Origin of the sequence: Sunxiuqinia rutila, assembly GCF_050589705.1 — a bacterium.
Lineage (GTDB): Bacteria > Bacteroidota > Bacteroidia > Bacteroidales > Prolixibacteraceae > Sunxiuqinia > Sunxiuqinia rutila.
Map to the genome: position 1 here is coordinate 230687 of NZ_JBNGOT010000005.1, position 57671 is coordinate 288357.

The 57671-nt window shown below is 42.8% G+C and carries 50 protein-coding genes (2 of these 50 running past the window's edge); 29 read left to right on the plus strand and 21 right to left on the minus strand.

Annotated elements, in window-relative coordinates; all coding sequences use genetic code 11:
* The 7 genes from ACRD6K_RS08095 to murI all read left to right on the plus strand — a co-directional run.
* A protein-coding gene (locus tag ACRD6K_RS08095) for an NAD kinase (RefSeq protein ID WP_299576914.1) crosses the window boundary here: on the plus strand, positions 1-542 show its 3' portion. 340 nt of this gene lie to the left of the window's left edge; only the last 542 of its 882 coding nucleotides appear in the window; its start codon lies off the left edge, out of view; the stop codon is at positions 540-542.
* Positions 543-728: 186 nt separating this feature from the next.
* Entirely contained in the window at positions 729-1523 is a 795-nt protein-coding gene (locus ACRD6K_RS08100; RefSeq protein WP_299576916.1) for a DUF6089 family protein, read from the plus strand.
* 5 nt (positions 1524-1528) lie between these two features.
* Positions 1529-2272: an undecaprenyl pyrophosphate synthase gene (gene uppS / locus ACRD6K_RS08105; protein WP_430972851.1), complete on the plus strand. Its 744-nt coding sequence runs from the start codon at positions 1529-1531 to the stop codon at positions 2270-2272.
* A 13-nt stretch (positions 2273-2285) separates the two neighbouring features.
* Positions 2286-4952 carry an outer membrane protein assembly factor BamA gene (gene bamA, locus ACRD6K_RS08110; protein ID WP_299576920.1) on the plus strand — a complete coding sequence of 889 codons (2667 nt, stop codon included), beginning with the start codon at positions 2286-2288 and terminating at the stop codon, positions 4950-4952.
* Between the two features lie 64 nt (positions 4953-5016).
* Positions 5017-5532 carry an OmpH/Skp family outer membrane protein gene (locus tag ACRD6K_RS08115; RefSeq protein ID WP_299576923.1) on the plus strand — a complete coding sequence of 172 codons (516 nt, stop codon included), beginning with the start codon at positions 5017-5019 and terminating at the stop codon, positions 5530-5532.
* Positions 5533-5575: 43 nt separating this feature from the next.
* The gene (locus ACRD6K_RS08120) at positions 5576-6085 is read left to right on the plus strand and encodes an OmpH/Skp family outer membrane protein (protein ID WP_299576925.1); all 510 of its coding nucleotides are present in this window, start codon (positions 5576-5578) and stop codon (positions 6083-6085) included.
* A gap of 80 nt (positions 6086-6165) precedes the next feature.
* A complete protein-coding gene (gene murI / locus ACRD6K_RS08125) occupies positions 6166-7002 on the plus strand; it encodes a glutamate racemase (protein ID WP_430972852.1) in 837 nt (278 codons plus the stop codon).
* Positions 7003-7052: 50 nt separating this feature from the next.
* On the opposite strand, the gene ACRD6K_RS08130 is transcribed toward murI, so the two are convergent.
* The 4 genes from ACRD6K_RS08130 to ACRD6K_RS08145 form a co-directional block, all read right to left on the minus strand.
* Positions 7053-8123: an AI-2E family transporter gene (locus tag ACRD6K_RS08130; protein WP_430972853.1), complete on the minus strand. Its 1071-nt coding sequence runs from the start codon at positions 8121-8123 to the stop codon at positions 7053-7055.
* A gap of 126 nt (positions 8124-8249) precedes the next feature.
* Entirely contained in the window at positions 8250-9788 is a 1539-nt protein-coding gene (locus ACRD6K_RS08135) for an AbgT family transporter (RefSeq protein WP_430972854.1), read from the minus strand.
* Positions 9789-9970: 182 nt separating this feature from the next.
* The gene (locus ACRD6K_RS08140) at positions 9971-10876 is read right to left on the minus strand and encodes a nucleotidyltransferase family protein (protein WP_430972855.1); all 906 of its coding nucleotides are present in this window, start codon (positions 10874-10876) and stop codon (positions 9971-9973) included.
* Positions 10877-11119: 243 nt separating this feature from the next.
* Positions 11120-11635 (minus strand): gamma carbonic anhydrase family protein, encoded by a 516-nt coding sequence (locus tag ACRD6K_RS08145; RefSeq protein WP_430972856.1) that lies wholly within the window; start codon positions 11633-11635, stop codon positions 11120-11122.
* A gap of 214 nt (positions 11636-11849) precedes the next feature.
* On the opposite strand from ACRD6K_RS08145, the gene ACRD6K_RS08150 reads away from it, so the two are divergent.
* The 3 genes from ACRD6K_RS08150 (at position 11850) to ACRD6K_RS08160 (ending at position 18117) form a co-directional block, all read left to right on the plus strand.
* The gene (locus ACRD6K_RS08150; protein WP_430972857.1) at positions 11850-13691 is read left to right on the plus strand and encodes a 2-oxoacid:acceptor oxidoreductase subunit alpha; all 1842 of its coding nucleotides are present in this window, start codon (positions 11850-11852) and stop codon (positions 13689-13691) included.
* A gap of 3 nt (positions 13692-13694) precedes the next feature.
* A complete protein-coding gene (locus ACRD6K_RS08155) occupies positions 13695-14762 on the plus strand; it encodes a 2-oxoacid:ferredoxin oxidoreductase subunit beta (protein WP_299576939.1) in 1068 nt (355 codons plus the stop codon).
* Positions 14763-15117: 355 nt separating this feature from the next.
* Complete coding sequence (locus tag ACRD6K_RS08160; protein WP_430972858.1) at positions 15118-18117, plus strand: PEP/pyruvate-binding domain-containing protein; 3000 nt, start codon at positions 15118-15120, stop codon at positions 18115-18117.
* A gap of 59 nt (positions 18118-18176) precedes the next feature.
* Here the strand turns inward: ACRD6K_RS08160 and fabD are convergent, their stop codons facing one another.
* Complete coding sequence (gene fabD / locus ACRD6K_RS08165; RefSeq protein ID WP_430972859.1) at positions 18177-19064, minus strand: ACP S-malonyltransferase; 888 nt, start codon at positions 19062-19064, stop codon at positions 18177-18179.
* 146 nt (positions 19065-19210) lie between these two features.
* Positions 19211-20920 (minus strand): M23 family metallopeptidase, encoded by a 1710-nt coding sequence (locus ACRD6K_RS08170; protein WP_430972860.1) that lies wholly within the window; start codon positions 20918-20920, stop codon positions 19211-19213.
* Between the two features lie 142 nt (positions 20921-21062).
* Between ACRD6K_RS08170 and ACRD6K_RS08175 the strand changes: the two genes are divergently transcribed.
* The 3 genes from ACRD6K_RS08175 (at position 21063) to rny (ending at position 23333) form a co-directional block, all read left to right on the plus strand.
* Positions 21063-21356 carry a hypothetical protein gene (locus tag ACRD6K_RS08175; RefSeq protein WP_299576947.1) on the plus strand — a complete coding sequence of 98 codons (294 nt, stop codon included), beginning with the start codon at positions 21063-21065 and terminating at the stop codon, positions 21354-21356.
* A 15-nt stretch (positions 21357-21371) separates the two neighbouring features.
* On the plus strand, positions 21372-21665 hold the full coding sequence (locus ACRD6K_RS08180) for a cell division protein ZapA (RefSeq protein ID WP_299576949.1): 294 nt from the start codon (positions 21372-21374) through the stop codon (positions 21663-21665).
* A 117-nt stretch (positions 21666-21782) separates the two neighbouring features.
* The gene (gene rny, locus ACRD6K_RS08185) at positions 21783-23333 is read left to right on the plus strand and encodes a ribonuclease Y (protein WP_299576951.1); all 1551 of its coding nucleotides are present in this window, start codon (positions 21783-21785) and stop codon (positions 23331-23333) included.
* An 87-nt stretch (positions 23334-23420) separates the two neighbouring features.
* On the opposite strand, the gene ACRD6K_RS08190 is transcribed toward rny, so the two are convergent.
* The 3 genes from ACRD6K_RS08190 to ACRD6K_RS08200 all read right to left on the minus strand — a co-directional run bounded on the left by ACRD6K_RS08190 (position 23421) and on the right by ACRD6K_RS08200 (position 26661).
* Positions 23421-24515 (minus strand): response regulator, encoded by a 1095-nt coding sequence (locus ACRD6K_RS08190; protein WP_430972861.1) that lies wholly within the window; start codon positions 24513-24515, stop codon positions 23421-23423.
* Positions 24505-25197: a sensor histidine kinase gene (locus ACRD6K_RS08195; RefSeq protein WP_430972862.1), complete on the minus strand. Its 693-nt coding sequence runs from the start codon at positions 25195-25197 to the stop codon at positions 24505-24507. Before ACRD6K_RS08195 ends, ACRD6K_RS08190 begins: the two co-directional genes overlap by 11 nt.
* A 429-nt stretch (positions 25198-25626) precedes the next feature.
* A complete protein-coding gene (locus tag ACRD6K_RS08200) occupies positions 25627-26661 on the minus strand; it encodes a LacI family DNA-binding transcriptional regulator (RefSeq protein ID WP_430972863.1) in 1035 nt (344 codons plus the stop codon).
* A 164-nt stretch (positions 26662-26825) separates the two neighbouring features.
* Between ACRD6K_RS08200 and ACRD6K_RS08205 the strand changes: the two genes are divergently transcribed.
* The 11 genes from ACRD6K_RS08205 (at position 26826) to ACRD6K_RS08255 (ending at position 42816) form a co-directional block, all read left to right on the plus strand.
* Positions 26826-27986 (plus strand): glycoside hydrolase family protein, encoded by a 1161-nt coding sequence (locus ACRD6K_RS08205; RefSeq protein WP_430972864.1) that lies wholly within the window; start codon positions 26826-26828, stop codon positions 27984-27986.
* A 7-nt stretch (positions 27987-27993) separates the two neighbouring features.
* A complete protein-coding gene (gene kduI, locus ACRD6K_RS08210; RefSeq protein ID WP_430972865.1) occupies positions 27994-28836 on the plus strand; it encodes a 5-dehydro-4-deoxy-D-glucuronate isomerase in 843 nt (280 codons plus the stop codon).
* Between the two features lie 58 nt (positions 28837-28894).
* A complete protein-coding gene (locus ACRD6K_RS08215) occupies positions 28895-30136 on the plus strand; it encodes a DUF2264 domain-containing protein (protein WP_430972866.1) in 1242 nt (413 codons plus the stop codon).
* 28 nt (positions 30137-30164) lie between these two features.
* Positions 30165-30962: a gluconate 5-dehydrogenase gene (locus tag ACRD6K_RS08220; RefSeq protein WP_430972867.1), complete on the plus strand. Its 798-nt coding sequence runs from the start codon at positions 30165-30167 to the stop codon at positions 30960-30962.
* 76 nt (positions 30963-31038) lie between these two features.
* Positions 31039-32238 (plus strand): DUF4861 domain-containing protein, encoded by a 1200-nt coding sequence (locus tag ACRD6K_RS08225; RefSeq protein ID WP_430972868.1) that lies wholly within the window; start codon positions 31039-31041, stop codon positions 32236-32238.
* A gap of 312 nt (positions 32239-32550) precedes the next feature.
* Positions 32551-33138, plus strand: a complete 588-nt coding sequence (locus tag ACRD6K_RS08230; RefSeq protein WP_430972869.1) for an RNA polymerase sigma-70 factor — start codon at positions 32551-32553, stop codon at positions 33136-33138.
* 42 nt (positions 33139-33180) lie between these two features.
* A complete protein-coding gene (locus ACRD6K_RS08235) occupies positions 33181-34278 on the plus strand; it encodes a FecR family protein (RefSeq protein ID WP_430972870.1) in 1098 nt (365 codons plus the stop codon).
* 175 nt (positions 34279-34453) lie between these two features.
* Positions 34454-37945: a TonB-dependent receptor gene (locus tag ACRD6K_RS08240; RefSeq protein WP_430972871.1), complete on the plus strand. Its 3492-nt coding sequence runs from the start codon at positions 34454-34456 to the stop codon at positions 37943-37945.
* Between the two features lie 22 nt (positions 37946-37967).
* Positions 37968-39695 carry a RagB/SusD family nutrient uptake outer membrane protein gene (locus tag ACRD6K_RS08245; protein ID WP_430972872.1) on the plus strand — a complete coding sequence of 576 codons (1728 nt, stop codon included), beginning with the start codon at positions 37968-37970 and terminating at the stop codon, positions 39693-39695.
* A 94-nt stretch (positions 39696-39789) separates the two neighbouring features.
* Positions 39790-40230, plus strand: coding sequence for a DUF1573 domain-containing protein (locus ACRD6K_RS08250; RefSeq protein WP_299576977.1), 441 nt, complete (start codon positions 39790-39792; stop codon positions 40228-40230).
* A gap of 1071 nt (positions 40231-41301) precedes the next feature.
* Positions 41302-42816 (plus strand): BCCT family transporter, encoded by a 1515-nt coding sequence (locus ACRD6K_RS08255; protein ID WP_299576979.1) that lies wholly within the window; start codon positions 41302-41304, stop codon positions 42814-42816.
* 282 nt (positions 42817-43098) lie between these two features.
* On the opposite strand, the gene ACRD6K_RS08260 is transcribed toward ACRD6K_RS08255, so the two are convergent.
* The 3 genes from ACRD6K_RS08260 to ACRD6K_RS08270 form a co-directional block, all read right to left on the minus strand.
* Positions 43099-44178, minus strand: coding sequence for a Fic family protein (locus ACRD6K_RS08260; RefSeq protein ID WP_430972873.1), 1080 nt, complete (start codon positions 44176-44178; stop codon positions 43099-43101).
* Between the two features lie 295 nt (positions 44179-44473).
* A complete protein-coding gene (locus tag ACRD6K_RS08265; protein WP_430972874.1) occupies positions 44474-44665 on the minus strand; it encodes a hypothetical protein in 192 nt (63 codons plus the stop codon).
* A gap of 59 nt (positions 44666-44724) precedes the next feature.
* Positions 44725-45534, minus strand: coding sequence for a carboxypeptidase-like regulatory domain-containing protein (locus ACRD6K_RS08270; protein ID WP_430972875.1), 810 nt, complete (start codon positions 45532-45534; stop codon positions 44725-44727).
* Positions 45535-45909: 375 nt separating this feature from the next.
* On the opposite strand from ACRD6K_RS08270, the gene ACRD6K_RS08275 reads away from it, so the two are divergent.
* Both ACRD6K_RS08275 and ACRD6K_RS08280 read left to right on the plus strand, forming a co-directional pair.
* Positions 45910-46311 (plus strand): hypothetical protein, encoded by a 402-nt coding sequence (locus tag ACRD6K_RS08275; protein WP_430972876.1) that lies wholly within the window; start codon positions 45910-45912, stop codon positions 46309-46311.
* A gap of 760 nt (positions 46312-47071) precedes the next feature.
* Positions 47072-48358 carry a nucleoside recognition domain-containing protein gene (locus ACRD6K_RS08280; RefSeq protein WP_430972877.1) on the plus strand — a complete coding sequence of 429 codons (1287 nt, stop codon included), beginning with the start codon at positions 47072-47074 and terminating at the stop codon, positions 48356-48358.
* Here ACRD6K_RS08280 and ACRD6K_RS08285 read toward each other — a convergent pair.
* From ACRD6K_RS08285 to ACRD6K_RS08310, 6 genes are all read right to left on the minus strand, one after another.
* Positions 48355-48765, minus strand: a complete 411-nt coding sequence (locus ACRD6K_RS08285; RefSeq protein ID WP_430972878.1) for a Dabb family protein — start codon at positions 48763-48765, stop codon at positions 48355-48357. The two genes, ACRD6K_RS08280 and ACRD6K_RS08285, sit on opposite strands and share 4 nt — an antisense overlap.
* 105 nt (positions 48766-48870) lie before the next feature.
* Positions 48871-49677, minus strand: coding sequence for a 3-deoxy-8-phosphooctulonate synthase (gene kdsA / locus ACRD6K_RS08290; RefSeq protein WP_430972879.1), 807 nt, complete (start codon positions 49675-49677; stop codon positions 48871-48873).
* Positions 49678-49820: 143 nt separating this feature from the next.
* On the minus strand, positions 49821-50393 hold the full coding sequence (nadD, locus tag ACRD6K_RS08295) for a nicotinate (nicotinamide) nucleotide adenylyltransferase (protein ID WP_430972880.1): 573 nt from the start codon (positions 50391-50393) through the stop codon (positions 49821-49823).
* A 9-nt stretch (positions 50394-50402) separates the two neighbouring features.
* A complete protein-coding gene (gmk, locus tag ACRD6K_RS08300; protein ID WP_299577013.1) occupies positions 50403-50972 on the minus strand; it encodes a guanylate kinase in 570 nt (189 codons plus the stop codon).
* A 35-nt stretch (positions 50973-51007) separates the two neighbouring features.
* Positions 51008-51883 (minus strand): YicC family protein, encoded by an 876-nt coding sequence (locus tag ACRD6K_RS08305; protein WP_430972881.1) that lies wholly within the window; start codon positions 51881-51883, stop codon positions 51008-51010.
* A gap of 155 nt (positions 51884-52038) precedes the next feature.
* Complete coding sequence (locus ACRD6K_RS08310) at positions 52039-52983, minus strand: diacylglycerol/lipid kinase family protein (RefSeq protein ID WP_430972882.1); 945 nt, start codon at positions 52981-52983, stop codon at positions 52039-52041.
* Positions 52984-53041: 58 nt separating this feature from the next.
* On the opposite strand from ACRD6K_RS08310, the gene ACRD6K_RS08315 reads away from it, so the two are divergent.
* Positions 53042-54181 carry an App1 family protein phosphatidate phosphatase gene (locus tag ACRD6K_RS08315; protein ID WP_430972883.1) on the plus strand — a complete coding sequence of 380 codons (1140 nt, stop codon included), beginning with the start codon at positions 53042-53044 and terminating at the stop codon, positions 54179-54181.
* Positions 54182-54296: 115 nt separating this feature from the next.
* Here the strand turns inward: ACRD6K_RS08315 and ACRD6K_RS08320 are convergent, their stop codons facing one another.
* From ACRD6K_RS08320 to ACRD6K_RS08330, 3 genes are all read right to left on the minus strand, one after another.
* Positions 54297-54668: a hypothetical protein gene (locus ACRD6K_RS08320; protein ID WP_299577021.1), complete on the minus strand. Its 372-nt coding sequence runs from the start codon at positions 54666-54668 to the stop codon at positions 54297-54299.
* 176 nt (positions 54669-54844) lie between these two features.
* Positions 54845-55453: an aminotransferase class IV family protein gene (locus ACRD6K_RS08325; protein WP_430972885.1), complete on the minus strand. Its 609-nt coding sequence runs from the start codon at positions 55451-55453 to the stop codon at positions 54845-54847.
* Complete coding sequence (locus tag ACRD6K_RS08330; protein ID WP_430972886.1) at positions 55437-56378, minus strand: aminodeoxychorismate synthase component I; 942 nt, start codon at positions 56376-56378, stop codon at positions 55437-55439. Before ACRD6K_RS08330 ends, ACRD6K_RS08325 begins: the two co-directional genes overlap by 17 nt.
* A gap of 162 nt (positions 56379-56540) precedes the next feature.
* On the opposite strand from ACRD6K_RS08330, the gene ACRD6K_RS08335 reads away from it, so the two are divergent.
* Both ACRD6K_RS08335 and ACRD6K_RS08340 read left to right on the plus strand, forming a co-directional pair.
* On the plus strand, positions 56541-57212 hold the full coding sequence (locus tag ACRD6K_RS08335) for a YggS family pyridoxal phosphate-dependent enzyme (protein WP_430972887.1): 672 nt from the start codon (positions 56541-56543) through the stop codon (positions 57210-57212).
* A gap of 59 nt (positions 57213-57271) precedes the next feature.
* Positions 57272-57671, plus strand: partial view of a dihydroorotate dehydrogenase-like protein gene (locus ACRD6K_RS08340; RefSeq protein WP_299577029.1) — the beginning only. The gene runs 587 nt beyond the window's last position; the window shows 400 of its 987 coding nt (coding positions 1-400); its start codon is at positions 57272-57274; its stop codon lies beyond the right edge, outside the window.

Below are 57671 nucleotides of genomic sequence, written 5' to 3' on the forward strand. Positions count from 1 at the left end.
CGATCGATTCCATTTTGCAGGGAAACTATGAAATTGAAGAGCGCTCTTTGCTTCAGCTAAATGAACATGAGCACTTGTTTGGCGATTTCAATTATGCCTTAAATGAAATTGCAATAACCAAGCTCGATACCTCTTCGATGATTAGTATTCATACCTATCTGAATGAAGAATACCTCAGTACTTATTGGGCCGATGGATTGATTATTGCCACACCAACCGGCTCAACAGCTTATTCGCTGAGTGTGGGTGGTCCCATCTTAACCCCGGATTCCAAAAGTTTAATCATAACACCTATTGCTCCCCACAACTTAACGGTTCGCCCGATTGTGGTGCCCGAAAATATCACCCTGCGCTTGCAGGTTGAGGGGCGGGGGCACCAGTTTCAGGCTTCACTTGATTCACGCTCCGAAGCCATTAATTTTCCGGGTGAACTGCGCATTCAAAAAGCCGATTTTCATGTGAAAACATTGAAACTTCCCGGGCATGGTTTCTTTAGCACCCTCCGCAACAAGTTGATGTGGGGCGCAGACAAGAGAAATTAATCAATTTAGCTTAACAATTTTTAACCTCTATTTCGGTTTTATAATAGGCAGTCGGTAAGATGTTTTCAGAATTATATTACTTTTGTAGCTCTTGAAAGGAGTTATGTTTTAATGTTGTTGTTAAATGCCAGAATATTTTACGATACTGTCTTTTTATTAGCAACCTTTCAATGAAAACGATAGTCGATGAAAAGATTTTTTTTAATCGTTTGTAGCATCCTGACTTTTAGTTCAATTTCTGCTCAGGAAACAGCAGATATTGGTATATGGGGTGGCGTTGGCAGTTACTTGGGAGACATGACTCAGATTGATCAGGCAAGTTCTTTGAATCCAAATGTGGGAGTATTCTTTCGTTATAACTTTAATTCACGGCTGAGTTTACGGACCAGTCTGATGGCGGGAACGATTGGGGCTACCGGGAAATATGAAGCAGATCCCTGGGAGTTTGACAAGTTTATGACGGATGTTTCTGTCATGGGCGAGTTCAATTTCTTTCGGTACATCATCGGAAGTAAGCGGCATTCAATGACCACTTATTTGATGAGTGGTTTAGGAACCAGTTTGTACAAGTATACTTACGACCCGGCACTCTTGTCACCCATGGTGTACTACCTGAACAATGAGCAGTTAGGTATTGTCCCTGCGGAAATTCATGATGAATTAATTCTTGAAAAAGAGGAATCGATCATTGGGTTGAATGTGCCGATTGGCTTTGGTTTCAAGTTCAATATTGGCGAACGCATGGGGATAGGAATAGAGGCGATTTTGAGGAAGTATTTCAACGACAAGGTGGATGATCTGGATGATCCTCGAAAATTCTATTCATTGACTGATGGTCCGAACGGGAGTTCGCAGGGAGCCTGGAAAAGCTATAACACCTTTCTGCACAATAACGATTTTACCTATCATTTGGGAATTCATTTGACCTATCGGTTTTATAGGGGCGACCAGGAATGCCCGGTGTATGAAAATATTAAATAGACTAAATGACCATTAAAGATAAAATACAACAAGCCAAGCTACCTAAGCACATCGCGATCATTATGGATGGCAATGGGAGATGGGCAACTCAACATGGCAATCAACGAGTTTTTGGACACGAACATGGCGTAGAATCCGTGCGTTCAACCGTTGAAGGGGCAGTAGAAATTGGTCTTGAATATTTAACCCTGTATGCATTCTCAACTGAAAATTGGGGACGACCTCAGGCGGAAGTTAATGCCTTGATGGGATTGTTGGTTCAGGCGATAAATGAGGAGACGGCTAAGTTAAAAAAGCAAAATGTTCGTCTGACCATGATTGGAGATTTTAACAGCTTGCCCGAAGAAGTTCAGGTGAAACTGAACTGGTCCATCAACGAGCTGAAGGATTGTACCGGACTAACCTTGGTGCTGGCCTTAAGCTACAGTGCGAAATGGGAAATCACCGAAGCAATTAAAAAAATAGCCTATGAAGTGGTGGATGGCACCCTCCAAATTAACGAAATAGATAAAAACCTACTTGATAAATACCTTGCTACAGTTGGAATACCAGACCCCGAATTACTTATTCGGACAAGCGGCGAGAATCGGGTGAGTAACTTTTTACTTTGGCAAATTGCTTATGCCGAGTTCTATTTTACTCCTACACTTTGGCCCGACTTCCGTAAAGAAAACCTATTTGAAGCCATCTGCGACTTTCAAAACAGAGAAAGAAGGTTTGGTAAAACCAGCCAACAATTAGTTAGCTAATTAATCCCAGAAAATGCGTAAACTGAAATTTCTTCTAATTTTATTCCTGTTCAGTGTAAGTGTTCACGCCCAGGTAAATGAAAACACAAACTTTACAGTCCGGTATTCCAGTGCCCAAAACTACACGATTGCCGGCATTGATGTGGTCGGTATTCGTTATCTAGACTCGGATGTTTTAATCCAGATTTCGGGACTAGCTGTTGGCGATGAGATTACTGTTCCGGGCGACAAAATTACCGCAGCGATTAAAAAGTTGTGGGGACACCAGATGTTTTCGGATGTGAAAATTGATGCAAGTAGAGTTGAGGGTAATAAAATTTGGCTGGTGATCTCTCTACAGGAACGCCCCAAACTTGCCGATGTTAACTTCTATGGCGTTTCCAAAGGTGAAAAAGATGATATTACCGAAAAGGTGCTGTTGCTGAAAGGCAGTCAGGTGACGGATAATCAGTTGAACAACGCTGAGCGGGTTATCAAAAATATTTTCCTTGAAAAAGGCTTTTTGAATACAGAAGTCAACATCGTACAACGTGACGATACCGCTTCGGTAAACAGTGTCGTGCTGGATATTCATGTTGACAAAAAGGAAAAAGTTAAAATTGATGAGATCGAATTTCATGGCGTAGATCAGGTGAAAACGAAAGTGTTGACCCGAGCCATGAAAAAGACCAATGCGAAAAAGCTGAGAAACTTCTTTTTGACCAAAAAGTTCAACGAAGAGAAGTACGAAGAGGATAAGCAAAATATCGTTAGCAAGTACAACGAAAAGGGATTCCGTGATGCGATTGTGGTCAAAGACAGCATTACCAAATTGGATGATGACCTGATCAAGCTGGACATCTGGGTTGAAGAAGGTAACAAGTATTACTTTGGCGATGTGAACTGGGTGGGAAATACCATTTACCCTGGAGAGTACCTGGATGCTTACCTTGGAATTAAAAGAGGAGATGTTTTTGATCAGAAGCTGTTGAACAAGCGTCTGACCGAAGATGATGACGCTGTTGGAAACCTTTACCTGGATAATGGTTATTTGTTTTTCAACCTTGATCCGGTGGAAGCACGGGTTGACAATGATTCGATTGATTTGGAAATGCGGATCTACGAAGGTGATCAAGCGACCATCAACAAAGTGCTGATTGAAGGAAACACCAAAACCCACGAACATGTGGCCCGTCGCGAGATTCGGACCATTCCGGGTGATTTGTTCAGCAAATCGAAAATTATCCGTTCAGTTCGTGAGTTGTCGCAATTGGGACATTTTGATCCGGAAGCGATCAATCCCAATGTAATTCCACATCCTGAAGACGGAACGGTAGATATTAAATACGAGTTGCAGGAAAAAGCCAACGACCAGATTGAACTTTCCGGAGGTTGGGGAGCCAACATGTTTGTTGGAACAGTCGGATTGCGATTTTCCAACTTCTCGGTTCGCAACATTCCTAATAAGGAAGCCTGGCGTCCGTTGCCAACGGGTGATGGTCAAACCTTGAGCTTGCGTGCTCAAACCAGTGGTAAGTTTTACCAGTCTTACAGTGTGTCATTTATTGAGCCTTGGTTAGGTGGTAAAAAACCCAATTCATTCTCCATCTCGTTTTCGCACTCTCGCGTAAACTATTCAGCTAATAATTATTACAATAGTTCTTATAGTCCTTACGGATCAGGATACGGTGGTTATGGTGGCTACGGTGGTTACGGAGGCTATGGCGGTTATTCACCCTATGGTTATTCACCTTATGGCTATGGTGGTTACGGCTATGGTTATGATCCGGGTGACTATTACCAATATAACGATGATGAGACAACGGATGATGATCAGATTCAGGTGACCACTTCATTTGCCTTGGGATACGGTTACCGTTTGTCATGGCCCGATGACTTCTTTACGGTTTATCACGAAGTTTCATTGGAGCACTACAAACTTCAAAATATGTCAAACTACTACTACTTCCTGAGCGACGACGATGGATCGGGTGGTGGTGGTTTTAACAACCTGAGTTTCAAAACCGCTTTTGGTCGTAACTCGGTTGATAACCCATTGTATTCACGAAGCGGTGCCGATTTCTCATTAACGGTACAGTTAACTCCTCCATTCTCTTTGTTTAACGATGTGGATTACAGTAATCCTGATTTGACCAGCGAAGAGCGTTACAAATGGATTGAGTATCACAAATGGAATTTGAAAGGAGCTTGGTTTACACCGCTTTCACGCGACAGAGACCTGGTGTTGCACACCAAATTTGAATATGGATTTCTGGGGTATTACGACAAGAACCGACGTTCTCCATTCGAACGTTTCCGCGTTGGAGGTTCTGGAATGTCAGGATATAACTTTTACGGAGCCGATATCATTTCATTGCGTGGTTACAAAGACTACAGTTTGAGTCCAACAACCGGATCAAATATGTATAATAAGCTGACCATGGAAATGCGCTACCCGGTTACCTTGAAACCATCGGCTACTATTTATGTCCTCGGATTTATGGAAGCTGGTAATGCCTGGATGGATTTTGAAAATTACAACCCTTTTGATTTGAAACGTTCGGCTGGTGCCGGTGTGCGAATCTTCCTGCCTATGTTTGGTTTGATGGGAATCGACTGGGGGTATGGATTTGACAGTGTGAACGGTGATAAATCAGTTGGAGGAAGCCAGTTTCACTTTGTTATCGGACAGCAGTTCTGATGATTACAAGCTTGGCTCGGTATTTGTTTTGTGTGGAAATAGTATGAATTTAAATTGAATTGCCATGAAGAAGAAAGTAGTATTATTTGTTTTTCTGATTGTTTTTGGAACAGTTGCAATGGCCCAGAAATATGCCTACATCGATACCGAATATGTTTTAGAAAATATTCCTGCCTACATTGCGGCTCAGGAACAATTGGACCAGATCTCCAAGCAATACCAGAAAGAACTGGAAACTATGCATGCTGAAATTGAGCAAATGTATCAGGATTTTCAGGCTGAAGCAGTCTTGCTTTCCGAAGACATGAAACGGAAACGCGAGGATGTAATTATCAGCAAAGAAAAAGAATATAAAGAATTGCAGCGCAAGTATTTTGGGCGCGAAGGCGACTTGTTTAAAAAGAGACAAGGGCTGATCAAACCCATCCAGGATGATGTTTTTAATGCCGTTCAGGAACTGGCAACCGATGGAGGTTATGCCGTGATTTTTGATAAGGCCGGAAGCCTCACCATGCTGTATACAAATCCCAAATATGACCTAAGTGACCAAGTCCTTGAAAAACTTGGTTATAAAAATTAATAAACTATATTTGTCACCAAAATTTTAAAATCCGAAAACGATCATGAAAAGTATTTTCAAAATTTGTTTAATAGCTGTCTTATTCCTTTCAGCTGGAATGGTAAACGCGCAAACTTTAAAATTTGCACACATTGATTCACAGGCGTTGATTCAAGCCATGCCTGAAACGAAAACAGCTCAGGCTTCAATTGAAAAAGAAGCGAAAGGTTTGGAAGATCAAATGGATGCTTTGCAACAAGAATATCAAACAAAATTGGCTGATTTGTCAGATAACCAAGATTCATTAACGGAGATTGTTTATCAATCAAAAGTTGAAGACCTGCAAGCTCTTCAGCAACGGATCCAAAACTTCAATTCTTCTGCACAACAACGCATACAGCAGAAACAAGGAGAGTTGATGCAACCTATTTTTGCAAAAGCGAACGAAACGATTGAAGCCGTAGCCAAAGAGCAAGGTGTGATTTATGTTTTTGACGCCAATGCTGTTTTGTACAAGTCGAATCAAAGTATTGACTTACTTCCTTTGGTTAAAGCCAAATTGGGTATTCAGTAAGCCATAAGAAATAAGATATCAAAAGCCATTCGGGAATCCCGGATGGCTTTTTTGTTTACTTTTGTTTTCAAAGCAACTTTATGGCAACAAGCAATCACCCTATTGGTGTTTTCGATTCTGGCTACGGAGGCCTGACTGTTTTAAAAGAGTTTATCAATCAAATGCCCGAGTATGATTTTGTGTATTTGGGCGACAATGCGCGTACTCCATACGGTACTCGCTCGTTTGATGTGGTGTATGAATATACCTTGGAAGCGGTAAAGCGTCTGTTTGATGAAGGCTGTCACCTGGTTATTCTGGCTTGCAACACAGCTTCAGCCAAAGCGCTTCGCAGCATTCAGCAGCGCGATTTGCCGCGGATTGCTCCGCACAAACGCGTGCTTGGGGTTATTCGCCCCAGTGTTGAAGAGGTGGCTCAAAGTACGCAAAACGGGCATGTGGGGGTCGTAGCCACTTCGGGTACGGTTGCTTCCGACTCGTATCCGATTGAGTTGGAAAAGTGGTCGGAGGGAAGGGTGAAGCAAACCAGCCAGGAAGCCTGCCCCATGTGGGTGCCGATTGTAGAGAACAACGTGATGAATACGCCCGGAGCTGATTATTTTATCCAGCAGAATTTGGAGGCTTTGTTTCAGAAAGATCCTTTAATTGACAGCCTGATTCTTGGTTGTACGCATTATCCTTTGCTGATCGAAAGCATTCGAAAATTTATTCCACAGCAAGGGGTTCGCGTAATTGAACAAGGTAAAATTGTTGCTCAAAAGTTGCAGGATTACCTTTATCGCCATCCGGAAATAGACGCCAATTGTACCAAAACTTCAGAACGGAAGTTCTTAACTACGGAAGAAGTTCACTTTTTTGAAGCCCGTGCTGCCCAGTTTTTGGGGTATCCGATTCGGGCAAGGAAAATCGAATTGTAATCCCTGCGATCGGTCATTCCAAAAGTTTTCCGTTTAAATCAAGTCCTGTTCTATTTTTTCTTCTTGAGCAGGAATTTTAGGTTTTGCTCCGGCCCTGAAATCAGATCAGCAATTAAGCGGGTCTTGGGAAACTGTTCCAGAATAATTCGAAGGAATACCGTAATGGGAATAGACATGATTAAGCCCGGAATGCCCCAAATAAAGCCCCATAGCATAAGCATGACCAAAATGGTAATCACATTGATCGAAAAGGTTTTTCCCATGAATACGGGCTCTAAAACCCCTCCCATGAGTACCTGGACAAGGGTGATGCTGAGAATGAAAAACAGGAGCGTGCTGGTTGGATCAAGCTCTATGAAGGCAAATACGGAGAGAAGAACCACTGAGATGACAGAGCCGATCATCTGAACAAAATTGATCAGGAAGGCCAGTAAGCCCCAGAAAATGGGGTAACTCACGTCAAAAAAGATACAGGCAAGACTAAAGCCGACTCCGGTGAAAAGACTGATCAAAAACTTCACTACGACAAACTTGATGATGTCTTTTTCAATTTTCATGAATATTTTGACCGAAGAATATTGTTGTTTGAAGATGGTGTCGTTCAGGACCTTTTGAAAGTTGATGGAGCCTGATAGTAGCAATACGGTAAAAAACAGGGTCATTAAAGTCATCGTAAGCGTATTGCTGATGAAATCGACCGTTGAGCCAAAGTTTTTCAGGTTGCCGGCATTTTTGAAGTAATGCGACAGGATGCTTTCGCCCTGAGTTCGCTGAAAACCAAAAAACTGCTCAATGGATACGATTAACGCGGTGAGTTTTGTTTCTGCTTTTTCCAAAAATTGGCTGTCGGTGGTCATGATTTCATTGCTTGATAATTGAATCAATTCGCCACCGGCTTTTAAGCCTCCAATGATTATCAGAATAACCAATAGAATGCTGATTGGATTAGGCACATGCTTTTTATTCAGCCACCGCATCAAAGGCAGAAACAGCAGGGCGATAAACATGGATGCAATGAGTGGGATAAAAATGAAAGCCAGGATTTTCAGTAAATAGAAAAACAGCGGAATGGCAATGGCCAATAACAGCTTATTAGTTGTTCGTATGTCTTTGAGGTTCATTTGATGAAGTCTTCATATTAAATGTAATCCTAAACAAGAATCCAGGCTTAAAGTTTCGCTTGGATGATGCAAAATTTCAAGCCTGAAAACCGGTTAGAATATGCTCTTTGCTATAAGGGCAATGTATTAGTTAATCATTTCATAATGAATGCCCGCATCGGGTCCCAATGGCAGACCAAACAGGAGCCAGCCAACCAGCAGGACGATCCAGAAAAGCAGGAAAACGATGGAATAAGGGAGCATGGTTGCAATGATGGTTCCAATGCCTGCCTTGGCATCGTATTTTTGAACAAAGGCGATAATGAGCGCGAAAAAGCTCATCATTGGCGAAATGATATTGGTCACACTGTCACCAATTCGGTAAACCACCTGCGATAGCTCCGGAGAATAGCCCATAATCATAAACATGGGGATGAAAATAGGAGCCAGAATAGCCCATTTGGCCGAGGCGCTACCCATTAGCATGTTAATTGAGGCTGACAACAGGATGAACAGGATCATGAGTGGAATGAGGCCAATATCTGCTGTCATAAGCAGCTCAGCACCTTTTACGGCCAAAATCATCCCCAGGTTGCTCCATTTGAAATAAGCGACAAATTGTGCGGCAAAAAACACAAGCACCAGGTAGGTGGCCAGGGTTTTCATGCTCTCAGCCATGCCGTTCATTACGTCGGCATCGTTGCTAAAGGCTTTGGTGGTAAATCCGTAAGCGAGTCCGGTGGCTCCTGCTGTGACAAAAAGCATGGCAACCACGCCTTCGATGAGGGGAGAGCTCAGGAAGCCGCCATCAGTTCCGCGTAAGAACCCATCAGCCGGAATAAGGCCGGTAAGGGCGATGGCTGTGATGCCCAGGAAAACGATTAAAGCCCAAAGCAGGCCTTTTTTCTCCGCTTTGGAAAGTTTGTCAAACGAATGATCATCGTGCGGGTTATTACTTTTGTAGGTTCCTAAACGCGGTTCCACAATTTTTTCAGTCACGAAAGTACCGGCCAGCGCAATGATAAAGGTTGAAGCAACCATGAAATAATAGTTGGCTGTTGCGTTGACCATGTAGCTGGGGTCGAGAATATGTGCGGCTTCCTGCGAAAGACCTGCCAGCAGTGGATCGATGGTTCCGAGTGCGAGGTTGGCGCTAAAACCGCCGGAAACTCCGGAAAATGCCGCGGCCATACCGGCAATCGGGTGGCGGCCCACAGCTGCAAAAATGACGCCGGCCATCGGTATCAGCAATACATAACCAACATCAGAGGCAATGTTGGACAGGATTCCCGAAAACACCAGTACGAAGGTGAGCAGATGCCGTGGCGAGTTGAGAACCAGCATGCGAATAACTGCAGAAACCAAGCCACTTTGCTCGGCAATTCCAATTCCGAGCATGGCAACCAAAACGATTCCCAGTGGAGCAAAGCCGGTAAAATTTTCCACCATTTCAAGTAAAATTCGATGAATCCCTTCAGCAGACAACAGGTTTACAGGGCGGATGATTTCTTGTGTGCCGGGGTGAATGACTTCCCAGGCCATAAAATGGCCAATGGCTGAAAAGACCAGGGCAAACAGGGCAAACAAGGCAAATAAGGTGGCCGGGTGGGGCAGGGCGTTTCCTGCGCGCTCGGTCCAGTTCAACATCTTCTGAAAAAATCCTACTTTGGTTTTTGCGTTATTCATGAGCGTTCTACTTGAAAAAATTCGTAAACAATTCAGGACTGGTTTTATTTAAACCAATCATTAACTTAAATGATGTGCGGCTTTATGGATATAAGGTTCGCCGCGTTGAGTTTGTTCTGTTTTTGGGATTGAAACGATAGATGAATATGGACTATTTCATACTCATCTATCGTTTGTTGGCATTACCAGAGCTTTTCAGGATAAGCTCCTTGTTGGGTCAGTTGCTGTACTTGATCAACAACATAAGCTTTGTCTTCCGGATAAGTGACACCAAACCAGGGCGAGCTGGCGCGGAGTACTTCTGTTTTTACTTTGCCCGACTGAATGAGTTCAAATACGATGCTGGGAATGTAAAATTCCGATTTTGGAAGGTGCATCTTTTCATCCAGGAAAGCTTTGAACTGACTTTCGATATGTTGAAACAAGCTGGGGTGAAATCCCCAGAAGTTCATCGAAGCAGGAGTGTCCTCTGCTACCGGAACTGTGTTGCCATTGTCATCGGCAAAAGTAATTTGGGCACCTGTGCGGGCAATTTGGTGACGTTCGGTGATTTCAACCAATTTGTTGTCCGAATCAACTTTACAAATTCCGCGGGAAACAGTACCGAATTCAGACAGGGTGTTTTTGAGCTGGTAGCCAACCATGCTGTAGCTATCTTCAGCAACCTGGCTGGTCAGAAAATCAGCAGCTACCTGAAAAGCTTCCTGTCCGTAGAAGTCGTCTGCATTAATAGCGGCAAATGGTTCGTTTATAACATCTTTTGCCATCAAAATAGCGTGTCCGGTTCCCCAAGGTTTTTCGCGTCCTTCGGGTAGGGCATAGCCTTCAGGAAGTTTGTCCAGTTCCTGATAAACATATTCAACCGCTATTTTATCGCTTAACTTATTTTCAAAACGTTTTTTAAACTCTTCTGCAAAGCTATCGCGAATAACAAAAACAACTTTACCAAAACCCGCCCGGATGGCATCAAAAATGGAATATTCCAGGATGGTTTCTCCGTTGGGACCAATGGGCTCAATTTGTTTTAATCCGCCATAGCGGCTTCCCATGCCTGCGGCTAAAATTAATAGTGTAGGTTTTTTACTCATAATTATTTGTTGATCGTCTGTGTGTGGAAACTGGAAAATTCGCAGCTTCCGTTATTTTTTATCATTGATTTCAGGTGAAGGTGAAATCCTCATTCTTCTTGTAATCGGTCTGCTTCAGGGGTTTATCAGAAGGCAAGCCGATCACGTATAACCGTCAGTCAATTTTGAGCCTGAAAGATAGGAAGAATATCTCATTCTGAAGAAGTCCGTCCTTCTCTTTAGCTGGCAACCGAATGGATTGTGCTATTCTTTGTACCAGCTGGCATACATGTGGTATGCATTGGCAATCCGGTGAATTTCTCCTTCCAGCAAATCTTTGCCCAGTGCTTTCACCTTTTTGGCCGGAATTCCGGCATATACACTGCCCGATTCAACTCGGGTCCCTTTGGTAACCACCGAGCCAGCTGCAATGATGGAGTTACTTTCTATAATTGCATCATCCAAAATAACCGCATTCATACCGATCATGACGTGGTCTTTTATCGTACATCCGTGGACAATCGCTCCGTGAGCAATGATGACGTTATCGCCAATGTTGGTGGGCGATTTTTGATAGGTGGCATGAATGACGGCACAATCTTGCACATTGGTATTGTTTCCGATTCGGATGGAATGAACATCGCCGCGAATGACTGCGCTGTACCATACACTGCTGTTGTCGCCAATTTCAACATCGCCAATGATGGTGGCATTTTCTGCCAAAAAGCAGTTTTCGCCAATTACCGGAGTTTTTCCTTTGAGGGGTTTTATTAGAGCCATTATCTATATCCATTTTAAATTGAGAACAAAGATATTAAAAGCTATAAATAATTATATGCTTCTGATTTTCCTTGTTAATTATTAATTATTTTTGCTCGATGACCATGGCTGCGAGCGCTATTCAAAATGGTTCCAAAGTTATAAATTGTTATTTTAGCGGTCGTTTTTTTAGAATTTATAAGGAAAAATCCAGCTATTTTAAAATAATTGTCAAATGAAAGACACAAAAGTTATTGAGTTAGAAGAAGTGAGCATTCGATTTTCCGGAGATTCTGGTGATGGAATGCAGCTTACGGGTACTTTGTTCTCTGACGCGACGGCGTTATTTGGGAACGATATTTCAACTTTTCCAGATTATCCATCTGAAATCAGGGCTCCTCAGGGAACTGTGGGTGGCGTTTCGGGTTTTCAGGTACAGTTTGGTCATAAAGAGGTGAACACTCCTGGAGATGATGCGCATGTTCTTATTGCGATGAATCCCGCTGCGGTAAAAGCCAATGCTCGCTTTATCCGCCCCGGAGGAACCATCATTTATGATGTGGATTCTTTCTCTCAGAAAAATTTAGACAAGGCAAAGTTCTCAACCCAAGATCCTTTTGCAGAGTTGAACCTGGAAGACTACGAGAAAATTCCGGTGCCAATTACCAGCTTGACACGCGAAAGCCTGAAGGATTTTGGAATGGATAATAAATCTGTTCTTCGAAGCAAAAATATGTTTGCCCTGGGATTCATTTGTTGGATGTTTGGCAGACCCATGGACTACATTGAAAATTTCATCAAAACCAAATTTGCTAAAAAACCGGTGGTGGTTGAGTCCAACCTGAAAGTTCTTCACAGTGGCTACAACTATGGCATGAACATGCAGCATATGACTCCCCGTTACCTGGTGGATGCAGCAGCCATTGAAAATGGAACTTACCGCAACATTAACGGAAACCAGGCTACTGCCTGGGGATTTTTGGCAGCTGCTGAAAAAGCCGGGCGGAATCTTTTTCTGGGATCGTACCCAATTACTCCGGCCACTGATGTATTGACAGCCTTAGCTGCGCGTCGCGATTTAGGGGTTAAAACTTTTCAGGCTGAAGATGAGATTGCCGGAATTTGTACAGCAATCGGTGCGGCATTTGCCGGCGACCTGGCGGTAACCAGTACTTCTGGTCCTGGATTAGCGTTGAAATCAGAAGCCCTTGGCTTGTCTGTGATGGCCGAACTTCCTTTAGTGGTGGTGAACGTACAACGTGGAGGCCCGTCAACCGGACTACCTACGAAGACTGAACAATCGGATTTATTGCAAACCTTATACGGACGTAATGGTGAAAGCCCTGTCGTAGTTATTGCAGCAAGCACACCGTCCGACTGTTTCTACTATGCATACCTTGCCTGCAAAATCGCATTGGAACGAATGGTTCCTGTGGTGTTGCTGACGGATGGTTTCCTTGGAAACGGAAGCGAGCCCTGGCGTATTCCTGCCATGAGTGAGCTCCCTGAAATTAAGCCACGAATTGCCAAAGACAGCAGTTCATTTAAAGCGTACAAACGCGATGCTGAAACCTTGGCACGCGAGTGGGCATTCCCCGGAATGGCTGGATTCCAACACCGTATTGGCGGATTGGAAAAGAATGTTGAAGGAGCAGTAAGTCATGATCCGGAAAACCATCAGGAAAACTGTGCGATTCGTGAAGAAAAAGTGCAGAAAGTGGTTGGGATGCTTCCTGAGCTGGAAGTGTTTGGCGATGAAGATGGAGGTGATGTATTGGTTGTTAGCTGGGGTGGAACCTATGGACATACGGTTAGCGCAGTTCGCGAATTGCGCAAGGACGGTAAAAATGTGAGTCTGGCTCATTTCAATTTTATTAAACCGTTGCCGGCCAATACCCGTGAAGTATTTAGTAAATATAAGAAGATCGTTGTTTGTGAGTTGAATCTGGGACAGTTTGTGGCTTACCTGAGAGATCGGGTCCCCGGATTTGAGTATCATCAGGTAAACAAGTTGAAAGGATTGCCTTTTACGGTTACCGAATTGAAAGAAAACATCGAAAAACTACTGGAGGACTAAGACATGACAGAATTGAATTATACGATAAAAGACTTTAAAAGCGAGAACGAAGTACGTTGGTGTCCTGGTTGTGGTGATTATGCCATTATGAATGCTGTTCAGCGCACCATGGCCGATATGAATGTGCCACAGGAACAATTTGCGGTGATATCCGGAATTGGCTGTTCTTCGCGTTTCCCTTACTATATGAGTACCTTTGGCTTTCACTCCATTCACGGTCGGGCAACGGCTATTGCCTCGGGAGTGAAATGCGCCAACCCTGACCTGAACGTATGGGTAATTACGGGTGATGGTGACTCCATGGCCATCGGAGGAAACCACTTTATTCACTTGGTGCGTCGTAATATCGATTTGAACGTGATCCTGTTCAACAACAAGATTTACGGACTGACCAAAGGACAATATTCACCAACAACTGATCGCGGGTTTATCACCAAAACGTCGCCATTCGGAACAGTTGAAGATCCATTTGTTCCCGGACAGTTGGTGCTGGGATCAGGCGGTAGCTTTTTTGCCCGCGCAGTTGATTCGAACGTGAAACACAATCAGCAGGTATTTGCCGAGGCTGCCAAGCATAAAGGAACCTCGATTGTTGAAGTGCTGCAAAACTGTGTGATTTTTAATGACGGAATTCATGAGCAAATTGCTGATCCGAAACACCGGGCCGAGCGCCAGTTGTTCTTGGAGCATGGTAAGCCCATGATTTTTGGCAAAGAAAATGAAAAAGGTCTGGTGCTGGAATGTGGTCGTCTGAAAGTGGTGACAATCGGCGAAAATGGGGTGACCCAGGACGATATTTTGGTGCATGATGCCAAACAGGTTGATTTATCCATTCATATGCAGCTGATTCAAATGAGCTTGCCGGAATTTCCAATTGCGATGGGCGTTATTCGTGCCGTTGAAGCACCGGTGTATGATGAAGAATTAGTGAAGCAGGTTGAAGAGGTCACTGCCAATCGGAAGGTTAACTCGATGGATGAGTTGCTGTGTTCCGGAAACACGTGGGAAGTGAATGAGCCCAACAGCAGCGAGCCTGTTCCTTTCTTCAAGAAGAAATGCCCGATCAGTTAGTGTCGAATTAACAAGGTCCGAAATGTCCCCGCAAGCCGGAGATTTTGTCGGGCTTAAAAATAATGCAGAGGCCGTTCCAAGTTTATTTGGAGCGGCCTCTTTGTTTTGTTGTGGGGGCAGTGAACGAATTCTTCCAGTCGAAAATGAATGCTGATCGTGTGTTGTGAGAATAGGTCTGATGAGTGATATGTTTAAGAAAAGGGGCTGTTCATCCCCTTTTTTTGTTGCGGGCAACCGGATTTTACCTAATTTCAAACGTTCAATAATGTAGCGAATGGAACTTCTGGTTTTACTGGATGTTGGTATCCAGTGCTCTTGAAGTAATGATTACACAGGAGTTCAGAAAAATAGTCATATGGATAATTTAGATAGCATATCTCTTTCGTCGATTTATAAGCGCAAAAAGAGTGATCGGGATATTTTTGAAGAACTGATGCCTACCAAGGTGAAAGAGGTTTTGCTGGTGCCCACTTTGTACGATAGTTACTCCATTGTTCGGGAAGGACAGTTTACCGATAAGATTTTTGGTGAGTTCTTGCAACTGAACCTTTACACCTATCCCCGTTTTACCAGTGTTAATTCCGAAGAAGATGCGCTAAAAATGATGAAAGAGCGCGACTTCGACCTGGTAATCATTATGGTAGGGGTGGACAAGGATATTCCGGTAAAAATGGCTGATGTTATCCATGATGCGAACAGCCAGGTACCCATTCTTCTGTTGGTAAACAACAACGGCGATTTGCGCTATTTTCAGGAAGCAGCAAACCAGTTTGAGTCAATTGACCGGGTGTTTGTTTGGAACGGAAATTCCAATGTGTTCCTGGCAATGGTGAAGTACATTGAGGATAAGAAGAACATCGAAGCGGACATCAACAATGGAAATGTGCGCATGTTGCTGCTGGTGGAAGATTCAATCCAGTATTATTCGCGCTACCTGCCTATGTTGTATACCAACATTATGACCCAGACACAAAACCTGGTTCAGGATGAATCGACTGACGACCTGCACATGATTTTGAAAATGCGGGCTCGCCCCAAAGTTATTTTGGTGAGTACTTATGAAGAGGCCATCGAAATGCTGAATAAATACCGCGATTATCTTTTGAGCGTAATTTCCGACGTCCGGTTTACCCGCAATGGGGTGGACGATCCGGAGGCGGGCATTGAGCTGCTCAAGTATGTGAAACAGATTTTGCGTTTTCCGGTACCTTTCCTGCTGCAGAGTCACGATGTGAACAATGCCTCACGTGCCCGTGAAATAGGTGCTGAATTCATCAATAAAAATTCGGAAAGTTTGTCGATGGACATTCACAATTTCATCTACAAACGGTTGGGCTTTGGTAGCTTTGTGTTTAAAGACATGGCGGGAAATCCCATTATGGTGGCCCGCAACCTTCAGGAGTTTCAAGAAATGTTTAAGCTGATTCCTGATGAAGCCTTGTCGTATCACGGCAAACGCAATTCATTTTCAACCTGGCTAATGGCCCGGGGCGAAATTAATATTGCCGAGCAACTGTTGCCCTATCGCTTTGAAGATTTTAATAGTGCCGAAGAGTTGCGTAATTTCTGCTTGGACGTGTTTGAAAAAGTGCGGGTGAAGAAGATGCGCGGCCGTATCATTAATTTTGATTCGGCCATTGTTGACAGCGACCATTACATTGTACGCATGGGAAAAGGTTCGCTGGGAGGCAAGGGACGTGGTATGGCCTTTATGAGTAACTTCATTGAAAATATTGACTTTAAGAAGATTATTCCCAACATCAATATTCGCATTCCGGCAACGGCGGTTATCGGAGCCATCGAGTTCGATAAGTTTTTGGAACTCAACAATCTTTATGAGGAGATTTATTGCAACAATGATTACGAACATATCAAATCGATTTTTCTGGAGTCGCATTTGAGCGAGGGGTTGAAAGCCAAGTTGTTCCGGTATGTCGAAGTGATGCATGGACCTTTAGCTGTGCGCTCTTCCGGCTTGTTCGAAGATTCGCTGCTACAGCCTTTCTCGGGCGTTTATTCTACCTACTTGCTGCCCAATAATCACCCGGATAAGTACGTGCGCTACCAGCAGTTGATTAATGCCGTTAAGCTGGTGTATGCCAGTATCTTTACGGAGTCAGCCATTTCTTATTTTGATGCGGTGAACTATAAAATTGAAGAGGAAAAGATGGCCGTTATCATTCAGAAGGTGGTTGGCCATGAGCACAATAAGCGTTTTTATCCTTCCATTAGCGGAGTTGCTCAATCCTACAATTACTATCCGGTGGCTCATATGAAACCGGAAGATGGTTTTGCGGTGGCTGCTGTTGGTCTGGGGATGTATGTGGTTGGTGGCGAGCAGGCCTTTCGGTTTTGCCCTAAATATCCGATGATCAACCCGACACTGGTGCGCGACCAGGTGCGCGACTCGCAAAAGGAATTTTATGCGCTGGACATGTCGCAGCCCAATGTCAACATTGTGAGCAATGGGGAAGATGCAGCCATTAAGAAATTCAAAATTAAGGAAGCTGAAAATGATGGCTTGCTTCAACACTGTGCCTCGGTGTACGATTTTGAAAACGACGACCTGGTGCCTGGAATTAGTATGAAGGGGCCGCGTGTAATTGACTTTGCCAATATTTTGAAGTACAACTACATTCCATTGGCGGATACCTTGCGCTTTTTGCTGCGTTTATTTCGCGAGGCTATGGGATCGCCGGTGGAAATGGAATATGCCGTTGATTTGGAAAAAGGGTCTGATGGTTTGCCAACATTTCACTTGCTTCAAATTAAGCCATTGATCCGTCGGGAAGAAACACTTAGTATTGATCTGGGGCAGGTAGAGCAGGATAAAGTGATGCTTTTTGCCAAGCAGGGCATGGGCAACGGTGAGATTTTGGGTATTCGCGATGTGATTTTTGTGAATCCTGAAACCTTTGATAAAATGAGCACCAAGGAGATTGCCCGAGAAATTCATCAAATGAATAAGAAACTGGATGCAGCAGACAAAGATTACATTTTGATAGGTCCCGGACGCTGGGGAACGAAGGATCCGTTTACCGGCATCCCTGTGGTGTGGTCACAAATATCGCGTGCCCGGATTATTGTTGAAATGGGCTTACCCGAATTTCCGCTTGATGGGTCGCTGGGGTCTCACTTTTTTCACAATGTAACCTCCATGAATGTTGGCTACTTCTCGGTAAAACATGCTTCGCAGGATGAGAAAATAAATATTGACATGCTGAACGAACAGCCGGTGATTGAGGTTCTGAAGTATGTTAAGCATGTTCGGTTTGACCAGGATTTGAGCATTTTGATGGATGGGCGAAACCGTCAGGCTTTAATTAGCTTGGGAGAACCCAGTGATGAAAAATAAGAAAGGCTGTCCAATAATGAAATGGACAGCCTTTTTTAAAGTCTTTTTAATCTCTTGGATTAAGCTTCAAAAGCGCTTACGCCGGCAGTTTGAGCTTGGCGGTCAACTTTCTTAATGAGGCCTTGCAATACTTTGCCCGGTCCAATTTCTGTAAATAAGCTTGCTCCGTCTTTGATCATATTTTGAGCTGTTTGGGTCCATTTTACAGGAGCTGTCAGCTGGTCGATCAGGTTTCCTTTGATTGTTTCAGGATCGCTAACCGGTTGCGCATTCACATTTTGGTAAACCGGACAGCTAGGGGGGGTGAAGCTTGTGGCTTTGATGGCTGCAGCCAGTTCTTCACGGGCAGGCTCCATCAGTGGTGAGTGGAATGCTCCGCCAACTGGGAGTTTTAAGGCGCGCTTGGCTCCTTTTTCGGTTAAAACTTCACAGGCTTTGTCAATACCAGCAATCGATCCGGAGATTACTAACTGTCCGGGACAGTTGTAGTTGGCAGGTACAACAACTTCGTCAATAGAAGCGCAAACTTCTTCTACAATCGCGTCTTCCAGTCCAACAATAGCAGCCATGGTTGATGGCTCTAGTTCGCAGGCTTTTTGCATGGCTTGGGCGCGTTGTGACACTAAGCGTAAACCATCTTCAAAGTTTAATGTTCCATTGGCAACCAAGGCTGAAAATTCACCCAATGAGTGACCGGCAACCATTTCAGGTTTGAAATCAGGCAATGTTTTGGCCAAAATTACGGAATGCAGGAAAATAGCTGGTTGGGTAACTTTGGTCTGCTTCAGGTCTTCGGCAGTGCCGTTAAACATGATATCGGTAATGCTGAATCCAAGTATTTCATTGGCTTTATCAAATAATTCTTTGGCAACAGGCGAGTTTTCGTACAGGTCTTTCCCCATTCCCGGAAACTGGGCACCTTGCCCTGGAAATACATATGCTTTCATATTAAACTCTGTTTAAGTTAAAATCGCGGCAAAGTTAAAACGTTTTTTTTTGCGCAAAAGGTTATTGAAGTAATTGAACAAAAATAGTTTGACTTTTTTAATACTTCTTATCGACTATTGAAATTGAATGTTCAATAGTTTTCTTCTTAGCGGTAAAAAGTGGCTTCATACTTGGTCGCGTTGCCTTTGTTGTCTGTAACCGTCAGGTTGAGTTGGTGTTGCTTGCCAAACTGAAAACGGTCTTTGTCAAAAGAATAGGTAATCAGACTGTTTTTGGCATCGTATTCAAACAATACCCATTGGCCATCAATTTCTCCCCGGTAACTGTCGATGCCTGAAAAATCATCGCTTATTTTAAACCGAATGCGGTTTTTCTCGGTCAGGCTTTTTCTGCCCTGAATGCTGAGAGGACGAATGGTTGGAGCCACTGTATCCACACTGATGGCAAAAGTACCCATCTGCCGGATACGGGCCGTTACCCAGCCATCTTTGTATGCCCCGCCTAACGACCATTTCTTGCCGCTTTTTTCATCAATAACTGCAATTAGGCTTTTGGACTGAAGCGAGTCTGGTAGTTCATCCGCCTTTATTTTCAATAAGTACGAGTGGTGCACTGGCAGCCGGTCGTTGTGTAGTTTATGCAGTGGCGAGTAGTAAAGGTTATTGGCCGGTTTATTTGCATATTCCAGGTTGAAGTCAGAATAAAAAGTTCCGGCAGTAAAGTGAGCTTCCACGCCAGGCTTTTCGAAAATGGTTTCTTCATCAAATGAAATCAAAGGCCCATTTTTTTCCGGTTTATCAAGAGCGCTTGCCCGCGATTTCACCCGGAAAGCAAGGGTGCTTTTATTACCATAAACATCCTTCACAACATAGTTAATTTGATGAGATTGTCCATCCGACAAGTTTACGATGCCTTGGTTTTCGAGGGTGGGGTAGTTGCTTAGCTTATTGCCTTGCTCCACCCAGTTTCTTTGGATTCGTCGTGCGTGCTGCCGGTAATGGGCATAATCGATATGGCTGTTTAAATAGCGGGTTTCGTCAAAGCTGAACTCATCAAGTCGAAAGGAGTAAATCGGCTGTTGATCGACGGAAAGGCTAATTTCATAAACCCCGCACTTGCTCCAACTGCCATTGAGGTAGTCCAGTGTTTGCAGGCCGAAGCCAACCTTGCCGTAAACAGGAATGGTCGGGTTACCTTTTAAGTGGTAAGCGCCATCATAATACACCGTCTCAATGAGTCGGCTGTCTGGCTTGCCGTAAACATGAGCATCTTCCGAAAGCGGATAAATGGCAACAGCCAGAATTTTAGGTTTCATGTCATCAATAACAGGAAATTTGTAAAGTAACGGATTTTGCGGTTTCTGACTTTCGGTATCCCGGATTTCGAAATGCAGGTGTGGCCCTCCCGAGCTTCCGCTGTTTCCACTGTGAGCAATCAATTCTCCCTTTTTTACCTGAAAGGTTCCTTGAGGAACCGCAAGATCTACGGCAAAGGATTCACGTTCGTATTGTATTTTTTTTGCGTAAGCCTGAATGTCATCCCGGAAACTTAACAAGTGTGCGTAAACCGTTGTTTTCCCATTGGGATGATCCAGGTACAAAGCCAAGCCAAATCCTGAAGGCGAGATTTTTATGCGTGAAACTTCTCCGTCAGCTGCCGCATAGATGGGGAGTCCGGTTTTCCCCTCAGTTTTTATGTCAATCCCGGAGTGGAAATGGTTGGAGCGCAGTTCGCCAAAATTGCCCGATAATTTGATGGGAATTGACACAGGAGTGTGAAAGTCTTCTGGCGCAGGCGCTTGTGCGTATATGAGGTTTGAAAGCAATAAAAACAAAATCAAAAAGCGAGTAGACATAAATTAAATCATTAGATGGTTTGTGATTAAAACCGAACAATGGAATTTTTGTTGTACGGCAGTTTGCAATAAGCAAAATAAAACTATCTTCGTATTAACTATCGGCCAAAAATATTAATTTTGTCCAAGAAAGTACGCAGGAATGACCGAGCAAGATCAATATTTGATTGATGAATTTAAAGTGCGACTCAGGCTGCTGATCAACAAGCAAAATAGCTTGAAAAACGAGAATAAACAACTTTTAGATCAGTTGGAAGGCCTTCAGGATGAATTGACGAGGATTCGCAAAGAAAATGAAATGCTGGTTAAACAATACGAAAGTCTTAAATTAGCTAAGACGTTTACTGCTTCGGATGATGAAAAGCAAAATGCGAAGCAGACGATAACAAAAATAGTGCGGGAAATTGACAGGTGTATTGCTCAATTAAATGTGTAGCAAATACTGAGATAAATGACAGATAAGCTTTCAATAAATATCAATATCGATGGACGAATTTATCCGTTGACCATTGTTAGGGACGAGGAGGAGAAGTACAGGAAAGCTGCGAAAATACTAAATGATATAATTCTTCAATACAAGAAAAAATATGCAGACCATGATTCGAAAGACTTTCTTGCTATGACTGCCTTTCAGTTTGTACTGAAGAACTTAGAGTTGGAAAATCGAGCAGATGAATCTCCGTTTATTGAAGAAATTAAGAAACTTAATGAAGTATTAGGTGATTATTTGTCGGTACACCAATAGAAGAGATAAAGATCGTTGAAGCCCGCTTTTGATTCAATCCCAAAAAAATGTTTGGGATCGAATCCATAGGCTGGCTTTTTTGTTTAATATATATATAAAGTAATACTTAATTGAACTATGGAAATTATATACATTATTTCCGGTTTTCTGCTTGGAGGAGCTGTTTCCTATTTCTTATGGGATAAGGCGCTGAAAAGTAAGAAAGGAAAAATTATAAAGGAAGCCGAAGTCGAAGGCGATGTGATCAAGAAGGATAAAATTCTTCAAGCGAAGGAAAAGTTTTTGCAGTTAAAAACCGAGCACGAGAAGTTTATCAACGAGAAGAATAACAAGGTTGCTTCGATTGAAAATAAGCTTAAGCAAAAGGAAAATGCATTTTTGCAACGTCGGGATGAACTGCAGCGAAAAGTCAAAGAGTTTGAACTGACTAAGAAAGATGTTGAAGCCATTCGTGAAAATCTCACCAACCAGTTAAACATGGTTCAGCAAAAAGAAGAGGAGCTGGATAAAATGCATCGGCAACAGGTTGAGCAGCTGGAAGCAATTTCTGGGTTGTCTGCTGAAGAAGCTAAAAATCAGCTTGTAGAGTCGTTGAAGGGTGAGGCCCAGACAGATGCCATGTCTTATATCAATGAGATTATGGAAGAGGCTAAGTTGACTGCCAACAAAGAAGCGAAAAAAGTGGTTGTAAAAACCATTCAGCGAGTGGCTACTGAAACAGCTATTGAGAATGCAGTTACCATTTTTCATATTGAAAGCGATGAAATTAAAGGACGGATTATTGGTCGCGAAGGACGAAATATTCGTGCTCTTGAAGCAGCTACCGGAGTTGAAATCATTGTGGACGATACGCCTGAAGCCATTGTACTGTCAGGCTTCGATCCGGTAAGAAGAGAGATTGCCCGCTTGGCCTTGCACCAGTTGGTTACGGATGGTCGAATTCATCCGGCTCGCATTGAAGAAGTTGTTTCAAAAGTGAAAAAGCAGGTTGAAGAAGAGATTATTGAAACCGGTAAACGGACAACAATTGACCTTGGCGTTCATGGTCTGCATCCTGAATTGATTCGCATGATTGGTAAGATGAAATACCGGTCATCTTATGGACAAAACCTGCTGCAACACTCGCGTGAAGTAGCTAACCTTTGTGCCATTATGGCTTCAGAGTTAGGTTTGAACCCAAAATGGGCGAAACGTGCCGGACTGCTGCATGATATTGGTAAAGTGCCTGACGATGAGCCGGAATTACCACACGCAGTACTGGGAATGAAACTGGCTGAGAAGTTCAAGGAAAAGCCAGACATCTGTAATGCGATTGGAGCACACCACGATGAGGTTGAAATGCAAACTTTATTGGCTCCTATTGTTCAGGTATGTGATGCCATCTCTGGTGCCCGACCAGGAGCTCGTCGCGAAGTGGTTGAATCGTATATCAAGCGATTGAAAGCACTGGAAGATTTGGCACTGTCTTATCCTGGAGTTCTGAAAACGTATGCTATTCAAGCCGGACGTGAGTTACGGGTAATTGTAGGTAGTGATAAGATTTCGGACAAAGAGTCAGAGCAATTATCGTACGATATTGCTAAGCACATTCAGGATGAGATGACTTATCCGGGGCAGATTAAGATTACAGTCATTCGCGAACTACGTGCTGTAAACTACGCCAAATAGAGAAAATTTCTGATACAGAATAAAAGCAAAGCGGGAAGTGATCATCACTTCCCGCTTTTTGCTTTATCGGATATTGTATACTGATACTTAGATTTCCACCAAATCATTTTTTAAGGCGTAGATAATGACCTCGACAATGTTTTTGGCTCCGGTTTTTTCCATCAGACTGGCCCGGTGTTTTTCAACAGTCCGGTCAGAAATGGAAAGTTGGTCGGCAATAATTTTAATCGGAAGACCTTTGCAGGACAAGTTCAGTACCTCTTGTTCTCTTTTGGAGAACACCGATTTGGCCACCATGGTTGAGGTGCTTTGTTGATGGGGACTGTGAGATACGGAGGCATCAAAGGCCTGGTGAAGCTTATTAGCCAAGTTGCCGGAAATATAGATTTTTTCTTCTTCCAGTATGTTGACCAGTTTTTTGTATTCGAGCTGAGCTGATTCCCCCTCTTGCTCTTTGGGGGCAAGCAAGCCGATCAAAAGGGTAAAACCATTGTATTTTTGACTTGGGGAAACATGCAAGACAAATTTTTCTTTTGTCCCTGATGCCGTTTTAAGTTCAATTTCTTCACGGAAGTTACCCAGCAGTCCGTTGGCGCATTTCATTATTTTATTTTCAACTTTCTGATATTCTTTGTCTGAAATCAGTTGGTTGAAGGATATTTTCTTGACCTCGGCCTCCGATAAGCCCAATAGATTGAGAAAAGCTTGATTGGTTTCATAAATCGTTTCGCCATCAAAAACAAAAACACCATTGGGTGACAGGTTCAGAAGGGCTTTGTAGTCATTCTTCCCGATATTGACCAGCTTTTCGTACTTCTCAAGTCTTACCTTAATTGATTTTAGTAAGTCTTGATTGTCAAATGGCTTTACAATGTAGTCGTCAACTCCAAGTTCCAGTCCAAAGCGGATGTCATTCAGCTGCGATCTTCCGGTAATGAAGATAAACGGAATCCGGCTGGTTAATGCGCTATCCTTTAGTATGTTGTATACCTGGTAGCCATCAATGGGCTTCATGTTTATATCGCACAAAATTAAGTCGGGGCAATATTCATAGGCTTTTTGAATACCTTCGGCACCAGATTCGGCCAGGTCAACCTCGTAGTCATTAATCTTCAATACATTTCGGAGCGTCTTACCCAACGCTAAATCATCTTCAATAATCAGTATCTTCTTAGCGTTCATCTGAAAGAATTTTTAGTTTGGCAGTTGTCCCTTTTGAAAGAGTACTATCAATTATTATTTCACCATTCAAACAGTTGGCTGCTTTTTGGGCAACAGATAATCCCAAGCCTGTTCCACTTAGCATTTTTACATTTTCGCACCGGTAAAAAGGCATGAAAATAAATTCAATTTGATCCGCCGGAATACCAACACCCTGGTCCTGTATTTCAATATTTAACTGGTTTGCACCATTGCTAACTCGCAGTGCAATTTCTTTCGCCGAGAACTTATACGCGTTGCTAAGCAAATTGGTAATGACTTTGGTTAATAATGTTTCATCGGTCTTGAATACCAATGCTTCCGACGGGCTGAAAACATGAATCCTGTTGGAATTGTAAAAGCAGGTGTTCTTGGATTCGAGAACCTTCGCAATTAGTTGATTGATGTCAACATCTTGTGGGGTTTGCTTCAGTTCATTTTTGTTTGAAAGGTTTATAAAGTGAATATCGTCAAGAAATCTGGAGACAGCGGTCAGGGCTTCTTCGCATAGCTGAAAAGTTTCAGCACGTAGAGTCGGATCCAAGTTCTGATTACTGCTCTTCAGTAATTGAAGGTTAGAGCTTAGGATTGTTAGCGGAGTCCTTAATTCATGCGATAAGGAACTTATAATTTGACCTATATTCTGATCTGAAGAATATTCCATATTGTCTCCTGTTCTTGTGCTAATTGCTTTCTTGTGTTATGGATAATCTTATTCTTTTAAAGAACTAGAATATCCTCTACAAGTTAAAACATATTCGCTTTTAATTGGTAATAATTAGTAACTTATTTCATGAACTGCGTGTTTCAGCCTCAAAAAGCCGTCTCTCAGCCTATGAACTGCAAAATTGGCCTTACAAGACATGCATTCTAAATAATTTTATAAATTATTTAAATAAACACAACAAGGCGAAATATGTTTTTATCAGGAGGGATTTAAGTGTGTTATTTAATGGTTAACAGATTGTTAATAATTTAAAGACGGCGAAGTGATATACAGGTATTTTTCTATTTTATGAAAATCTGCAAAATAATGGAAGCTCTGTATCTGTCTAACATTGTAGGTTAAAAATAGTTTTAGCAAGGATGGTCGCTATTTTGTGTCGTTATTGCGCAGTGAAGACTCTCTGACAACAAGTTCACTTGGCAGGGTTATCGTTTGATAGTCTTGTGTCGTTTTATTTTCTATTTCGCGAATAAGCATTTGTGCAGCTTTGGCCCCCATTTCCTGTGCGGGTTGTTTAAGGGTAGAAATGGAGGGGGTAACTACTTCCGAGAAAGGCTCATTGCTGAATCCCACAATTCCAAAATCTTCAGGAATGCGAATGCCTTGTGATTTTAAGTACACAATCATACTTAATGCAGAGGTGTCATTTCCGCAGAATACCGCATCCGGTGGGTTTTTTAGAGCCAATAATTGTTGAATGGCCTGCTGTCCATCCATTCGGGTTAACCGGTTGCAAATGATCAATTGATCTTCCACGGCTAAATTATTCTTACGGAGTGCTTCTTTGTAGCCTTCCATCCGGTCATGATAAGTATTGAGAACGGTTGGTCCGGCTAGGTGTGCAATACGCTTATAACCTTGATCAATTAAATGCTGGGTTGCTTTAAAACCGCAGGAAAAGTCATCAATGACAATCTTGTTTGCTTTCAAATCAGGGGCTACTCGGTCAAAAAAGACCAATGGAATATTCTTATTCGTAAATAGCTGGAAATGGTCAAATTCATTGGTTTGCATACTGAGCGAGGTAATTAAGCCATCGACCCGGTTTGAAAACAAGGAATGCACAATTTTTTTCTCTTTTTCCAAGAGGTCTTTCGACTGAGAGATAATAACATTATAACCTGCTTCAAAGGCCACATCTTCAACACCGCTGATAAATGCCGAGAAAAAATGCCGATTGATAAGGGGCACAACAATGCCGATTGTATGCGTTTTTTGGGTTCGCAGGTTGGAGGCAATGGTGTTGGGTTGGTAGCCAAGCTTCAGAGCCAAGGCTTTAATTTTGTCCTTGGTAGCTTGACTGATCCGTGGGTTGTCATTTAAGGCTCGGGATACGGTTGAAGCGGAAATCTTAAGTTCCCGGGCAATATCGTGAATGGTGACTGATGTTTTTTTATCCATTTTATTTGAATCGGATGAAATGCTGCTATTCATTTGCTTTTGGCTGCAATCAATGTACAAATATGATAATTATTTTTCAAAAAAATGAAAAGAAAATGCAATCGATTGCATAATTGCTTCCTTTATCTTAGATTTGTGCTTCTAACTAATTAATGAAATTTAAAATGAAACATAGAAATTTAATTCTAATCAGCCTGGTGTTTATTGCAATTCAGGCTTGCTCTCCCCAAAAGGCTAGCAATGAGGACTTGACACAACGGCTTTCCGATCAGTTGAACGTGTTGGTGCAGGCAACCGATGATTCGGAGAAACTGCCTCGTTCATGGACTGAAAAAGATGGGTACAAAATGATTGGCATTCGAGACTGGTGCAGTGGTTTTCCACCAGGAATGTATTGGTATATGTATGAGTTGAGTAATGATGAGCAATGGAAAAATACTGCGATTAAAACGACGGAGAAATTGGACGGAGTGCAGTTTTACACTGGAACGCACGACTTGGGTTTCATGGTGTTTTGCAGCTATGGAAATGCTTACCGGCTAACCGGTGACGAAGCGTACAAAGAGGTAATTTTACAAGGCGCCGAAAGTTTGGCTTCGCGCTTTAACCCGGTTACTGGAGCTATTCGTTCGTGGGACTGGGGGAAATGGCAATTTCCGGTTATCATTGATAATATGATGAATTTGGAAATGTTGTTTTGGGCATCCAAAGTTTCCGGTGATAACCGTTTTCGGGATATTGCCGTAACTCATGCAAACACCACATTGGAACATCACTTTAGGGACGATATGAGTTCGTACCATGTGGTAAGCTATGATACGATTACCGGAGAAGTGGAGCGCAAACAGACTCACCAGGGATACAGCGACGATTCTGCTTGGGCACGTGGACAATCTTGGGGACTATATGGCTACATTGTTTGTTATCGGGAAACAGGTGATCCGAAATACCTGAAAGCCGCAGAAGATATTGCTGCTTTTATTATTCCGAACCTGCCGGAAGATTTGGTTCCTTACTGGGATTACAATGATCCTAAGATTCCAAATGTAAAAAGAGATGCTTCAGCAGGAGCCTTGTTGGCTTCGGCTTTTTATGAACTGGGAACAATGGTGGAAGACGGGCAGCGTTATTTCGATCTGGCAGATCAGCTTTTGGAAACGCTTTCTTCCCCTGAGTATTTAGCAGAAGGAGGAGCCAATGGCGGATTCTTGTTAAAACATTCAGTGGGGCATCTGCCTGGAAATTCAGAAATCGATGTTCCTTTGAATTATGCCGATTATTATTATTTAGAAGCAATTAAGCGAAAACGTGAATTAAAAAAATAAGAGAATTATGACTACAAATTTTGAAGAACGCTATGCGTATCATCCGGACGATTTTAAAACCTATGATACGGAGAAAATCAGAAAAGAATTTTTGGTAGAAAAAGTGATGGAAGAGGATACCATCAATTTAGTGTACTCACACATTGAGCGCTACATTGTAGGAGGAGCTGTTCCGGTAACTAAAGCATTGACACTGGGAACGGTTGATGCATTGAAAGCAAACTATTTCTGCGAGCGACGCGAAGTTGGAATCATCAATGTGGGTGGCATAGGAAGTGTGAGTGTTGATGGAAAAGAATATGTGCTTGAGTTTAAAGATGCCCTTTACATTGGAAAAGGAGCGAAGGAAGTGGTATTCAAATCGGCTGACAGCGCGAAACCCGCTCGTTTCTATTTCAACTCGGCACCGGCTCACAAAGAATTCCCAACCAAACACGTGACTTTAAGGGATGCCAATGTATTACACCTGGGCTCTCTGGAAACATCCAACGAGCGTAACATCAACCAGCTGTTGATTAACACCGTTGTTGAAACATGCCAGTTGCAGATGGGAATGACCGAGCTGAAACCCGGAAGCGTCTGGAATACCATGCCTGCGCATACTCACAGCCGCCGGAATGAAGTTTACTTTTACTTCAATGTACCCGAAGACCAGGCCGTGTGTCACTTCATGGGACAACCTCATGAAACTCGTCACTTGTGGATGAAAAACGAGCAAGCTGTAATCTCACCAAGCTGGTCGATTCACTCGGCGGCGGGTACAAGCAACTACATTTTTATCTGGGGGATGGCCGGCGAAAACCTGGATTACACCGATATGGACATTATTAAACCAACAGAATTAAAATAACCTTTTTGCAATACCCCTTCGAGGGGTATTGTTGTCTTTCTGACAAAATACCTAGAAGATGAGAAGAAGAGATGTTTTCAAATACTTGTCATTAGCGGGACTTTTGCCACTTAGTGGAAAAGCAACAGCTTCTGTTTTTGCTGCAGATGAACCAACCAATCATCGTGAATATTGGGTGCACGTACTAACCAGTATTTCTTCTCCATTATTGGAGGCATTAAGCAAAGGCGAATTAAAAAAGAATATGCCGGTAGAATGCAAGCCGGGAATGAAGGCGAACAGGGAAGAGGTTACCTACCTGGAAGCTTTTGGTCGACTTTTGGCAGGTTTGGCTCCTTGGCTTGAATTAGGGGCTGATAACAGTCGCGAGGGAAAGCAGCGCAAACACTTCATTGAGTTGGCCCAGAAGAGTCTGAAAATGGCGGTAGATCCGGATTCTCCGGATTTTATGAACTTCACCAAAGGCTATCAACCATTGGTTGATGCTGCTTTTTTAGCACATGCTATTTTAAGAGCACCCAATGTGCTTTGGAAACAGTTAGATAAAACGACTCAAAGGCAGTTGGTTGAGGCGATGAAAAGTTCAAGGGAAATTACCCCTTGGTATAACAATTGGCTCTTGTTTAGTGGCATGGTTGAGGCTTTTCTGGCTTTTGCAGGCGAAGACTGGGACCAAATGCGTATTGATTTGACCATTAAAAAACACATGGAATGGTACGTTGGTGACGGGATGTATGGCGATGGTCCTCAGTTTCACTGGGATTATTACAACAGCTATGTTATTCAACCCATGATGGTCGATATTTTAGCGGAGACAGTCAAGCATAGCAAGCGATACGAGTCTACCTATGAGACTGTTTTGAAGCGAGCTACCCGTTATGCGGCTATTCAGGAGAAATTGATTTCGCCGGAAGGAACTTTTCCCGCAATTGGCCGGTCATTACCTTACCGTTTTGGAGCATTTCAACACTTGTCACAAATGGCTCTTCAACATCATTTGCCCGAATCCATTAAGCCGGCTCAGGTGCGGTGTGCACTTACTGCCGTTATCAAACGAATGTATGAAGCCGATGGTGTTTTTGATGCCAATGGCTGGTTAACAATTGGTTTTGTTGGCCATCAACCGGATATTGCTGAAAGCTATATCTCAACCGGAAGCTTATACCTGTGTTCGGTAGGCTTACTGGCCCTTGGTTTACCTGAAGATGATCCGTTTTGGGCTGATCCGGATACAGATTGGACGGCGAAAACAATTTGGGGAGGCACGAATTTCCCGGCCGACCATGCATTGAAAGATTAATAATAAAGATATTGAAATACGACTCATAATGAACGAATTATTTGATTTAACAGACAAAGTAGCCCTGATTACGGGAGGAACTCACGGAATTGGAATGGCTATTGGTAAAGTCCTGGGTAAAGCCGGAGCAAAAATCTGTGTTAACGATTTATCAGGCGATAAGCTGGAAAGCTGTCGGGCAGAATATAAAAAAGAAGGCATCGATGTGTTTGCCTTGAAATTTGATGTGACCAGCGAAGAAGATGTTGATCGCGGCATTTCCGAAATTGAAAAGGAAGTGGGGGAGATTGATATTCTGGTTAACAATGCCGGAATTATCAAGCGAATCCCAATTCTGGATATGCCCATTGCTGATTATAAGCAGGTGATTGATGTGGATTTGGTGGCTCCTTTGATTGTTTCCAAGCGTGTGGCGCCTAAAATGATTGCCAAGCGCAGCGGAAAAATTATCAATATGTGCTCGATGATGAGTGTGTATGGCCGCAATTCGGTTTCTGCCTACGCTTCAGCTAAAGGCGGATTAAAACTGTTAACCGCCAACATGTGCTGCGAGTGGGCTAAATACAATTTGCAGATTAATGGTATTGGACCTGGTTACATTGCTACGGCGCAAACAGCTCCTATTCGTGAGGGCGGACACCCTTTCAACGATTTGGTGATGACCCGTACTCCTGCAGGCCGTTGGGGGGAACCTGAAGATATTGGTAATGCCGCACTTTTCCTGGCTTCAGCAGCAAGTAACTTTGTCAATGGACAGGTGCTTTATGTTGATGGCGGAATCCTGGCCAACTTCGGCTATGTTAAAGGTGAAAACGATTTGGACTAAGGTTATGAAAAAGCTAATCTACCTATTATTTGTTGCTGGACTTTTTTCCTGTTCAACACCGAACAATCAACTTACGATGAAGAACCCGATGGATACAGACCGTCCGGATGAGACCATCCTGATTGAACGAGTTGACCTGGAACAAAAAATCGGCAAAATTGAAGCTGGACTGGCTCCTGTTTTGAAACGCAACGGACAGTTGGTGCCGACTCAGGCTGACGATATGGATGGCGATGGTAATTGGGATGAACTGGTTGTTAATCTCGATTTCCTGGCCAATGAAACCATTACTCTGCAGCTTGAATTTGTTGCGGTAGCCGATTATCCTGACTTTGAGAAACGCACCAACGTACGTTTGGGAATTGTTCAGGAAGATCATTCTTTTAAGGAAGTGGATCAGTACTTTGCTCCTCAGGGACTGGATGGATTTCCAACCATTGCTCAAGGGGAAAGTGTCAACTGGGAAAACGACAAAATGGGTTTCCGCAATTATTTTGATTGCCGGAATGTGAAAGACCTGTTTGGAAAACTTCAACCCGGTTTGATCATCGATAAAATTCATACGCCGGAAATGGGCGACTATCACAAGTTGGCCGACTGGGGAATGGATGTCCTGCACTGTGGAAGTAGCCTAGGATCCGGAGGTTTGGCCATGCTCGAAAATGATTCGCTTTTTCGACTGGGCTCCACCGATGTTTATGAGTATCAAAAAGTCGTTGAAGGTCCCATTCGCTCGGTGTTCGATTTGAAATACAAAGGATGGGATGTGGCCGGCCAAAAGCTGGATGCAGTTGAGCGGATCAGCATCTATCCAGGCAAATATTGGTTCCAGTCGGATGTTACGGTGACGGGGTATACCGGTCAAAAGCAACTGGCAACAGGCATTGTTACCAGCTTATTGAAAAACGAGCCCTATTCGTTTGATGCCGGTAAAAACTTTGCCGCCATAGCCACCCTTGATGTGCAATCGCTAAACCAGGATGAGCTTGGAATGGCCGTAATGGTTCCGAAAGATGAGCTGACAGCCATTGACCGGACAACCGATATCAACTTCTTTAAAGAAGGCTACCAAACGGTGCCGGCAAAAAACTTTAGCCACGTTATTTCTGAAACATATTATGTGGCACAGACGCTTGCCAATGAGCAACCAACGCGTCATTATTTCTTTGCGGTTTGGGGGCTTGAAAATCCCAAATGGAAAGAAATTGACCATTTTAGAAACTACATTAACGAAGAGGCTGAAAAGCTAAGTCATCCCATTGACGTTATTATTTAGGAAGGATCGTTTTTCGTTAAATGCAAAGGAGTCATGGCAACATGGCTCCTTTTTTTTGAATTGAAAATTACAGCTGGGCTGAACGCCTCAGTGTAAGCTTATGTTGTTTAACAGTTAAGTCAGGTAACGTTAGGTAGATCAGGAGGAATTGTGCTCTGTTTTGAAAATGAGACTGTTCTATAATAGCAAAATCCCTTCTTGTATTTCAACAAAACTTTCTATATTTCGTTAAAATAAAACTGCTTATGTTGCAGTTTTGTTTTTTTGTTGTCCGATATACTCCTAAACTAACGAAGATGAACTATGCCAAACATGGATCAAATCTTATTTTCACGGGTAAAGTTTCATAATGATCAGAATGCTTTTGAGTATATTTTTGATGCCCACTATGCTGCACTTTGTGCTTATGCTTCGGGCATATTAGGGAGTCATGAAGATGCCAAAGACATTGTCAATGACTGTTTCCTGGAATTTTGGAATAAGCGGCAGTCGATTGAAATTACCAGTTCATTAAAGTCTTATTTGTACATTGCCGTCCGCAATTTGTCGATTAACCAGTTGCGCAAGCGGAAGCAGAAAGTGAGCCTCAGTTCGGAACTGACTTACCCGTTTTACAAGCAGGAAGAAGTCTCAGCCAAAATCGAACAGCTGCAGCAAATGGATAAGCTTGAAGAACGGCTGAAAGAGGCTATTGACTCCCTTCCAAAGCAATGTCGTTATATTTTCTTTTTGAACCGATTTGAGCAAATGTCTTACAAGGCCATCGCCAGGAAACTGAATTTGTCGGAAGGCACGGTGAAAACTCAAATTGGCCGCGCCTTGAAAAAAATACGCCTTGAATTTGAAGGTGTTAAGACAAAAGGTGAAATTTTCTTGTTTAATCTTGTATGCCATTTTTGAATTTCATTGTCATAGAGGTAAAAGTTAGTTTACACATCGGCTATGAGCATGAATTCAGAGATTGATGTCCTTATTCTGGACTATGTAAATGGAACGCTAAGCAAACAGCAGGAAGCTGAGCTTTTTGAATGGGTGGAGGCTTCAGAGCAAAATGCCGCGTATTTTAGTCAGTCCGTCGCCTACATCGAACTTTCCCCGACGGCTTTAAAATCCGAACGATTCAATACCAAAAAGAATTGGAACAAGCTTTCCTCTAAAATTAACCAACGGGCGAAGCTTGTGCATATGAGCATTGAGCTGGCCAAGATTGCTGCCGTATTTGCCATCGCTTTTATTTTGGGACATTACTATTTTCAGTTTAATCCATCCGAAGAAGTTAATGAATTACGGGCTGATTACATAGTCACAGAAGTTCCATTTGGAAGTAAATCTGTGGTGACTTTGCCCGATGGATCGCGCGTTTGGATCAATGCGGGAAGTTCAGTGCGGTACCCCATAACTTTTGATGAGAGCCAACGATTGGTTTGGCTGGACGGAGAAGCATTTTTTGATGTTGTAACCAATAAAGAACGCCCCTTTTATGTTGAAACCGCAGGGGTGAAAGTGAAGGCCACTGGTACGCGTTTCAATGTCAGGGCTTATAGCGATGAGGGATTTATTGAAACTCTTTTGGTAGAAGGTGAAGTGGCTGTAAATCGTGCGCTGGCTCCCCAGAAGGACGATGTGGTGCTAAAACCCAACCAGGTACTTACCATTTATAAAAATAAGAATCAGCAAAAGTGTGATCAGCAATTGGCTGACCAAAAAACTCAAGAACATTCAGACTGCCAGGATAAAGCACCCCTAAAGATTGAAAAGGCGGTGCTGACTTCCGATGTTCGAACGGATATTTACACTTCGTGGAAAGAAAGGGAGTGGGTGATTTATAAAGAACAGTTTGGCTCACTCATGAAGAAGCTTGAAAAGCGGTATGATGTAAGCATCAACATAAAAGATTCTTCATTATTTGACCTGGCCTATAGCGGCACACTGATGGATGAAAACCTGAAGGAAGTATTGGATGTGCTTAGCATCACCTCTCCAATTAATTATACACTCGACAATAAAAATGTAAGCATATGGTATAACCCTAAATTCTAGTAAATTAATAAACGTTCTCAAAAAAAAGAGTAACAGGATGGTACCAGCATCCTGCTACTTTATTAAACAACAGCATACGTAAGTATGTATCGTCTAACTAATTATTTGTAAAACTATGAAAAAAAAACAGTTCTTTGAATCCCCCTGGGATCAATTGAAAAAACTTTTTCTATTTATGAAACTAACAGCCTTTTTTTTACTGCTGGGATTAGTTCAGGTAAGTGCGGAAGTTCATTCTCAAAACACCAAGCTTAACCTGGAAATAAAAAATCAATCCTTACGTTCTGTATTGAACGTTATTGAACAATCAAGTAATTTCCGTTTCTTCTACTCGGAAGACGCTTTATCGCTGGATGAAACAGTCAATATTGATGTTCGGAATAAAGATGTCAATGAAGTTCTAAATGAACTGTTCGAAGGAAAGGACTTGGCTTATAGCTTTCAAAACAACAACTTGATTGTTTTGAAAGCCATGAATTCAGAGCAACAAGATGAACGTGTTATTACCGGTGTTGTAACTGGTAGTGATGGTACTCCAATTCCTGGTGTTTCGATTGTTTTTGAAGGAACAACAACTGGAGTAATTACTGATTTGGACGGAAAATTCAGTTTGAAGGTTCCCGAAGGCGCTTCAGCTGTGGTGGTTTCTTATATTGGTATGATTACTCAAACCGTTGACTTAGGCAATCAATCCGCATTCCAAATTACGATGGAAGAAGATGTGATTGGTGTTGATGAAGTGGTGGTGGTTGGTTACGGTTCTCAACAAAAGAAAACAGTAACCGGAGCAGTTTCTTCAGTTAATGCTGACGAACTGAGAGCCGTTCCCGTAGCCAATGCTGCCGCACGATTGCAAGGTCGCGTTTCTGGTGTTACCATTACAACCGACAATTCTCCGGGTGGAGATGCCACTGTACGTGTTCGTGGTTTTGGTTCTGTTAACAATAACGATCCGTTATTCATTGTTGACGGGGTTCCAACAACAGGAGGTTTAAGTCAAATTAACCCGAATGACATCGAGTCGATGACGGTTTTGAAGGATGCTTCTTCGTCTGCGATCTATGGTGTACGTGCCGCAAACGGTGTTATTATTATTACAACCAAACGCGGAAAAGCTGGCGAGCCCAAGATTTCTTTCGATGCTCGTTACGGTGTCCAAAAGGCGATCAATAAGATGGACTTGATGAACACCCAAGAGTATGGGGAGATGTTATTTATGGAAATGCGTAATGCCGGATTGAAGCCAGGTGATGCTGGTTGGGGTACGGAGCAGTATGGGAATGGTGCTGAGCCGGTTATTCCAATTTATGCCAAGCCAGTCGGTAATACAGTTGATGAAAATACTTACAGCTACCCGAATAATACGATCTATCGAGCCTCTGTGCCTGGAACCGATTGGTATGACGAAATTTTTGATGCAGCACCTATTCAAGAATATAACTTTTCCATAACAGGAGGAACGAATAAAGGAAGTTATTCGGTTTCTGCGGGCTATCTGAACCAGGAAGGAACAGTTGTTTACACCGGTTTTGAACGCTATGCCGCTCGAATGAATGCCGATGTTCAGTTAAAAGACTGGTTGAAAATAGGAGAGAGCATTGGTGTAACTTATACTGATCGCGTTGGTTTTGAAAACAACCGGGAAGGGAACCCAATTTCATTTACTTACCGCATGCAGCCCATTATACCGGTTTATGATATTGCCGGAAATTTTGCCGGAACAAAAGCACCAGGAACTGGTAATGGAGATAATCCACTAGCAATGTTGTACCGCGACAAAGATGATCATAACCGTCAAATGCGGATTATTGGTAATACCTATGCCCAAATTGATATCATGGATGGTCTGTATGTCAAAACTCTGTTTGGTGTGAACTACGAGAGTCAGCGCTTGCGGGATCGTAATTTGAAAAACCCGGAATTTTCAGAAGCCAGACCTACTGACCGCTTGACCGAGAATTTTGATGGGGGCATTCAATGGAACTGGTCAAATACCTTGAATTATACAAGAACCGTTGCGGATAATCATAAATTTGACTTTTTGGCTGGTACAGAAGCTGTGAACAACTACTGGGAGTTTTTTGATGCAGGTCGGGCCTCTTACATCTCGACTGATTTGGATTATATGGTGCTTAATGGGGGAGAATCTGATCAGATCTCTTCCGGTTCGTTTGATGAGTGGGCAACCTTCTCCTATTTTGGACGTCTGAATTACAGTTATCAAGGTAAATACCTGGCGGAAGCTGTTATGCGTCGTGATGCCTCTTCGCGTTTCTCGGAAGACAATCGTTGGGGAACCTTTCCGGCTTTCTCTTTAGGATGGCGAATTTCAGAGGAAATTTTTATGGGAAATAGCGAAACTTGGCTGGATGATTTAAAACTTCGATTTGGTTGGGGACAAAATGGTAACGACCGTATCGGAAATTACAATATTTACAGTACTTACCGTGCGAACATCGATGAATCATTTTATGATCTGAAGGGTTCGGGTACATCTACCCAGTCCGGATTCCACAAATACAAATTGGGTAATCCGGATGCCGTGTGGGAAACCACAACCACAACAAACCTTGGATTGGATGCTACTTTGCTGGGCAACCGCCTGGAGGTTAATTTGGATTGGTATACCCGGAATACAAGCGATATGCTTTATGGCCAACAACTACCCAATACATGGGGTGAGTTGCAACTTCCTGACGTGAATGTAGGAGAAATGAAAAATACCGGTTGGGACTTGATGTTAACCTACCATGGCGAAGTAGGTAATGATTTGACGTTTGATGTACGTGGAAACATTTCTCATTATAAGAATGAAGTGGTAAAATTGAATGATAATGCCAATGAGATTCTTTATGGAGAACAGCTGCGGCAAAATGTTTATACGGCTTCTACGACGGGACAACCAATATCATCATTCTATGGATATGTTGTTGAAGGTTATTTCTCTCCGGATATGTTTGACAAGGTTGATGTATTAGACGAGGCCGGTGAGGTCATTAGGCAAAAAGACCAATTGAAGCCAGGGATGCATGCTCCTTACAATACCGAGAATGTTGAAGATGATACCTATAGTGGTCCTGGTAAGTTTATGTATCGTGATATTTCTGGAGATGGAAAAATTGATGGCGATGATCGTACTTTCATCGGTTCTCCTCATCCTGATTTTACATACGGCTTGAATATTGATGTGAATTACAAGAATTGGGATATGACCATGTTCTTTCAGGGAATGCAAGGCAATGACCTGGTGAATTTTGTGAATCGTTGGACCTTATTTACCAACTTCCAGGGAAACCGCGACCCAAGAAGATTGTATGAATCCTGGACGGCAGATCGTTATGCATCGGGTGCAAAAATAACCATGCCAATTGCCCTTCAAAATGATGGAGAAATGCAAAAGAACTCCTCTTTCTTTGTTGAAGATGGCTCGTATTTCCGTATGAAAGATTTACAGATTGGGTATACACTACCTAAAAGCTTGTCTTCTAAACTGGATATTGATCACCTGAGAATTTATTTGCAAGCAACGAACCTGTTTACAATCACAGATTATAGTGGTTTAGATCCGGAATTACGCACAGGACGTGATGATCGCATTTTTGGTGTTGATGAAGGTGCTTATCCAACATCAAGAATGTTTATGGTTGGTGTTAATTTAAACTTATAATCAACTAAAATTCGAATTCATTATGAAAAATATAGCAAAATTTCTAGTACCATTTTTCTTTTTATCAGCCCTCTTTTACTCTTGCGGTGATGATTTCTATACGATCAAACCCAAAGGTGAGGCTTCCTTGGAAACGTTTTATACGAAAGATGGAGTTAACGCATTATTAACAGGAGCGTATGCCGTAATTGATGGCGGAAATGTTCGTTCTGGAAATATCTGGGCCAGTTCTGTAACCAATTGGGTTTGGGGAAGTGTAGCTTCAGATGACGCTTACAAAGGGTCTTCATTTGGAGACCAGGCTACCATTAATCCGGTTGAAGGCTTTTTTGCAGATGCCGACAACGGATATGTGACCAACCATTGGCGAGCACTGTATGACGGGATTGTTCGTTGTAATGATGTTTTAATCGTTCTACCGGATGCCGAAGGGATGACGGATGGCGAAAAAACACTGGCCGCTGCGCAAGCAAGATTCTTACGTGCGCACCTGTATTTCGAGTTAACCAAAGTACACTATAGAGTGCCATGGATTGATGAGAATACAGAGAATCCAACCGTTGTTCCAAATGACCATGTTGTTTGGCCGGAGATTGAAGCAGACTTGGTCTTTGCAAAAGATAATTTGCCAAGTCGTTGGGATGGGGCACCCGGACGTGCAACAGAATGGGCGGCAAAAACCATGTTGGCACAAGTTTATATGTTTCAGGGAAAATTTCCTGATGCAAAAACGCTCTTGAATGATGTGGTTACCAATGGTGGCTTTGAGTTGATGGATAGCTATGAGCAGAACTACCTGGCAGCCACAAGAAACAATGAGGAGTCGATCCTGGAAATCCAGTATGCTGTAAATGATGGCTCCGATGGTTCATACAATGCGGGCTGGGGAGATGCACTGAACTTCCCTCAAGGTGGAAAAATCGGAACATGCTGCGGCTTTTTCCAACCCACGCAGAACTTTGTAAACTCATTTAAAACAGATGAGAATGGACTTCCGCTTTTGGATACCTACAATAATGAAATGTTGCCTTGGGCGGATGTATGGGATAAAGATAATCCGGAGGTTTATACCAAAGACTTTTATCCGGGGAATGTAGATCCTCGTTTGGATCACACCGTTGGTCGTCCGGGAGTTCCTTTCTTAGACTGGGGACCAATTGATGCCGAGCAACCCATCCGGGATATTCAGAATGGTGGACCGTATCTTTTCAAAAAGAATATGTTTTTGAAAGCTGATCAAGGTTCGGGCAATACAACAACGGGCTGGGCTACCGGCGTTAATAATAACTCTTACCGTAAATATCGTTTGGCTCATGCCATGCTGTGGTTGGCCGAATGTGCTGCAGAAACAGATGATTTACCATTGGCACTGAAGATGGTTAATGACATTCGTAATCGAGCCAAAAACAGTAATTATGTGATGTTTGATGATGGTATGGAAGCTGCTAATTATGCCATTGAACCATACGCTAGTTTTGGAAGTAAAGAGTTTGCCTTGAAGGCTATTCGCCATGAAATGCGGATGGAATTCGGAATGGAGGGTTATCGTTTCTTTGACTTGGTTAGATGGGGAGTTGCAAGCGATGTGATGAATGCCTACCTTCAAAAGGAAGGGCAGTTTATGGGCCATCTGGCAGGGAAAAAGTTTGTTGCCGGTAAACATGAATACTGGCCGGTACCTCAAACGCAAATTGATTTGTCGGTTGACGAAACCGGAGCAACTGTGTTAGAACAAACACCTGGCTACTAATCGAATCAATGTTTAAGTATAACGAGTTGCTCAAGGGCAACTCGTTTATTTTTAGTTGGAATATATACATCTCTAAATCGGAATCCCTTTGAAAATGAACCATTATTTTGACATTAAAATAAACGGATTTAGAAATTACATGCTGATAACTGTACTTGCTGTTTTTATTTGGAATTGCCAGGGACAACAAGCCAGTAGGGGAGAAACCAAGATGATGGAATTAACAGACTCGGCCTATGAAGATGTGGTTTATGAGCTGGGGACCCTGGTTGTAGGGCAGGAGCAGGAAGTTGTCCTCACCCTGACAAACAAGACCCCAAAACCTGTTTTGATCAACAACGTCCGGGTATTTTGCGGATGTACCATGCCCGAATATCAAACAGAGCCGATTCTTCCCGAAGCTTCATCAGACCTTAAAATTCGCTTTGTTGCTGACAGTCCGGGGCTGTTCAACAAGGCCGTTAGGGTCTATCTAAGCAACCAGGATGATCCCTTTGATGTGCAATTTACAGGAGAGATTACCCAAACGCTTTAAGCCGTTTTTAGTCATCGGCTCATCTGCCCAAAAAAGAGTTGTCCATTCGGTCAACTCTTTTTTTTTTGTTTGGTTGGTTGGGGCTAGCCAATAGGATATTCCGGATCGCCTGAAAAACTGAAGATGCAAATTGGGCAAGTTTGATGGATTATAAATCTAATCCGGCTTGGATTTTGCGGTGCTTTTAAAGTCAGTTGCAACTTTGCTTATTTTCTCCGTAAAAATCGGTCGCGTTTTTTTCAACCTCGATTACAGGAGAAATAATTCTCCGGCACAATTTTTTTTGTGAAAAAAAATATTCAAGCTGTTCGCCCTCATTGTCAGTTGTGTATGACGTGTTTGCATTTTCTTCGTAAGCAGATAATGTCCAAAAAATTATAAAAACTTAATTGTATTTCGTTATTTCGCGAACTATTTGGGAAATTGTTATTCATAACGAAAGACAAAATGTCTGTGGGAAGGTAAGTTCAATACAAATTCAGTCCATCTTTAGAAAGATGGTGTCTGTCTTCCCATTCTGAAGTAGCAAGTGGTTGAGAGTAAGGTTTGTGGTTTCCAGTGAAAGCTCGTTAATGAGTTCCGCCGCGCTTTAATACTTAACCGGCTCTGCTCCGAAACAATATTGTGAGAAATGAGAAATATGCAGGTTGAAAGTAGGGTTTCATTTTTAATTACATGTATATCCGCTCAAATTAATCCATTCTTGCCAGGACACTAATCTGATTATTCCTGTATTAAAACTTGTTCGTAGAATGTTTCCGCCAATTAAAAATTTTAAGTGTTTATTTTAACAATAGATTGTATGAATCAAACTGTCGCATGGGCCGTTCTTCAACCCAGCATAGTAAATGATATTACCGGAAGCAGTGTCGAAAGTAGTGAATTAGAGGTTCCCCCCTAGGAAAAACCACTCCAATTAATTCTTATTTCAAATTCTTAGTGCCAGACAAGGAAGAAAACTTATCAGGCAGCTACTTCCATTTTGGAGTACTCCACCTGGAGAAGGTTTCAGGTAAGGAAAATACATTTTTAAATCAATAATGGAAGCTCTTAATTTCTTAAGCAATAGTAATGAATAATTTCAAAAACAAGTATTTTGATATCTCAAAGCCGGTTTTCATTCCGGCAGCATTAATCACCTTTTTATTTGTCAGTTTTACCATCATTTTTAACGAACAATCGGAAGCTGCATTTTCCGGTTTTCAGGCTTATATGTCGCGTAATTTTGGTTGGTTTATTTCACTAAGCATTAACTACTTTCTAATATTTGTACTCTACCTGGCATTTAGCAAATTTGGCAAAATCAGAATTGGAGGGAAGGATGCAAAGCCCAGCTTCAGCAAGTTTTCCTGGGTAGCGATGTTGTTTTCAGCGGGAATGGGAATTGGCTTAGTCTATTTTAGTGTTGCAGAACCGATGCTACATTTTAGCCACCCCATTGTTGATGGGGCTTCAGATATTTATAAATCTCGCTTAGCCATTCGCAATACCTATTTTCACTATGGTTTTCATGTTTGGGGAATTTACATGTTACTCGGAATTGCACTGGCCTATTTTACCTTTAATAAAAACAGTTCATTATCATTAAAATCGACCTTGGTTCCGCTATTTGGCGATCGGATGAATGGATGGCCTGGCTATCTAATTGATGTTATTGCGGTTTTAGCAACACTGTTTGGATTAGCGACCTCACTGGGCTTTGGTGCCTTGCAGTTCAGTACCGGCTTATCCGAGTATTTTGGATTAGAAAATGCTACCAGTTTACAAGTGAGTTCCATCATCGGAATTACTCTAATTGCGACGATCTCTGTTGTTACGGGTTTAAATAAAGGACTAAAATATTTAAGTAATGCCAATATTGTTATCGCACTAATTGTTTTTGCATTTGTGCTAATCTTAGGAAATACGGTTCGCTTAATCGATGGTTTTGTGCAAAGCTTAGGAATTTACCTTTCTGATTTGATTGAATTAAGCTTATTCCGAAATCAAAATAGTACTGCCGGAAGCTGGTTTAAAGGCTGGTCGATGTTTTACTGGGTATGGTGGATTTCCTGGTCGCCATTTGTAGGAACGTTTGTTGCCCGGATTTCCAAAGGGAGAACCATTCGGGAGATTGCGATTTTTGGCTTGGTTTTACCTTCTGTCTTTTCATTTTTATGGATGTCAGTTCTGGGTGGAACCGCTATCAATCTGCAATTGGATGGCAATTTGGATATGGCATCCATCGTAGCACAAGACAGCTCCATTGGACTTTTCAAAATGCTGGAGACCCTCCCTTTTTATGACATCACTGCATTTGTGTGCATTATTTTAGTGGGTACTTTTTTCATTACGTCTTCGGACAGTGGCTCTTTGGTGGTAGATATGATGACCGCAGGAGGGAAATTGAATGCGCCCAAAGGACAAAAAATATTTTGGGCTTTTATGGAAGGCGCTATTGCCATCGCCTTATTAGTAGGAGGTGGTTTAACGGCTCTTCAATCAGCTTCTATTTCAACCGGCTTTCCTTTTGCAATTATCCTGGTGCTGGTTAGTCTTTCGTTGGTTAAAAGCTTAAAACAAGATGAGCAGTTAAAGCACGTATAGTTTTCTATTGATGGCGTTTCCTGACAGAATGATGCGGTACGATATGATCGATTGAAAAAGCGGGATTACATCCCTTTACTGGATCGCTACAATCAAGTTAAACCAAGTACGGTTCTGTTTTCGATAACTTAACGAACCGCCGTGTATGTGCCTGATTTTTAAATGTCCGGTGGACATTTAAAACGACAGGGAGGAGCGTAGCTCGCGTACGCTGGGTGGTGTGAGGGGTTCCCCGCTAGGCTTTTAGCCTAGCGGCTTCCCACTCGATTAGGCTTTCGTGCATTATTGTTTCAGTATTTCAATCAATTCTTTATTTATATACAAAGTCTCTCTTCCAACTTTTTGAGATTCAAGAATCCCAATATCTTCAAGTTCTTTTAAATATCTTGAAGCAGCTTTTCTTTCTACCCCTAATTTATTTACAACAAATTCAATTTTCGAATATGGTTGTTCAAATAACAATTCAACAAGTTCTTTTCTATAAAGTTTGGGAGCTTTTTCTTGTACTTTAACTATTGTAGAATCTAGTTGGTCTTTGATATTTGTAATTCTTGTGATTGTATCTTTTGATGTGCTTTCAACAGCTTTAAGCATAAACATTATCCATTCTTCCCATTTCCCTTGTCGATTTGTTTGATTTAAAAGTCGGTAATATTTTGGCTTATTGGCAATAATATAAGAGCTTAGGTATAAAATTGGAACATCAATCAATTCATTTAATATTAAATACAAAATATTTAAAATCCGACCTGTTCTACCATTTCCATCATAAAATGGGTGAATGCTTTCAAACTGACAATGCAATATCGCCAAGTTTATCAATGGCGACAAATCATCCTGCTGGTTGAAATGGTTTATAAAATTGGAAAGCAAGTCAAGTATTTCAGCTTTATCTTGTGGTGGAGTGTAAACTATTTCTCCTGTTGCATCATTTTTTAATACAGTTCCTGGTGTACTTCTAATCCCAGCAGTATTGTCAACCAATTCTTGTTGAATGCTCACAATATCATTAACCCTTATAAATCCTTGTTTTTTAGCAAGGTCATATCCTTGAAATATTGCTTTTCGGTAATTTACAACTTCCTTTGTCTCAGGTGAAATGTGAGTTTTATTAATAGTCAATGCTTTATAAAGCTCATCTTGTGTCGTAATAATATTTTCAATTTCCGAACTATCTTTTGCTTCCTGCAAAACTATGGCGTTAATCAGCATTTCTTGGTTAGGAATTGTCTTCGCAATTCCTTTTAACTCAGCTAATGCAGCAGTGGACTTGTTTGTTTGTCTAAGAATTTCAATTGTTTCCACTTTTTCTCTAAGAGGTGGAAGTTTCTCAAGTTGATAACGTGGTGCATTTTGTCCCATATTCTTTTTATTTGTCCCAAAAATACAAATTATGGTACAAATATCAATATCTGCAGTGTGTTTCTTGCATGAAGCCTAACGTTAAATGTGTGTTGCGTAAGGGATTACGGAGTTCAAACCTATCAATTAGCTACTATAAATTAATGCGAGCGAAAACGCCCGAAAACTGAAGAACCCCTTATGCACTATACAAATTTTTAGAGTTAAATGGTAGTGTGATGCATGAAATTATTCCAGAGGGTGTAAGTCCCTTATGCCGCGCTGCCGCACGATTGTATCGCGTGGTCTTTAGACGCTACTTGACAACAATGACATTATTCAATACCCCTTTTTCGCCTGAATAGTCCACAGCACTGCTATACCAATAATCTTCAGCTATGAAAACCAATCCTGCTTCAACCGGATTATTAGGGATGTAATCTATTTTCTCATCAATAATTTTGATTAAACCACGCGATGAAATCGCGCGGAAGCAGGGGAGGTTCACGTACGGTTCTGTGAGAAGTTAGGGGTGGAATTCCCCTAGCTTACTCGACTCCCAATAGTTTATTTCTCATATATTAAAGTTGCATAAAGAGCAATACTTCCTGGTAATTTTTCCCAATTGGCTTGACTCGCAGGTCTGTAATAACTTTTTATTCCAAGTAGGGAAACACTAAAAGCAGGGCTTTTCCCTTCAATTAGTTCATATGATAGAAAGGTGTCGTCACTTAGCATAATTTGATAATCGCTCACATTAAATGTATTTGTACCTAGGAGCAGCTTACTCCTAAAAAGAATATTTTTTACTGATTTTAATTCGCCTGGTTTCTTTTTTTCTACTGAATAGATCTTGATACGAAAAGTTACTGAATCTTTAGGAACAGAAGCAAGATTCATTCGAATATTAGTAAGAAAAGCATTCTTTTTCACAGGTAAATATGAAGCTAACTCAACTCCTCCTTTATTAACTTTTGCTCCTGTCTGAACTACTTTGCTAGATGTTTGTGTACCAACAATCCTTGCCTTAGTTGTTTTTGCCTTTATGACCACTTCATCTATTGGATAAATCTTTTTTTCGAGAAATATATTTATGGGAAGTTGTTTTGAAATAATTTCATTAATTGTAATATCTCTAGTCTCAAAACCAATTGCTGAAATCCGTAGCGTATCTTTCGTTTTTAATTCTTTGATAATTAGTTCAAAATTCCCATTAGTATCAGATATTGTACCGATAGATTTTCCTAAAATGCCAATATTTGAATAGCTAATCGACCTATTGTCCTCTTTACTTACTATTTTCCCATTTATAGTTTGACTAAACGTATTGTAAAGAGAAAGAAGAAGGGTTAATGTCAAAATTGCAAAATGCTTCATTTTTAAAATTATTGGTAACACTCGTATCCCCGCAGTCTTGGGGATATATTCACTTTAGCTGGATGTGTTTTTGCTGGTTAAAACGCTGCTTGTGTGCGGTGGGTGTCCGTTGGTTAGTACTGTCATTGGTTTTTTCTTTTTAGGTTTCGCCGATCAATTTACAAAACTTTACAAAATGTATACATCAGGATGGGCATTTTTATTTTGGTTCGAAACAACTGAAATCCTGCCTGTCCTTTGATTGAGCGAAGCGGCAACGCAAGCTGTCTTGAGTTTGCAATTCAATTCTTATAAGGGTCTGCATACTTATTAAGTCCGGGTATACCCAAGACCTTTTCCCCGCTCCTCAAGATTAGGGCTTTAGTTGGTAAACGCATGACCGATTTTTCAATTGATCTCATTTCCCCGGCTTGCCGCGTCCTGCCGATGTTCTGGCGCCCCGCCGACACCGTCTGGCTGGTCGCTGAGTTCGTCTGGCAGGTTGGCGACATGGTCTGGCGAGTCGCTGAGTTCATCTGGCTCTTCGGCACCATCGTCTGGCTACTTGCCGACATCGTCTGGCCTTTCTCCGGGTTCGTCCGGCTAGTCGCTGTGATCGTCTGGCGATTAGGCACCATTGTCTGGCTCATCGCTGAGTTCGTCCGGCAGTTCGGCACCATTGTCTGGCGGGTTGCTGAGTTCGTCTGGCTACCAGGCACCATCGTCCGGAGGGTGGGGGGATTGCCAAAGCTATTTGAAAACCCTACAGCCCGAAGGCACGAACGTACGAAGGTATGAAGTCACGAAGGCACGAGGTCACGAAACTGTCAACATCCAACTTCTCTATTTCGCCGAAAGAACAAGATTTCACACCTTACGCTAGTGGTTGGATTTCCTTCTCTTCTCGAAGGGAAGGTGTCCCGGGAACCGGGACGGATGGGTTAAGAGGAGCAAGGAAACAGGCAGAAGGGAGAAGGCATGAGCTCACGAGCTCAGGAACGCACGAACGTAGGAAGTCACGCACAATCTGAATAACTGATAACCGATAACTGACCTTTTAACCGCCAAGTCGCTAAGAGAACGCGAAGAAAGAAGGCACGAAGGCATGAACGTACGGAGTCACGCACAATCTGAGAATCTGAACATCCGAAAATCTATTTTTAATCCAATTCGAAAACGCTCCTTACGCTGGTGGTTGGACTTCCTTCTCTTCTCGAAGGGAAGGTGTCCCGGGCACCGGGACGGATGGGTTAAGAGGAGCAAGGAAACAGGCAGAAAGGAGAAGGAACGAGCTCAAGAACGCACGAACGCACGAACGTAGGAAGTCACGTACAATCTGAAAACCGACAATAGCCTACCGATGGCTTCGCTTCGCTCGCAATGACGGAATTGGAACTCAGGTACTCAGCATTTAAAATTATCGATTCGCTGTTCGTTGGCGATCAGAACAGGGAAGCACTTGAAGGCTGATGCCCGATTTCTCAAGCTTTTTTTGTAGTTTCGGTTTTAATTTTGAGATCGAGTGCCCGGCTCCCGGGCTTTGAATAAGCTTATTGGTATGGTATTAAATTACATATGGATCGGATTCTTTCTGGTGGCCTTTGTGGTTGCTCTTATTCGCGTGATGGGATATTTGTTTCGCGACTTTTTTGCCGATGCGCTGGGCATTATTTTCACCGAAGTTGACCTGCATGTTTTTAAGGACATGGTGGATGCCTCCTTTTCGATGGCTACCGCCAGTGTCGAATTGATTATTGCGTTAATCGGTGTAATGGTGCTGTGGCTGGGCATTATGAAAGTTGGCGAAGACGGGGGGGCGGTGAACATTATTGCCCGGATTTTCGGACCGTTTTTTAACAAGCTTTTCCCGGAGCTGCCTAAAAATCATAAATCGATTGGGGCCATGATGATGAACCTTTCGGCCAATATGCTGGGGCTGGACAATGCGGCAACACCGCTGGGCCTGAAAGCCATGGAGGACTTGCAGGAGCTGAACGTGGAAAAGGACAAAGCCTCGAACGCGCAGATTATGTTTTTGGTGCTGAATACCTCGGGGCTGACGGTGATTCCGGTGAGTATTCTGGCTTACCGGGTGGCTGCTGAGTCGCAAATGGTTTCGGTGGTTTTCCTGCCCATCTTGTTAGCCACCTATTTCTCCACCCTTGCCGGTCTCATTTCGGTATCAATCTACCAACGAATCAATCTTTTTAACAAAACCGTGCTGGCCTACCTTGGAACAGCAACCGCTTTGATTGCCGCCCTGTTGTGGTGGTTCTCCGGCATGACACAGGAGCAAATCACCGAGGTATCGTCTTTTGGCGGTAACCTGATCATCTTTCTGATTATTATTTCTTTTATCTTTTTGGCATTTCGAAAGAAGATTGACGTTTACAATTCCTTCATTACCGGGGCGAAAGATGGGTTCAATGTGGCCATTAAAATCATCCCTTACCTGGTGGCCATGTTGGTCGGAATCGGCGTATTCCGGGCATCGGGAGCCATGGATTTGGTGATAAGTGGCATTAAAGGACTGGTTTCGCTGGTTGGGCTGAACACCGACTTTGTGGATGCCCTGCCCGTAGCTTTGATGAAACCGTTGAGTGGGAGCGGGGCACGCGGCGCCATGCTCGAAATTTACAATAACCCCGGTTTTGGGCCCGACTCTTTTGCCGGCTTGTTGTCCTCGGTTTTTCAAGGCTCAACCGAAACCACCTTTTATACCCTGGCGGTTTACTTTGGCGCGGTCGGAATATCAAGAACCCGCTATACGGTGGTGTGCGGCTTAATTGCTGACCTTACCGGGATTATTGCAGCGATTCTGATCGCTTACCTGTTCTTTCATTAGAGGGCATCGTAAACAATCACCTTTTCCCATAAATCGCCATACTCTTCAATAAATTTCAGATGAGTCGGATGGGTTTGGTATGTTTCCTGGTCGGCCGGATTGTCGAAAACAACCAGGTAGGAATAGCTGAACGAATCATCCACCACCTCGCGGTTGGACGCAACAGCTTTGCCCCAGTGGTACATTTTAATTTCGGAGATGCTGACCAGCAGTTGCAGGCCTTCCTCAAAGCGTTTGCAATCGGCGGGCTTTTCCGGGTGTTTAAGCCAGAAATAAACCTGGTGCATGAAACTGCCTTTCAGCGCAATTTGCATCCCATTTGCCGGAGCCGAATGGATCAATTGCGGAGCCGCTAAAAGACTTGCTCCGGCCAGTGACTTCTTCAAGAATGAACGTCGATTTTTCATAATCAGTTATGGTTTTAGGTGAAGAAACAGCTGAAAACGTCCGCTTAAGTTGGTGGAATCGTGTTCAGCTGCCTCTTACTGGTTTTTACGGTTTTGTGCGTTGGCCTACAGCTGATCAACAACCTGTTTAAGTTTAACCAGTTTGGTCAGCAGGTCTTCCAACAGATCAAGTTTCAGCATATTGGCTCCATCCGATTTGGCAACTGCCGGATTGGGGTGCGTTTCAATAAAAATTCCATCAGCACCAACAGCCATCGCTGCCTTGGCAATGGTTTCAATCAGTTCGGGTTTTCCTCCGGTAACACCACTGGTTTGATTGGGCTGCTGCAGCGAGTGGGTAATGTCCATAATCACCGGACAATTGTTCGCCTTCATCACCGGAATGCCCCGGTAGTCAACCACCAAGTCCTGGTAACCAAAGGTGGTTCCGCGCTCGGTAAGCATCACATGGTCGTTGCCGGCATCGCGCACTTTGCCAACAGCAAACTGCATGGATTCAGCCGACAAAAATTGGCCTTTCTTGATGTTTACCACTTTGCCGGTTTCGGCTGCCGCTACCAGCAAGTCGGTTTGGCGGCACAGGAAAGCCGGAATCTGCAACACATCGACATATTCTGCAGCCAAGGCTGCCTCGCTGGCCGAGTGGATATCCGTTACGGTAGGAATGTTGAACTTCTCGCCTACAGCTTTCAGAATGCTCAGGGCCTTTTCGTCGCCAATGCCTGTGAAGGAGTCAATCCGCGAGCGGTTGGCTTTGCGGTACGAACCTTTAAAAACGAATGGAATTTCCAGCCGGTCGCAAATGGTGGCTATTTTTTCTGCTATATCAAAGGCCATTGATTCTCCTTCAATGACACAAGGACCTGCCAGCAAGAGGAAATTTTTGCCGGCATGTTTAAGTTTTGGAATCATCTTCTCTTTTTTTAGGCGAAGATACAAATTGCAAGGAAACCTGAAGGAATTGCTGGCAGAATAATGACCGGCTGAGAGCAGGAGGACGGATGTAAGCGGAAAAACTAGCCCGTTGCCAGGCCGCCAGCTTATGAAAGCGATACTTACTGATAGAAACGCATTTCTTCGATATAATGCCAGGTAGCCGGTGGAATAAAGTGCCGGATGTCTTTGCCATTGGCAATGGCTTTTCGGATAAATGAAGCCGAAATTTCCATGACCGGAGCATCGATAAATTGGATGTTGGGATGGCTTTTCAGCTGATCTTTGTCAAAGCCCGGACGCGGATAAACCAGCAGCTTATAGTTCTCCAGCAGCATGTCCACATTCTTCCATTTATCAATCGATTCGAGGTTATCCGCCCCCATGATCAGGTAGAAATCATACGACGGGTATTGGTCTTTCAAATACGTCAGCGTATCGATGGTGTAGGAGGGGCGGGGAAGGTTGAACTCGATGGAAGAAGCCTGAAACCGATAATCTTTGCCAATGGCCCGATTGACCAATTCAAGCCGCTGGTAGTTGTCCAGCAGCTTTTGCTTGGTTTTAAACGGGCTTTGGGGGCTTACAACAAACCACAGCTGGTCAATTTCAGAAAATTCAACCAGGTAGTTGGCAATGGCTAAATGGCCAATATGAATGGGGTTAAATGTTCCGAAATAGAGTCCAACTTTCATAACCGATGTTTAGCGATGGATAAAATCAGTAACCAGTTTCTCAGCATTGGCCAAGGTAACCGACAACTCTTCGCTAACCAAGATTACATCGAAATTGGGGGCGAAGGTTAATTCGTAAGCGGCTTTTTCCACCCGCTTTTCAATTACCTCGGGCGCATCAGTTGAGCGTCCGACCAGCCGGTTGCGCAGCTCCTCAATGGAAGGGGGCTGAATAAAAATGGCCAGCGCTTCGTCGCCATAGTATTTTTTGATGTTGATTCCACCAACCACATCCACGTCAAACACCACGTGTTTCCCCTTGTTACGAATGCGTTCCACTTCCTCTTTTAAGGAACCGTAGCTTGTTCCGGGGTAAACTTCTTCCCACTCCAGAAAGTCGCCATTGGCCACCTTTTGCTGAAACTCGTCCTGGCTCAGGAAATAATAGTCCTTGCCATGGGTTTCGGTGTGGCGGGGTGGGCGGCTGGTGGCTGAAATCGAAAACTCCAGTCCCAAATTCTGACTCAACAGATGTTTGACAACGGTTGTTTTGCCAGCTCCGGAAGGGGCCGAAAATATAATTAATTTACCTTTTTTCATGTTCAACTAAATTCTAAAAATGGCTGTGTGCCCGTTTACAGGATGTTTAGCATTTGTTCTTTGATACGCTCCAGGGCGTCTTTCATTTGCACCACAATACGCTGGATGTTGCTTTCATTGGCTTTACTTCCCAGGGTATTGATTTCGCGACCAATTTCCTGTGCAATAAAACCCAGTTTTTTTCCGGCTACTTCATGGCTTTCCATGGTTTCCAGGAAATAATTGCAATGGTTGAGCAAGCGCACCTTCTCTTCGTTGATGTCCAGTTTTTCCATATAATAGATCAACTCCTGCTCAAAACGATTCTGGTCGTAGTTGCCATTCAGGTTCAACTCATTCAAGCTGTCTGAAATACGTGTTTTAACATTTTCCAGCCGTTGCTTTTCGAAGGGTTCAACCTGTTCCATCAATTGCATGATCTCCTGAATGTTTGAGCGAATGTCCTTTTCCAGGGCAATGCCCTCCTGAGCCCGAAATTGATCAACCGATGCAATTACTTTTTGAACATTGGCTAAAATGGTTTCCCATTCTTTTTCGTCCAGTTCTTCATAAACGGTTTTTACCGTGTCGGGCAAACGCATAATGGATTGCATGATCTGGTCGGTAATGGGCAGACCCAGTTTTTCGTGGATGCTACTCAGCTGGCGGTAATAGGCTGCTACAATGTTTTCGTTGATGGCTGAATTACTCTCGGTACCCAGGTTTTCCAAGTAAAGCGAGAAATCCATTTTTCCGCGCACCAGTTTTTCATTGATTTCTTTCCGTATTACAATATCCTTTTCACGGTAAAGGGCCGGTATCCGGGAGTTAATATCCAGTTGCTTGCTGTTCAGTGTTTTCAGCTCAATCGTAATTTTTTTGTTTCCGGTTTCAAATTCGGCTTTTCCGTAGCCAGTCATCGATTTGATCATGCGGTAATTTTTAGTTGCCTGCAAAGTTAATATTTTAATAGGAGTTCAAGGGCATGCTCAAGTAAGTTTTTAAGGTCATGCAGGGCTTGACGGAGAAAGTTGGAATCCTGGATTTTTGTTGGTTGAGCGTGGCATTGTTTCATCGGAAACTTAAATCAGGTTTCGTCAGTTAAGCTTGAAAAGAAATATTTGCTGCGACGTTCCGGGATTAGTATTTCCAGCGCCTGAGGATTTATTTCCACGTTTATCTCCTTTAAGCGTCCAATAAGTTCCCCATCAATTTGGAGTTCCTTTTTACCGTAATTATGGATGGTCACCTTTTGGGCACTAAAGCTTTTAATATAGTCTAATTCGTGAATTTTGTGGGTGAAGAAGGGAATGATCATTTGAAATAAATGCCACATGGAGTAGGGACGGACAAAAATGATTTCAAACTGCCCGTCGCTGATGTTTCCCCGGGGATTGATGACGGCACCTGTTCCATATTTTGTTGCATTGGCTATGACCACCATATGTGCTTTTTGGGTGATTTTTTTTTGATCCAGCGTTACTGCAAATTTGAAGGGTTTAGCAGCAAAAAGCTCTTGGATGAAATGTTTGGCGTAACCTGTAAAACCCCGGATGCTGTCGCGTTCAAAACGTTTGATAACCTGAGCATTTATGCCAATGTCGGCCAGGTGAAGCGACAAGTGCGTGCCGTTGATTGTTATTGTGTCGATGGCTCTTGTTTTCCGGGCTGCAACCACTTCCAGAGCATCAGACAGGGTTTGCGGAATGTTCAGTTCTCTGGCCAGCCCATTGGCTGAGCCCATGGGGATTATTCCCATGATAATTTTTTCCTTGATCAGAATTTTGGCGACCAGGTTGCTGGTCCCGTCACCACCAACAGCTACGACTTTGTCCGGGGCAAATCTCCGGATTGCTTCAGCAATGAGCTGGTTGTCCTTTTCGCCTTTAGTATACTGAATTTCAAAAGCAAAATTTCGTTTCTCCGAAAATGTTTCAATTTTTTCTTTAAGGTCATCTTTAACGATGTCACCCGCAATTGGGTTGACTATAAATAGGATTCTTTGCGGTTTGTTCAATGACTTGTTTGGCATATGTTATGCATCTTTTTTTGTTTGTAAGCTATAAAACTCATGCCAAAAAAGTAGACTTATGGTTAAGGCACCAAAAACATTTCGATACTTTAAGAAGATTACAAAAAGTGTTTATAAGCGCATCAAATTGTTTGTCAAGTACCGTTTGGGCTGGCTGAGGGTGCCCATTATTATCCCTTACCACGGGTATGGTGATGGTGAAACCTTGTTGGTGAGTGGTTATGTGACCGAAGACAAGGGAATGGCCAAGCCAGATGAGAAGCACACCCGATGGGAGAATCTGCTTGCGATGATTAAACGCTACTCAAGTGATGAAATTCCGGGGGCGCTTGTTACTATTGATGTTGACGGGCAACGGCAGGAAGCGACTACCGGCGACACGGGCCTGTTTAAAGTCAGGTTTGACACGGTTTCATTGGCGTCAAAGAAAAAGTCCGAATGGATTCTTTATGTTGCCACGCTTCACTCAGACATTACGGAAGATGACCGGCAGGTGAGTACCCGGGGTGAAATTCTGATTCCTGGATCAGATTGCGAATTTGCCGTGGTGTCGGACGTAGATGATACCATTTTAGTTAGTCACGCAACACAAGCCCTGCGCAAGTTATGGTTGATGTTATGGCGGAATTCGCGTACGCGCAAACCTTTTCCGGGGGTGGCCGCTTTCTATCGGGCACTGCATGTTGGCCGGGATGGGAAGCAATTCAATCCTTTTTTCTACGTGTCGAGCAGCGAGTGGAATTTGTACGATTTGTTGGAAGATTTTTGCATTTACAACGGTTTCCCCAAAGGGGTGTTTTTGTTACGCGAGTTGAAGGTGAATATTTTGAAGTTCTGGAAATCGGGCGGTGGCGATCATCAGCATAAGTATCGAAAAATTAAAGTGCTGTTTGATACCTATCCCGGTATGTCCTTCATCCTGATTGGCGATAATGGACAGCACGATCCGGAAATTTACTCTCAAATTGCCAAAGAGTACCCGAGTCGTATTCGGGCGATTTACATTCGGGTGGTGAGAAAGAAAGGAAGATACAGACGACTGAGTGAAATTAAAGCCCGGTTAGAGCTGCTCCATGTGCCTATGATTTTGGCTCACGATACCGTTGAGGCGGCTCGCCACGCGATAGAAAATAAATTAATAGCAGCAGATTCAGAAGCAGGTATCGTACTTGATGCTGAGGAAGATTCTTTACGATGAGGTCGCACATGATAGAAGCTCTTCTCATTTTTAAATCGACTCTCGGGATTTGAACGCTAAGCACAAAAAAGGATTGCCACCGGCAATCCTTTTTTCCTTTTAATAAGGTATTCGTTTAGGCCTCATCATCGTTGTCCTCATCATCATCGTTGTCGCCCAGATTTTCGGCGATGTAGTCCAACTCGGCGTATTTGTCTTCATACTCCGAGCGCGATTCATCTTTCAGGGTGCCATCATCATCGTAATCATCATCATCGCTGATAATGTCCTCGGCTTGCTGAGTTGTCATTCGAACCAAATAGTATTTTTCATCCGTTTCGAATGGCAGGGCGCTTACCAGCAAGCCATCTTTATTGGTAAAGGTAATTAAGTGTTGGCTGAACCCTTCCGGATACACTAATTTGATCTGCTCCTGGATTTTGTTTTCCAGCTTTTCAAAGTCTTTTATTACTCTTGGTTTATTGACAGCCATTGTTTTATCCTCCATATATTTTACGCCAAAGAAGGCAGTTTTTACCTTATTTTTTAAGTTTTAATCTTGTCGAAAAATACGAAAATGACTCAATAAAAAAATAGGTTTGATAGCATGCTCACTATTTTTTTTGTTTCGAACGGTATAAAATTGCGAAACAAAAAAGAGGCTCTTTGTTATTTGATTGACTATTAGCGGGTAGTTGCTTTTTTGATTTGGGAGGTTTCGAGCACAGGCATGTTATACAAGTTGTAAAAAACATTGATCAGACCTATTTTTTGGTATTCAAACAGCTCATTATCGGTGATGATGGCTTCGTGAATTTGCCCTTCATCGAGTAATTTTTGACGTTGGGTACCTTGCAATAATGGTTGAGCAGGAGTAACCCATTTTTCCCCATCAAAAAACACCAAGTTGGCAATAAAACTGTCGGTAACCAATCCTTGCTTAACGATGATGATTTCGTCGGCAGTTCCGCGCTGGTTGTAAAGAGCTTCTAAGCGGGAACGGTCGGCAAACTTGTGGCTGTAGCTGATCTGGTCGTCATAAACCAGTTGCAGCGATTGGATCGACCGGGCCTGCCAGGGAATGAACTCCACTTTTTCAATGTTTTCACTATAAAGCACCCGGCAACGAAAGATTCCGTTCCGACAGTTTTCGGGTATCGTAATGCGTTCGCTTAAGTCTTGTCCGGGCAATGAAAAGAGTTCCTGCCGGGCTTTGTTGCACCGCTGGTTATGGTAAGGCAAATTTTGGAGTTTGCCGTTTTCCAGTTTGAGGGTTTCAAGCAAGAGGGACATAGACTTTTTTTACCAGTTCTTCGTATTCCGATTGACAGTCGCTTTGGAAGGTAATTCCACCGCCACTTTTAAAAATCAGCTTTTCGTTTTGCTGCTCAAGGTAACGAATTAACACGCAGCTATCGAGATTTTTTCCGTCAAAAACACCAAACACGCCGGAATAATAACCGCGGTCGTAGTTTTCGGCTGCTTTAATAATCTCCACGGTTTTCTTCTTGGGGGCACCACAAATTGAACCGGCAGGCAAAAGTTTGGCCATCAAGTCGCCCAGGTTTTTGCGGTAATGGGGCTGAAGCTTCCCGGTGATTTTTGAGCTCATCTGCAGCAGTTCGTTCCGGTTGGACTTGATGTGGTCGAGGTAGCGAAATCTTTCCACCTGCACCTGGTCGGCTACCATGCTGATGTCGTTTCGAATCAGATCAACAATGGTGCTGTGCTCGGCCAGTTCTTTGGTGTCGTTCATCAGAATGGATGCGGCATTTTCCAGGTTTGCATCAATGGTGCCTTTCATGGGGTATGAGGAAATTTCATCGTTTTCAATCCGGACAAAAATTTCCGGGGAAAAGCATACAAATTTCTTGTTCAGCATGACTTTGTAGGGCGCATGGCTTTGATGAAAAATATCCTCCAGACTCAGGTTGGTTTCAATGCCACTGGGCATGGTCAGGTTAAGCAAATAACTGTCGCCGTTATGGATGTGGCGCTGAACCAAATCAAAGGCTTTTTGGTAGCGTCCGTAATGAACCGGAAGCACTTTCCAGCGAAAGGGCTGGTTAATGGGTTTCTGCTCTTTAAAATTGGTATGTTTGGGGGTTTGCCACAGCAGTTGGCTCTGGCTTTCTTCCCATTCCAATACGATTGGTTTTTTAAAGTCGAAGTCAATCAGAAAAACAAAGGGACGCCTGGCTTGCCCCAACGCGTTCATCCTTAAAATAGTATCTTGTTTGCCGGTGTTCATGGAGGGCTCAAAGATAGGAAAATGCCCTGAAAACAGAGAGCGCCGTATTTTGATTCAGCCTTAAAATTAGCGAATTTTACCGGTGCAATTGAACCTGCTTTAGTAAATTTGTGCTACACATTATTAAATATGGAAATTACGGAGAATATTGAACGCATTAAAAAGGAAATTACCAGCGATGTTTGTCTGGTAGCGGTGTCGAAAACCAAACCCAAAGAAGCCATTCTGGAAGCTTACCAAGGCGGACAACGGGTTTTCGGAGAGAATAAGGTGCAGGAATTGGTGCAAAAGTATGAGGATTTGCCCAAGAATATCGAATGGCACTTTATCGGGCACCTGCAAACCAATAAGGTGAAGTACCTGGCTCCTTTTGTGAGCTTGATTCATGGTGTTGATTCGTTGAAGCTGCTGAAAACCATCAATAAGGAAGGACAAAAAAACAAGCGGGTAATCCCTTGCCTGCTTCAGTTTCATATTGCTGAGGAAGAAACAAAATTTGGCTTGAACCTGGTTGAAGCTGAAGAACTTTTGGAAAGCGAAACTTTTGCTTTGCTCGACAATGTTGAGGTGCGGGGGGTGATGGGAATGGCTACCTATACCGATGATGAGAACCAGATTCGCAAAGAATTTCGTTCGCTTAAGACGATCTTTAATGAATTGAAAACCCGCTATTTTAAGGATCAACCTTCTTTTTGTGAAATCTCAATGGGGATGTCGGGTGATTATCAACTGGCTGTTAAAGAGGGGAGTACCATTGTTCGGGTGGGGAGTAAAATATTTGGCGAACGGGACTACCATTGAATAACATGAAATTAGAGCGGTTTTTTTAATATATTCGGATAATTAAAAAAGAGAAAGATATGGCAAACTTAGAAACCACATATATGGGGTTAAAATTGAAAAACCCTATTGTTGTAGCCAGTTCTGGCTTAACCAATACTGTTGAAAAGATTAAAGCACTGGAAGAGGCGGGTGCTGCAGCGGTGGTACTAAAATCTATTTTTGAAGAGCAAATTAACAGCGAGGTTAGTCATTTGATTAACAAAGACCCACAAAATTTATATCCGGAAGCCGAAGATTACATCTGGAATTATACGCGCAACAATTCCATTACGGCTCACCTGGAATTGGTCAAAGAAGCAAAAAGTGCGGTTTCGATTCCAATTATTGCCAGCATCAACTGCGTGACAGCCAAGGAGTGGACCAGCTTTGCCCATGATTTTGAAAAAGCGGGTGCCGATGCGCTGGAGTTGAACCTTT

Bases quoted from the DNA above. Each gene is read 5' to 3' on its own strand.
- ACRD6K_RS08100 (WP_299576916.1), top strand. From the start codon at position 729: ATGAAAAGATTTTTTTTAATCGTTTGTAGCATCCTGACTTTTAGTTCA.
- uppS (WP_430972851.1), top strand. From the start codon at position 1,529: ATGACCATTAAAGATAAAATACAACAAGCCAAGCTACCTAAGCACATC.
- bamA (WP_299576920.1), top strand. From the start codon at position 2,286: ATGCGTAAACTGAAATTTCTTCTAATTTTATTCCTGTTCAGTGTAAGT.
- ACRD6K_RS08115 (WP_299576923.1), top strand. From the start codon at position 5,017: ATGAAGAAGAAAGTAGTATTATTTGTTTTTCTGATTGTTTTTGGAACA.
- ACRD6K_RS08120 (WP_299576925.1), top strand. From the start codon at position 5,576: ATGAAAAGTATTTTCAAAATTTGTTTAATAGCTGTCTTATTCCTTTCA.
- murI (WP_430972852.1), top strand. From the start codon at position 6,166: ATGGCAACAAGCAATCACCCTATTGGTGTTTTCGATTCTGGCTACGGA.
- ACRD6K_RS08130 (WP_430972853.1), bottom strand. From the start codon at position 8,123: ATGAACCTCAAAGACATACGAACAACTAATAAGCTGTTATTGGCCATT.
- ACRD6K_RS08135 (WP_430972854.1), bottom strand. From the start codon at position 9,788: ATGAATAACGCAAAAACCAAAGTAGGATTTTTTCAGAAGATGTTGAAC.
- ACRD6K_RS08140 (WP_430972855.1), bottom strand. From the start codon at position 10,876: ATGAGTAAAAAACCTACACTATTAATTTTAGCCGCAGGCATGGGAAGC.
- ACRD6K_RS08145 (WP_430972856.1), bottom strand. From the start codon at position 11,635: ATGGCTCTAATAAAACCCCTCAAAGGAAAAACTCCGGTAATTGGCGAA.
- ACRD6K_RS08150 (WP_430972857.1), top strand. From the start codon at position 11,850: ATGAAAGACACAAAAGTTATTGAGTTAGAAGAAGTGAGCATTCGATTT.
- ACRD6K_RS08155 (WP_299576939.1), top strand. From the start codon at position 13,695: ATGACAGAATTGAATTATACGATAAAAGACTTTAAAAGCGAGAACGAA.
- ACRD6K_RS08160 (WP_430972858.1), top strand. From the start codon at position 15,118: ATGGATAATTTAGATAGCATATCTCTTTCGTCGATTTATAAGCGCAAA.
- fabD (WP_430972859.1), bottom strand. From the start codon at position 19,064: ATGAAAGCATATGTATTTCCAGGGCAAGGTGCCCAGTTTCCGGGAATG.
- ACRD6K_RS08170 (WP_430972860.1), bottom strand. From the start codon at position 20,920: ATGTCTACTCGCTTTTTGATTTTGTTTTTATTGCTTTCAAACCTCATA.
- ACRD6K_RS08175 (WP_299576947.1), top strand. From the start codon at position 21,063: ATGACCGAGCAAGATCAATATTTGATTGATGAATTTAAAGTGCGACTC.
- ACRD6K_RS08180 (WP_299576949.1), top strand. From the start codon at position 21,372: ATGACAGATAAGCTTTCAATAAATATCAATATCGATGGACGAATTTAT.
- rny (WP_299576951.1), top strand. From the start codon at position 21,783: ATGGAAATTATATACATTATTTCCGGTTTTCTGCTTGGAGGAGCTGTT.
- ACRD6K_RS08190 (WP_430972861.1), bottom strand. From the start codon at position 24,515: ATGAACGCTAAGAAGATACTGATTATTGAAGATGATTTAGCGTTGGGT.
- ACRD6K_RS08195 (WP_430972862.1), bottom strand. From the start codon at position 25,197: ATGGAATATTCTTCAGATCAGAATATAGGTCAAATTATAAGTTCCTTA.
- ACRD6K_RS08200 (WP_430972863.1), bottom strand. From the start codon at position 26,661: ATGGATAAAAAAACATCAGTCACCATTCACGATATTGCCCGGGAACTT.
- ACRD6K_RS08205 (WP_430972864.1), top strand. From the start codon at position 26,826: ATGAAACATAGAAATTTAATTCTAATCAGCCTGGTGTTTATTGCAATT.
- kduI (WP_430972865.1), top strand. From the start codon at position 27,994: ATGACTACAAATTTTGAAGAACGCTATGCGTATCATCCGGACGATTTT.
- ACRD6K_RS08215 (WP_430972866.1), top strand. From the start codon at position 28,895: ATGAGAAGAAGAGATGTTTTCAAATACTTGTCATTAGCGGGACTTTTG.
- ACRD6K_RS08220 (WP_430972867.1), top strand. From the start codon at position 30,165: ATGAACGAATTATTTGATTTAACAGACAAAGTAGCCCTGATTACGGGA.
- ACRD6K_RS08225 (WP_430972868.1), top strand. From the start codon at position 31,039: ATGAAGAACCCGATGGATACAGACCGTCCGGATGAGACCATCCTGATT.
- ACRD6K_RS08230 (WP_430972869.1), top strand. From the start codon at position 32,551: ATGGATCAAATCTTATTTTCACGGGTAAAGTTTCATAATGATCAGAAT.
- ACRD6K_RS08235 (WP_430972870.1), top strand. From the start codon at position 33,181: ATGAGCATGAATTCAGAGATTGATGTCCTTATTCTGGACTATGTAAAT.
- ACRD6K_RS08240 (WP_430972871.1), top strand. From the start codon at position 34,454: ATGAAACTAACAGCCTTTTTTTTACTGCTGGGATTAGTTCAGGTAAGT.
- ACRD6K_RS08245 (WP_430972872.1), top strand. From the start codon at position 37,968: ATGAAAAATATAGCAAAATTTCTAGTACCATTTTTCTTTTTATCAGCC.
- ACRD6K_RS08250 (WP_299576977.1), top strand. From the start codon at position 39,790: ATGAACCATTATTTTGACATTAAAATAAACGGATTTAGAAATTACATG.
- ACRD6K_RS08255 (WP_299576979.1), top strand. From the start codon at position 41,302: ATGAATAATTTCAAAAACAAGTATTTTGATATCTCAAAGCCGGTTTTC.
- ACRD6K_RS08260 (WP_430972873.1), bottom strand. From the start codon at position 44,178: ATGGGACAAAATGCACCACGTTATCAACTTGAGAAACTTCCACCTCTT.
- ACRD6K_RS08270 (WP_430972875.1), bottom strand. From the start codon at position 45,534: ATGAAGCATTTTGCAATTTTGACATTAACCCTTCTTCTTTCTCTTTAC.
- ACRD6K_RS08275 (WP_430972876.1), top strand. From the start codon at position 45,910: ATGACCGATTTTTCAATTGATCTCATTTCCCCGGCTTGCCGCGTCCTG.
- ACRD6K_RS08280 (WP_430972877.1), top strand. From the start codon at position 47,072: ATGGTATTAAATTACATATGGATCGGATTCTTTCTGGTGGCCTTTGTG.
- ACRD6K_RS08285 (WP_430972878.1), bottom strand. From the start codon at position 48,765: ATGAAAAATCGACGTTCATTCTTGAAGAAGTCACTGGCCGGAGCAAGT.
- kdsA (WP_430972879.1), bottom strand. From the start codon at position 49,677: ATGATTCCAAAACTTAAACATGCCGGCAAAAATTTCCTCTTGCTGGCA.
- nadD (WP_430972880.1), bottom strand. From the start codon at position 50,393: ATGAAAGTTGGACTCTATTTCGGAACATTTAACCCCATTCATATTGGC.
- gmk (WP_299577013.1), bottom strand. From the start codon at position 50,972: ATGAAAAAAGGTAAATTAATTATATTTTCGGCCCCTTCCGGAGCTGGC.
- ACRD6K_RS08305 (WP_430972881.1), bottom strand. From the start codon at position 51,883: ATGATCAAATCGATGACTGGCTACGGAAAAGCCGAATTTGAAACCGGA.
- ACRD6K_RS08310 (WP_430972882.1), bottom strand. From the start codon at position 52,983: ATGCCAAACAAGTCATTGAACAAACCGCAAAGAATCCTATTTATAGTC.
- ACRD6K_RS08315 (WP_430972883.1), top strand. From the start codon at position 53,042: ATGGTTAAGGCACCAAAAACATTTCGATACTTTAAGAAGATTACAAAA.
- ACRD6K_RS08320 (WP_299577021.1), bottom strand. From the start codon at position 54,668: ATGGAGGATAAAACAATGGCTGTCAATAAACCAAGAGTAATAAAAGAC.
- ACRD6K_RS08325 (WP_430972885.1), bottom strand. From the start codon at position 55,453: ATGTCCCTCTTGCTTGAAACCCTCAAACTGGAAAACGGCAAACTCCAA.
- ACRD6K_RS08330 (WP_430972886.1), bottom strand. From the start codon at position 56,378: ATGAACGCGTTGGGGCAAGCCAGGCGTCCCTTTGTTTTTCTGATTGAC.
- ACRD6K_RS08335 (WP_430972887.1), top strand. From the start codon at position 56,541: ATGGAAATTACGGAGAATATTGAACGCATTAAAAAGGAAATTACCAGC.